This window comes from Pseudomonas sp. UBA1879 (genome assembly GCF_002338065.1).
GTDB lineage: Bacteria > Pseudomonadota > Gammaproteobacteria > Pseudomonadales > Pseudomonadaceae > Aquipseudomonas.
On record NZ_DDHJ01000005.1, the window covers coordinates 1 to 56,752 of the forward strand.

The 56,752-nt window shown below is 61.0% G+C and carries 52 protein-coding genes (1 of these 52 cut by a window edge); 26 read left to right on the top strand and 26 right to left on the bottom strand.

Features of this window, described 5'->3' with window-relative positions; genetic code table 11:
* Together B3N48_RS07700 and B3N48_RS07705 are read left to right on the top strand one after the other, a co-directional pair.
* Positions 1-1,111 (top strand): helicase-related protein (locus B3N48_RS07700; protein WP_296181686.1); only part of this gene is annotated, 1,111 nt, incomplete at its 5' end.
* Between the two features lie 202 nt (positions 1,112-1,313).
* A complete protein-coding gene (locus B3N48_RS07705) occupies positions 1,314-1,841 on the top strand; it encodes a GNAT family N-acetyltransferase (RefSeq protein WP_296181688.1) in 528 nt (175 codons plus the stop codon).
* Positions 1,842-1,844: 3 nt separating this feature from the next.
* Here B3N48_RS07705 and B3N48_RS07710 read toward each other — a convergent pair whose 3' ends face one another.
* The 3 genes from B3N48_RS07710 to mobA all read right to left on the bottom strand — a co-directional run bounded on the left by B3N48_RS07710 (position 1,845) and on the right by mobA (position 3,300).
* Positions 1,845-2,210 (bottom strand): glyoxalase superfamily protein, encoded by a 366-nt coding sequence (locus B3N48_RS07710; RefSeq protein WP_296181691.1) that lies wholly within the window; start codon positions 2,208-2,210, stop codon positions 1,845-1,847.
* A 170-nt stretch (positions 2,211-2,380) separates the two neighbouring features.
* Positions 2,381-2,605: a YgdI/YgdR family lipoprotein gene (locus B3N48_RS07715; protein ID WP_296181693.1), complete on the bottom strand. Its 225-nt coding sequence runs from the start codon at positions 2,603-2,605 to the stop codon at positions 2,381-2,383.
* 101 nt (positions 2,606-2,706) lie between these two features.
* On the bottom strand, positions 2,707-3,300 hold the full coding sequence (gene mobA, locus B3N48_RS07720; RefSeq protein WP_296181695.1) for a molybdenum cofactor guanylyltransferase MobA: 594 nt from the start codon (positions 3,298-3,300) through the stop codon (positions 2,707-2,709).
* Between the two features lie 77 nt (positions 3,301-3,377).
* On the opposite strand from mobA, the gene moaB reads away from it, so the two are divergent.
* The 5 genes from moaB (at position 3,378) to B3N48_RS07745 (ending at position 7,845) form a co-directional block, all read left to right on the top strand.
* Positions 3,378-3,917 (top strand): molybdenum cofactor biosynthesis protein B, encoded by a 540-nt coding sequence (gene moaB, locus B3N48_RS07725; protein ID WP_296181697.1) that lies wholly within the window; start codon positions 3,378-3,380, stop codon positions 3,915-3,917.
* A gap of 6 nt (positions 3,918-3,923) precedes the next feature.
* Positions 3,924-5,138: a gephyrin-like molybdotransferase Glp gene (glp, locus tag B3N48_RS07730; protein ID WP_296181700.1), complete on the top strand. Its 1,215-nt coding sequence runs from the start codon at positions 3,924-3,926 to the stop codon at positions 5,136-5,138.
* A gap of 90 nt (positions 5,139-5,228) precedes the next feature.
* Positions 5,229-6,155: a glycosyltransferase gene (locus B3N48_RS07735; RefSeq protein ID WP_296181702.1), complete on the top strand. Its 927-nt coding sequence runs from the start codon at positions 5,229-5,231 to the stop codon at positions 6,153-6,155.
* A 102-nt stretch (positions 6,156-6,257) separates the two neighbouring features.
* Complete coding sequence (locus B3N48_RS07740; RefSeq protein WP_296181705.1) at positions 6,258-7,448, top strand: CaiB/BaiF CoA transferase family protein; 1,191 nt, start codon at positions 6,258-6,260, stop codon at positions 7,446-7,448.
* A gap of 19 nt (positions 7,449-7,467) precedes the next feature.
* On the top strand, positions 7,468-7,845 hold the full coding sequence (locus B3N48_RS07745) for a VOC family protein (protein WP_296181707.1): 378 nt from the start codon (positions 7,468-7,470) through the stop codon (positions 7,843-7,845).
* A gap of 465 nt (positions 7,846-8,310) precedes the next feature.
* On the opposite strand, the gene B3N48_RS07750 is transcribed toward B3N48_RS07745, so the two are convergent.
* From B3N48_RS07750 to B3N48_RS07800, 11 genes are all read right to left on the bottom strand, one after another.
* Positions 8,311-9,726, bottom strand: a complete 1,416-nt coding sequence (locus B3N48_RS07750; protein ID WP_296181710.1) for a lipid II flippase MurJ — start codon at positions 9,724-9,726, stop codon at positions 8,311-8,313.
* A 9-nt stretch (positions 9,727-9,735) separates the two neighbouring features.
* A complete protein-coding gene (locus B3N48_RS07755) occupies positions 9,736-10,557 on the bottom strand; it encodes an acyltransferase (protein WP_296181713.1) in 822 nt (273 codons plus the stop codon).
* Positions 10,554-11,951 carry an O-antigen ligase family protein gene (locus B3N48_RS07760; RefSeq protein WP_296181714.1) on the bottom strand — a complete coding sequence of 466 codons (1,398 nt, stop codon included), beginning with the start codon at positions 11,949-11,951 and terminating at the stop codon, positions 10,554-10,556. Before B3N48_RS07760 ends, B3N48_RS07755 begins: the two co-directional genes overlap by 4 nt.
* On the bottom strand, positions 11,951-13,048 hold the full coding sequence (locus B3N48_RS07765) for a glycosyltransferase family 4 protein (protein WP_296181716.1): 1,098 nt from the start codon (positions 13,046-13,048) through the stop codon (positions 11,951-11,953). The genes B3N48_RS07760 and B3N48_RS07765 overlap by 1 nt, the downstream gene beginning before the upstream one ends.
* Positions 13,039-14,253: a glycosyltransferase family 4 protein gene (locus B3N48_RS07770; protein WP_296181718.1), complete on the bottom strand. Its 1,215-nt coding sequence runs from the start codon at positions 14,251-14,253 to the stop codon at positions 13,039-13,041. Before B3N48_RS07770 ends, B3N48_RS07765 begins: the two co-directional genes overlap by 10 nt.
* A gap of 2 nt (positions 14,254-14,255) precedes the next feature.
* Positions 14,256-15,569 (bottom strand): cellulase family glycosylhydrolase, encoded by a 1,314-nt coding sequence (locus B3N48_RS07775; RefSeq protein WP_296181720.1) that lies wholly within the window; start codon positions 15,567-15,569, stop codon positions 14,256-14,258.
* A complete protein-coding gene (locus B3N48_RS07780) occupies positions 15,570-16,748 on the bottom strand; it encodes a glycosyltransferase (RefSeq protein WP_296181723.1) in 1,179 nt (392 codons plus the stop codon).
* A 1-nt stretch (position 16,749) separates the two neighbouring features.
* Positions 16,750-18,744 carry an exopolysaccharide transport family protein gene (locus B3N48_RS07785; RefSeq protein ID WP_296181726.1) on the bottom strand — a complete coding sequence of 665 codons (1,995 nt, stop codon included), beginning with the start codon at positions 18,742-18,744 and terminating at the stop codon, positions 16,750-16,752.
* Positions 18,745-18,761: 17 nt separating this feature from the next.
* Positions 18,762-19,535, bottom strand: a complete 774-nt coding sequence (locus B3N48_RS07790; protein ID WP_296181729.1) for a polysaccharide biosynthesis/export family protein — start codon at positions 19,533-19,535, stop codon at positions 18,762-18,764.
* Positions 19,536-19,703: 168 nt separating this feature from the next.
* Positions 19,704-21,158: a mannose-1-phosphate guanylyltransferase/mannose-6-phosphate isomerase gene (locus B3N48_RS07795; protein WP_296181731.1), complete on the bottom strand. Its 1,455-nt coding sequence runs from the start codon at positions 21,156-21,158 to the stop codon at positions 19,704-19,706.
* The gene (locus B3N48_RS07800) at positions 21,158-22,594 is read right to left on the bottom strand and encodes an undecaprenyl-phosphate glucose phosphotransferase (RefSeq protein WP_296181733.1); all 1,437 of its coding nucleotides are present in this window, start codon (positions 22,592-22,594) and stop codon (positions 21,158-21,160) included. The genes B3N48_RS07795 and B3N48_RS07800 overlap by 1 nt, the downstream gene beginning before the upstream one ends.
* A gap of 470 nt (positions 22,595-23,064) precedes the next feature.
* On the opposite strand from B3N48_RS07800, the gene yegS reads away from it, so the two are divergent.
* Positions 23,065-23,973 carry a lipid kinase YegS gene (yegS, locus tag B3N48_RS07805; RefSeq protein ID WP_296181736.1) on the top strand — a complete coding sequence of 303 codons (909 nt, stop codon included), beginning with the start codon at positions 23,065-23,067 and terminating at the stop codon, positions 23,971-23,973.
* Positions 23,974-24,110: 137 nt separating this feature from the next.
* Here yegS and B3N48_RS07810 read toward each other — a convergent pair whose 3' ends face one another.
* From B3N48_RS07810 to B3N48_RS07825, 4 genes are all read right to left on the bottom strand, one after another.
* Positions 24,111-24,770 (bottom strand): response regulator transcription factor, encoded by a 660-nt coding sequence (locus tag B3N48_RS07810; RefSeq protein ID WP_296181737.1) that lies wholly within the window; start codon positions 24,768-24,770, stop codon positions 24,111-24,113.
* Positions 24,767-25,651 (bottom strand): sensor histidine kinase, encoded by an 885-nt coding sequence (locus B3N48_RS07815; RefSeq protein WP_296181977.1) that lies wholly within the window; start codon positions 25,649-25,651, stop codon positions 24,767-24,769. The genes B3N48_RS07810 and B3N48_RS07815 overlap by 4 nt, the downstream gene beginning before the upstream one ends.
* A gap of 455 nt (positions 25,652-26,106) precedes the next feature.
* Positions 26,107-26,616 carry a hypothetical protein gene (locus B3N48_RS07820; protein ID WP_296181739.1) on the bottom strand — a complete coding sequence of 170 codons (510 nt, stop codon included), beginning with the start codon at positions 26,614-26,616 and terminating at the stop codon, positions 26,107-26,109.
* On the bottom strand, positions 26,610-26,843 hold the full coding sequence (locus B3N48_RS07825) for a hypothetical protein (protein WP_296181741.1): 234 nt from the start codon (positions 26,841-26,843) through the stop codon (positions 26,610-26,612). The genes B3N48_RS07820 and B3N48_RS07825 overlap by 7 nt, the downstream gene beginning before the upstream one ends.
* Positions 26,844-27,143: 300 nt before the next feature.
* On the opposite strand from B3N48_RS07825, the gene B3N48_RS07830 reads away from it, so the two are divergent.
* Together B3N48_RS07830 and B3N48_RS07835 are read left to right on the top strand one after the other, a co-directional pair.
* On the top strand, positions 27,144-28,070 hold the full coding sequence (locus B3N48_RS07830) for a chemotaxis protein CheV (protein WP_296181744.1): 927 nt from the start codon (positions 27,144-27,146) through the stop codon (positions 28,068-28,070).
* A 122-nt stretch (positions 28,071-28,192) separates the two neighbouring features.
* Positions 28,193-29,002 (top strand): MOSC domain-containing protein, encoded by an 810-nt coding sequence (locus B3N48_RS07835; RefSeq protein WP_296181746.1) that lies wholly within the window; start codon positions 28,193-28,195, stop codon positions 29,000-29,002.
* Positions 29,003-29,188: 186 nt separating this feature from the next.
* On the opposite strand, the gene B3N48_RS07840 is transcribed toward B3N48_RS07835, so the two are convergent.
* Positions 29,189-31,117: a transglycosylase SLT domain-containing protein gene (locus B3N48_RS07840; RefSeq protein WP_296181748.1), complete on the bottom strand. Its 1,929-nt coding sequence runs from the start codon at positions 31,115-31,117 to the stop codon at positions 29,189-29,191.
* Positions 31,118-31,591: 474 nt separating this feature from the next.
* Between B3N48_RS07840 and B3N48_RS07845 the strand changes: the two genes are divergently transcribed.
* Positions 31,592-33,511: an ATP-binding cassette domain-containing protein gene (locus B3N48_RS07845; protein WP_296181749.1), complete on the top strand. Its 1,920-nt coding sequence runs from the start codon at positions 31,592-31,594 to the stop codon at positions 33,509-33,511.
* Between the two features lie 90 nt (positions 33,512-33,601).
* Here B3N48_RS07845 and B3N48_RS07850 read toward each other — a convergent pair whose 3' ends face one another.
* Positions 33,602-34,048: a universal stress protein gene (locus B3N48_RS07850; protein WP_296181751.1), complete on the bottom strand. Its 447-nt coding sequence runs from the start codon at positions 34,046-34,048 to the stop codon at positions 33,602-33,604.
* Positions 34,049-34,155: 107 nt separating this feature from the next.
* On the opposite strand from B3N48_RS07850, the gene B3N48_RS07855 reads away from it, so the two are divergent.
* The 7 genes from B3N48_RS07855 (at position 34,156) to B3N48_RS07885 (ending at position 42,537) form a co-directional block, all read left to right on the top strand.
* The gene (locus B3N48_RS07855; RefSeq protein WP_296181753.1) at positions 34,156-34,593 is read left to right on the top strand and encodes a hypothetical protein; all 438 of its coding nucleotides are present in this window, start codon (positions 34,156-34,158) and stop codon (positions 34,591-34,593) included.
* 570 nt (positions 34,594-35,163) lie between these two features.
* Entirely contained in the window at positions 35,164-37,311 is a 2,148-nt protein-coding gene (gene fadB / locus B3N48_RS07860; protein ID WP_296181755.1) for a fatty acid oxidation complex subunit alpha FadB, read from the top strand.
* A gap of 23 nt (positions 37,312-37,334) precedes the next feature.
* A complete protein-coding gene (gene fadA, locus B3N48_RS07865; protein ID WP_296181757.1) occupies positions 37,335-38,510 on the top strand; it encodes an acetyl-CoA C-acyltransferase FadA in 1,176 nt (391 codons plus the stop codon).
* A 103-nt stretch (positions 38,511-38,613) separates the two neighbouring features.
* Entirely contained in the window at positions 38,614-38,850 is a 237-nt protein-coding gene (locus B3N48_RS07870; RefSeq protein WP_166597309.1) for a DUF1653 domain-containing protein, read from the top strand.
* A 109-nt stretch (positions 38,851-38,959) separates the two neighbouring features.
* Positions 38,960-41,563 (top strand): type I DNA topoisomerase, encoded by a 2,604-nt coding sequence (gene topA, locus B3N48_RS07875; protein ID WP_296181760.1) that lies wholly within the window; start codon positions 38,960-38,962, stop codon positions 41,561-41,563.
* 140 nt (positions 41,564-41,703) lie between these two features.
* Complete coding sequence (locus B3N48_RS07880; protein ID WP_296181762.1) at positions 41,704-42,225, top strand: DUF6586 family protein; 522 nt, start codon at positions 41,704-41,706, stop codon at positions 42,223-42,225.
* Between the two features lie 75 nt (positions 42,226-42,300).
* Positions 42,301-42,537, top strand: coding sequence for a hypothetical protein (locus B3N48_RS07885; RefSeq protein WP_296181764.1), 237 nt, complete (start codon positions 42,301-42,303; stop codon positions 42,535-42,537).
* A 120-nt stretch (positions 42,538-42,657) separates the two neighbouring features.
* On the opposite strand, the gene sulA is transcribed toward B3N48_RS07885, so the two are convergent.
* On the bottom strand, positions 42,658-43,161 hold the full coding sequence (gene sulA, locus B3N48_RS07890) for an SOS-induced cell division inhibitor SulA (protein WP_296181765.1): 504 nt from the start codon (positions 43,159-43,161) through the stop codon (positions 42,658-42,660).
* An 11-nt stretch (positions 43,162-43,172) separates the two neighbouring features.
* Complete coding sequence (gene lexA / locus B3N48_RS07895) at positions 43,173-43,781, bottom strand: transcriptional repressor LexA (RefSeq protein WP_296181767.1); 609 nt, start codon at positions 43,779-43,781, stop codon at positions 43,173-43,175.
* Positions 43,782-44,030: 249 nt separating this feature from the next.
* On the opposite strand from lexA, the gene psrA reads away from it, so the two are divergent.
* The 3 genes from psrA (at position 44,031) to B3N48_RS07910 (ending at position 46,591) form a co-directional block, all read left to right on the top strand.
* The gene (gene psrA, locus B3N48_RS07900) at positions 44,031-44,741 is read left to right on the top strand and encodes a transcriptional regulator PsrA (RefSeq protein WP_296181768.1); all 711 of its coding nucleotides are present in this window, start codon (positions 44,031-44,033) and stop codon (positions 44,739-44,741) included.
* 101 nt (positions 44,742-44,842) lie between these two features.
* On the top strand, positions 44,843-45,841 hold the full coding sequence (nagZ, locus tag B3N48_RS07905) for a beta-N-acetylhexosaminidase (RefSeq protein WP_296181978.1): 999 nt from the start codon (positions 44,843-44,845) through the stop codon (positions 45,839-45,841).
* Between the two features lie 9 nt (positions 45,842-45,850).
* The gene (locus tag B3N48_RS07910; RefSeq protein WP_296181770.1) at positions 45,851-46,591 is read left to right on the top strand and encodes an S-methyl-5'-thioinosine phosphorylase; all 741 of its coding nucleotides are present in this window, start codon (positions 45,851-45,853) and stop codon (positions 46,589-46,591) included.
* Between the two features lie 36 nt (positions 46,592-46,627).
* Here the strand turns inward: B3N48_RS07910 and B3N48_RS07915 are convergent, their stop codons facing one another.
* From B3N48_RS07915 to B3N48_RS07925, 3 genes are all read right to left on the bottom strand, one after another.
* On the bottom strand, positions 46,628-47,281 hold the full coding sequence (locus B3N48_RS07915; protein WP_296181772.1) for an HAD-IA family hydrolase: 654 nt from the start codon (positions 47,279-47,281) through the stop codon (positions 46,628-46,630).
* Between the two features lie 577 nt (positions 47,282-47,858).
* Positions 47,859-48,083 (bottom strand): DUF6555 family protein, encoded by a 225-nt coding sequence (locus tag B3N48_RS07920; RefSeq protein ID WP_062382299.1) that lies wholly within the window; start codon positions 48,081-48,083, stop codon positions 47,859-47,861.
* Positions 48,084-48,412: 329 nt separating this feature from the next.
* Positions 48,413-49,558 carry an aldose epimerase family protein gene (locus B3N48_RS07925; protein ID WP_296181779.1) on the bottom strand — a complete coding sequence of 382 codons (1,146 nt, stop codon included), beginning with the start codon at positions 49,556-49,558 and terminating at the stop codon, positions 48,413-48,415.
* Between the two features lie 324 nt (positions 49,559-49,882).
* On the opposite strand from B3N48_RS07925, the gene B3N48_RS07930 reads away from it, so the two are divergent.
* The 5 genes from B3N48_RS07930 (at position 49,883) to araH (ending at position 55,329) form a co-directional block, all read left to right on the top strand.
* Complete coding sequence (locus B3N48_RS07930) at positions 49,883-50,575, top strand: FadR/GntR family transcriptional regulator (RefSeq protein WP_296181782.1); 693 nt, start codon at positions 49,883-49,885, stop codon at positions 50,573-50,575.
* Between the two features lie 73 nt (positions 50,576-50,648).
* Positions 50,649-51,527 carry an SMP-30/gluconolactonase/LRE family protein gene (locus B3N48_RS07935; RefSeq protein WP_296181784.1) on the top strand — a complete coding sequence of 293 codons (879 nt, stop codon included), beginning with the start codon at positions 50,649-50,651 and terminating at the stop codon, positions 51,525-51,527.
* Between the two features lie 164 nt (positions 51,528-51,691).
* Positions 51,692-52,696, top strand: a complete 1,005-nt coding sequence (locus tag B3N48_RS07940) for a substrate-binding domain-containing protein (protein WP_296181787.1) — start codon at positions 51,692-51,694, stop codon at positions 52,694-52,696.
* Between the two features lie 98 nt (positions 52,697-52,794).
* Positions 52,795-54,321 carry an L-arabinose ABC transporter ATP-binding protein AraG gene (araG, locus tag B3N48_RS07945; RefSeq protein WP_296181789.1) on the top strand — a complete coding sequence of 509 codons (1,527 nt, stop codon included), beginning with the start codon at positions 52,795-52,797 and terminating at the stop codon, positions 54,319-54,321.
* A gap of 39 nt (positions 54,322-54,360) precedes the next feature.
* Positions 54,361-55,329: an L-arabinose ABC transporter permease AraH gene (gene araH, locus B3N48_RS07950; protein WP_296181791.1), complete on the top strand. Its 969-nt coding sequence runs from the start codon at positions 54,361-54,363 to the stop codon at positions 55,327-55,329.
* A gap of 200 nt (positions 55,330-55,529) precedes the next feature.
* Here the strand turns inward: araH and B3N48_RS07955 are convergent, their stop codons facing one another.
* Positions 55,530-56,752: the 3' portion of an amidase gene (locus tag B3N48_RS07955; RefSeq protein WP_296181794.1), read on the bottom strand. 70 nt of this gene lie beyond the right edge of the window; the window shows 1,223 of its 1,293 coding nt (coding positions 71-1,293); its start codon lies off the right edge, out of view; its stop codon occupies positions 55,530-55,532.

Here is a 56,752-nt window from a genome sequence, read left to right on the forward strand (position 1 = left end):
CAACGGCATCGAGAACTACTCGCGCTACCTGTCCGGCCGTCCTGCCGGGGCGCCACCGCCCACCCTCTACGACTATCTGCCGGCGGACGCGCTGTTGGTGATCGACGAATCCCACGTCAGCGTGCCGCAGGTGGGTGCGATGTACAAAGGCGACCGGTCGCGCAAGGAAACCTTGGTGGAATACGGTTTCCGGCTGCCGTCGGCGCTGGACAACCGGCCCATGCGCTTCGATGAATGGGAAGGCGTCAGTCCGCAGACCATTTTTGTCTCGGCGACCCCCGGCCCGTATGAAGGTGAACACGCCGGTCGTACGGTCGAGCAGGTGGTGCGGCCGACCGGTCTGGTGGACCCGCAGATCGAGATTCGCCCGGCTCTCACGCAAGTGGACGATCTGCTGTCGGAGATCAAAAAACGGGTCGATCTGGAAGAGCGGGTGTTGGTCACCACGTTGACCAAGCGCATGTCCGAAGACCTCACCGATTACCTGGCCGACCACGGCGTGCGGGTGCGCTATCTGCACTCGGACATCGACACGGTGGAGCGGGTGGAGATCATTCGCGACCTGCGTCTGGGCACCTTCGACGTGTTGGTGGGCATTAACCTGTTGCGCGAAGGCCTGGACATGCCGGAGGTGTCGCTGGTGGCGATCCTCGACGCCGACAAGGAAGGCTTCCTGCGTTCCGAACGCTCGCTGATCCAGACCATCGGCCGCGCGGCACGGAACCTCAACGGGCGGGCGATTCTGTACGCCGACAACATCACCGGCTCCATGGAGCGGGCGATTGGCGAGACCGAGCGCCGTCGCGAGAAGCAGATCGCCTTCAACCTGGAAAACGGCATCATTCCAAAAGGCGTGTTCAAGGACGTCGCCGACATCATGGAAGGCGCCACCGTACCGGGATCACGCAGCAAAAAGCGCAAAGGCATGGCCAAGGCCGCCGAAGAGAACGCCAAGTACGAGGCCGAATTGCGCTCGCCGAGCGAGATCAGCAAACGCATCCGTCAGTTGGAAGAGAAGATGTACCAACTGGCCCGCGACCTGGAGTTCGAAGCCGCGGCACAAATGCGCGACGAAATTGGCAAGTTGCGCGAGCGCTTGTTGGCGGTCTAGCTCCATCTTGGCGCGAGGCGTCTCTACCGGGTTGAGCGGGGGCCTCTGAGGGAGTGAGCGTGCGCACCCATGGCGGGTCGTCCTTCACCCAGCTGTGAAGGCGACCGCGTTCGTGAGCAAGCTCTCTCGTGTGTTCGTCTTGCCTTTGGTGTTAACTCCGGTCATCTGGTTTCCACGCCCATTTTAAGAAAGGTCCCTCACGATGCAGCGAACCACTGACCGCCTGATCCTCAGACCGCCCACCCCCGATGATCTCGCCAGTCTGTTCGCCATCTACGGCGACCCGGCGACCCATCAATTCAACCCGTTCGGGCCACTGACCCAGCGTGATCAGGCGCACTCCCTGCTCAACGGCTGGCTGGCGCACTGGCTAGAACAGGGCTATGGGCAATGGGCGATCAGCACCCGCGAAACGCCCGACGAGGTGATCGGTTTCGGTGGTCTCGATGCGCGCCTCTATGGCGACGTATTGCGCCTGAACCTCGGCTATCGCTTCGGGCCGCAGGCATGGGGGCAGGGGTTCGCCACCGAGCTGAGTCAGGCGGCGCTGGACTTCGGATTTGCTGAACTGCGCGTGCCTGAGGTGTACGCCATCGTCAGGCCCCTGCATTACGCCTCGATACGGGTGCTGGAAAAGGTCGGCATGTCGCGCATTGACACCCTCGACGACGTGCCGGGGCAGGCGCCGAGTCTGGTCTATCGGTCAATGCGCCCAAACACTGCCGTTTGAGCTTCAGTCGTCGCTCAATTCACAAAACCGCAGCCGATTGCCAAACGGGTCGACAATTTCCATCACCTTGCCCCACCCCTGTTGCTGGATGCCAGGCCGAGCGTGTGTGTAGCGCTTGGCGTTCAGCTCGGCATGCAGGCTGTCGATGTCGGTGACCGGCACGAAAACCGTCGAGCCCGGTGTGGCGTCGCCGTGATGGCCGGTCAGGTGAATCACCAGATCGCCTCGGCGCGCTTGGGCATACAGCGGCAAGTCCTTTTCGAAGCGATGCTCCCACTCGATGTGAAAGCCCAGAAAGTCCACGTAAAACGCTTTGGCCTGTTCTTCGGAAAAAATCCGCAGCAGCGGGATCGCCCCTGAAATCTGCATACAACCTGCTTCCTTGATGGCGTGGGAGGGCGAGTCTAGCCCACTCAATGTTCTCGCGGCTGACGCACAGCCTCCGAAACTTTCACTGCATCAGCGACCGACTCCGGGACATGAAAAACCCGCCTCGAGAGGCGGGTTCTGGTGTTCGATCAGTTGGCGTCAGTCAGGCTTCACAGCTCTTTGACGGTACGCACCTGATCTTTATTGATGCGGGTTTCTTTGCCGTCCAGCTGCTTGAACTCGTAGAAACCGGACTCTTCGTCGTACTTCGGCGTGTCGGTGGCCTGGATTTCACGGCCATCGTTCAGGGTGATCACCGTCGGCGATGAGCAACCGGCGAGGGTGGCGAGGCCCAGTGCGAGCAGGAAGGCTGCGGGAATAGTCCGTGATTTCATTACTGTGTCTCCGAGGGTGATTCTTTATGTAGTGACGGTTCTGACGCGGAGGTTGTCGGCAAAGTTCCATGAAAGATGCCCATCCTTGGCGTCTGGCCGAATCAGCGTGCGAATGACGCCAAAACGTCCGGTGTATTGAGGTTCGCCAGCCTGGTGTCGCCCTCGTCGCATTGCAAGGCCACGGCACCCAGTTCGGCCAGGGTCCGGCGCGGGCTGCGCTGGCCCTGTTGCCAATGCTGCTCGAAAACCGCCGCGTGAACGGTAGGGATGCAGCACAGCAACGGTTGCCACTGTTCGCCTTCGCGGACCATCACCGGTCGGCCGGGATGCTCGAACGCCTTTTGCCGCAGAGCGGTCAGCAGGGCAAGGTCCAGCAGCGGTTGATCGCAGGGCATGACCAGCAGAACGTCATGGCGCGCCACGGCGATCCCGGCGCGGATACCTGCATAGGGGCCGGGAAAACCGCTTTCGTCGTCTTCAACCAGGCGGTCGGCCAGCGGCGCATAACGCTCCTGGTTGCGATTGCAGGAAATGATCAGGTCGTCGGTCAAGGGGCGGGTCAGACGATGAAGGTGCTGTATCAATGGCTCGCCACGCCAGTCGATCAGGCCCTTGTCACGGCCGCCCATGCGCTGACCCTGACCGCCGGCCAGCAGCAGGATCGAGCAGGGCGGCAGGGTGTCGGAAGCGGTCATGATGCACTCGTCCAGCAGAGAAATGAGAGGTGCTGTGATATAACACCGGACTGTTTTCCCTACAACCGGACCCGCTGATGAAAGCCAAGGCTGAGACCCCGTTCGTGCCGCTGAACATTGCCGTTCTGACCGTGAGCGACACCCGCACCTTCGAAAACGATACCTCGGGGCAGATGTTCGTCGATCGCCTTACCGCCGCCGGTCATGGCCTGATCGACCGAAAGCTGCTCAAGGACGACCTCTACAAAATCCGCGCCCAGGTCGCGACGTGGATTGCCGATGATGACGTGCAAGTGGTGCTGATCACCGGCGGCACGGGCTTCACCGGCCGTGACAGCACCCCCGAAGCCGTGGCGTGCCTGCTGGACAAACAGGTCGATGGCTTCGGTGAGCTGTTCCGGCAGATTTCAGTGCCGGATATCGGCAGCTCGACCATTCAATCCCGCGCGTTGGCGGGGCTGGCCAACGGCACGCTGGTCTGCTGCCTGCCGGGTTCGACCAACGCCGTGCGCACCGGTTGGGACGGGATTCTGGCCGATCAACTGAACAATAGCTTCCGCCCCTGCAATTTCGTGCCGCACCTGAAAAAAGCCGAGCCTTGCGCGCCCCGTGGATGACAATCGATGAGCAAGCCTGAACCGCGTGGCCTGATTCCGGTGGAAGAGGCCATGGAACGCCTGATGGCCCTGGCCGCCGACGCGCCGATCACCGAGTGTGAAACCGTCGCCTTGGCCGACGCCCAAGGGCGCATCCTTGCCGACGATTTGATCTCCACCCTCGATCTGCCGCCGTGGCCGAACAGTGCCATGGACGGTTACGCCCTGCGTGTCGCCGACTGGACGGGCGAGCCATTGCCAGTCAGCCAGCGGATCTTCGCCGGGCACGCGCCGTTGCCGTTGCAGCCCGGCACTTGCGCGCGGATTTTCACCGGTGCCCCGGTCCCGGAAGGCGCGGACTGTGTGGAAATGCAGGAAAACGCCGAGGTCCAGGCTGATGAGCGCGTGCGCTTTCTGGAGCCGTTGCGCGCCGACCTCAACATCCGCCCCAAAGGCCAGGAAACCACGGTCGGCGACAAGGTATTGGACGCTGGCACCGTGATGACTCCCATCGAACTGGGGCTGGCCGCCACGTTGGGGCTGGGTGAGTTGAGCGTCAGGCGCCGGGCGCGGGTGGCGGTGTTGTCCACGGGCGATGAGTTGATCGAGCCGGGTCAGCCACTGGGGCCGGGACAGATCTACAACAGCAACCGCGTGCTGCTGTGCAGCTGGCTTGAGCGACTGGGCTGCGAAGTGGTGGACGCCGGCATTCTGGCCGACGACCTGGAAAAAACCCGTGCAGCGCTCGGGGCCTTGAGCGATGTCGACCTGATCCTGTCCACGGGCGGCGTGTCGGTGGGTGAGGCGGATTTCCTTGGCCATGCGCTGCGGGAAGAGGGCGAAATTTCGCTGTGGAAACTCGCCATCAAACCGGGCAAGCCGTTGACCTTCGGCCATTTTCGAGGCGTTCCGGTCATCGGCTTGCCAGGCAACCCGGCGTCGACGCTGGTGACGTTCGCCTTGCTGGCCCGGCCTTATCTGCTGCGTCGTCTGAGCGTCGCCGAGGTCAAACCGCTGCACTTCAAGGTGCCCGCCGGTTTCGCCTGGCCCAAACCCGGCACCCGTCGCGAGTACCTGCGCGGTCGGCTGAAGCAAGGCCGATTGATCGCCTATCGCAACCAGAGCTCCGGCGTGTTGCGCAGCGCGGCCTGGGCCGACGGGCTGATCGAGATCATGGAAGGCACCACCGTCGTCGAAGGCGATCTGCTGAATTTCATCCCGTTAAGCGAGGTGCTGGGCTGACAGGCGGCTGGATCCAATCGCCAAAACCTGAGCTACGCTCAAAGTGCGTCATGACAAATGGGTATCCTGTATTTGCCCCGGAGTATTGTTATGCAGCCTTTGCGCGTGGCTTGTGTGATTCCGACCTACAACGGGCGCAGGGAGCTTGAGCGTTTGCTCGATTCGCTCGCTGCGCAAACCGCGACCTTCGACACGCTGATTGTCGACTCCAGCTCCACCGATGGCACGTGGGAATTGGCCCGCGCGCGCTGCGCCCACGCCGTGCAGATCGCCAGTAAGGATTTCAACCACGGCGGCACCCGGCAGATGATGGCCGAGACTCATCCCGGCTACGACGTGTTCGTCTACCTGACCCAAGACGCCTACCTCGAAGACCCGCGGGCGGTGGAAAACATCCTCCTGCCGTTCGAAGACCCTCTGGTCGGCGCCGCGTGTGGCCGTCAGTTGCCGCACCTCGATGCCACAGTGCTGGCGCAGCACGCGCGCTGGTTCAACTATCCCCCGGTGTCGCGGATCAAAACCCTCGCCGACATTCCGGAAATGGGCATCAAGGTGCCGTTCATGTCCAACTCGTTCGCCGCTTACCGGCGCGATGCGCTGCGGGCGGTGGGCGGGTTCCCGCGCCACGTCATTCTGTCCGAAGACATGTACGTCGCCGCGCGGATGCTGCTGTCCCATTGGAAAGTCGCTTATCAGGGCTCGGCCGTGTGTCGGCATTCCCACAACTACAGCTTGCGCGAAGAATTTCGCCGGTACTTCGACATCGGCGTCTTCCAGGCCCGGGAATCGTGGATTCACGCGCGCTTCGGTGGCGCCCGAAAAGAAGGGTTTCGCTACGTGAAGTCCGAGCTGGATTTTCTCGGCGCCCGACGCTGGTATCTGTGGCCGTCGTCGTTTCTGCGCAACGGCCTGAAGCTGCTGGCGTTCAAACTGGGCAAGGAAGAGGCGCGCCTGTCGCGGCCCCTGAAGCGGCGGTTGGGGATGTACAAGCGCTTTTGGGACAGCGAACACGCCTGAGCGATTGCGGTTCGTCGTGAAGGGAGGCATGAATCGGCGCTGGATTTCCGCTCGGGATAGCCGACAATGACGCGACTTTTTTCAGACCAGAAAGGGCACGTCATGCAAAAGCCACTGCAAGGGATTCGGGTCATCGAACTCGGGCAGCTGATCGCCGGGCCGTTCGCGGCGAAGATGCTGGGTGAGTTCGGCGCCGATGTGATCAAAATCGAACCGCCGGGCACCGGCGACCCCCTGCGCAAATGGCGCCTGTTGCACGAAGGCACATCGGTGTGGTGGGCGGTGTCCTCTCGCAACAAGCGCTCGGTGACCCTCGACCTGCGCGAACCTGAAGGTCAGGACGTAGTGCGCACATTGCTCGCCGAAGCCGATGTGCTGGTGGAGAACTTTCGCCCCGGCACGCTGGAAGGTTGGGGGCTGGGCTGGAAAGAACTGCACGCACTGAACCCCAAGCTGGTGATGCTGCGCGTCTCCGGCTATGGCCAGACCGGGCCGTATCGCGATCGTCCCGGCTTCGGCGTGGTGGGCGAGGCCATGGGCGGCTTGCGGCACCTGTCGGGTGAGACAGGCCGCACGCCGGTTCGAGTGGGCGTTTCGATCGGCGATTCGCTGTCGGCGCTGCATGGCGTCATTGGTGTGTTGCTGGCCTTGCGGCATCGCGATCAGAACGGCGGCGAGGGTCAGGAAATCGACGTCGCGCTGTACGAGTCGGTGTTCAACATGATGGAAAGCCTGATTCCCGAATACTCGGTGTTCGGCGCCGTGCGGCAACCGGCGGGGAGCAGCCTGCCAGGGATCGCGCCGTCCAACGCGTACCGCTGCCGCGATGGCCGATACGCGCTGATCGCCGGCAATGGCGACAGCATCTATCAGCGGCTAATGGCCTTGATCGAGCGCCCCGATCTGGCGTCCGACCCGGCGCTGGCGCACAACGATGGCCGGGTGAAGCAGGTGGAGCTGATCGACGCGGCGATCTCTGCCTGGGCGGCGAGCCTCGACCTCGACGACGTGCTGGCCAGACTCACGGCGGCGCGAATTCCCGCCGGGAAAATCTACGACGCGGCAGACATCGCCAGCGATCCGCATTACCAGGCGCGGGACATGCTGCTGGACGGTCAGCTGGACGACGGCACGCCGGTCACGTTGCCGGGTATCGTGCCGAAACTGGGCACCACGCCGGGCGGTGTGAGTCGTCCGGCCCCGACCCTCGGGCAACACACCGATGAGGTCCTGGCAGAATTGGGCATCAATGCCGAACAGCGCGCGGCATGGCGGGCACGGGGCCTCATTTGAACCACACACGGAGCGCGACATGATCGATCACCTTGACCATCTGGTCCTCACCGCAGTGGATGCTGACGCCACCGTGGATTTCTACACCCGCGTGCTTGGCATGCACTTGGAAACCTTCGGCGCGGGGCGCATGGCATTCACTTTCGGCCAGCAGAAAATCAACCTGCACCTGCGCGGCAAAGAGTTCGAACCCAAAGCCCACGTCCCCGTCCCTGGCGCCCTGGACCTGTGCTTCATCGCCTCGATCCCGCTGGACGAGGTCATCGCCCGCCTCAACGCCGCGCCCTGGCCCATCATCGAAGGCCCGGTGATGCGCACCGGCGCGACCGGCCCGATTCGTTCGGTGTACGTGCGCGATCCGGATTTGAACCTGATCGAGATATCGGAAAGGGCGTGAAGCAAGCCGATTGACGGGCGGCAACCATGGCAGGCCAGCAAAAATGGGGTGTCTGTCACGCCGCTTTCGCTGCCGTCGTACCTCCGGCGGCTCCTACAAGGCGTGGAGTGGTGTCCAACTTCTTGGGACCAATTCAGTTCTGTAGGAGACGCCGGAGGCACGACGGCAGCGATCGGCGCGCAGCGGCAGCAAAATTGATCGGATATTGGAGAGGGCGTGAAGCAAGCCAATTGACCGGCGGCAACCGTGGCAGGCCAGCAGAAATGCGGTGTCTGTCACGCCGCTTTCGCTGCCGTCGTACCTCCGGCGGCTCCTACAAGGCGTGGAGTGGCCTCCAACTTCATGGGGCCAATTCAGTTCTGTAGGAGACGCCGGAGGCACGACGGCAGCGATCTGGCGCGCAGCGGCAGCAAGCTCTGCGCCCGGTTTTGTCTGACACTGCGCAAGTGAACCGCCCTCCGCCGATCAACGCTGCGTCTCCCGCCACGGCCTCAACCACAGCGCCAACCCCGCCAGCAACGCCGCGCCGTATGCGCAACTCAACCCCAATTGCAGCCAGACATTGCCCAGGGGGTGCAGCAGCGTCGCGGCCAGCAGCATCACGCCGGCACCGAGCAGCCACTGCTGACGCCAGGGCAGGACATCGAGCAGTCCCTGGCGGCGCATCAGCAGGACACCGGTGAGCATGGCTCCGGCGAGTGCCGCCATAGCGATGCCGATCAGCCCGAAGAAAAATGGCAACAGAGCAAGCGACACGGCGTTGAGCAGACTGCCCGTGAGCTCGCAAGCCAGCGGCAGGCGGGTGTCCCCGGCGGCATAGGCATAACGGGCGAGCAGGGCGTTCCAGGCGCCGAACATCAGCGGCACGGCGAACCACGCCAGCAGCCCCGGCAGCGGACCATCGACCGCCTGATTCGGCAGCAGCAGCGCCACCAATGCCCCTGCTGCGCCGATCAATCCGGCCACGGCGGGAACGGTCAACAGCGTGGCGCTGCTCAACCCGCTGCGCAGCAAGGCCATGCGCTGTTTACCTTCGGCACCGCTCATCAGCCCCAACAGCACCTGATTCAGGCTCATCAGCGCTATCAGCGGCAGGTTGATCAGCTTGCGGGCCAGGTTGACCCAGGTCACCGCGCCTTCCCCCAGCAATGACGCCACCATCCGCTCCAGCAGCGCCAGGCCCTGACTCGCCAGGTTGCTGCTGAGCAGCGGTCCGATGCGCTGCAACAGCTCACGTCCGGCGCCGGGCGCGCGGTTGACATGCCAGGGGCGCCAGCCTTCGCCGCATAACGAAGGCAGCAGTAGACCGGGCATCAGCAGGCTGCCCAGCAGGCAGGCACAGGCCAGACCCGTCGGCGTTGCGGCGTGGCGCATCACGGCGAGATAAAGGACGGGCGGCAGGTTGAACAGCAGCGAACCCAGCCCCGCCAGGACAAACCGCGAACGCGCCTGCAACGGCACGCAGAGCAGGGCGTGCAGCAGAAAGCCCGGTGCCGACCAGGCCAGCCATTGCAGCGATCCGGCCGCCAGCCCGTAGCCCTCGGTGACCAGTCCAGGGCCGATCAGCCTTACCCAAAACGGCGCGCCCACACTCAACAGCCCACTGATGCCCAACCCGCACAGCAGCACGCGGGGCACCATTGCACTCAGCCAGTCGCGCTGCGCCTGCGCGTCGCGTTGCTGATACAGGGGCAACGCGGCGGCGCTCAGCAACCCTGCCGCCAGGGCCATGCGCAACGCCTCGGGCAGAAACAGCGACACCAAAAACGCATCGCTGCGCTCACCCGCGCCCCAGGCCGCCACCAACAGCCACTCGCGAGCGAATCCGGCCGCCAGCCCGGTCAGGGTGGCGAGGGTCAGCCACAACGTCGAGCCCAACATCGACGCGGCTCAGTGAAACAAAGTGAACAGGCCTTTGCCGCCCACTTTGTAGTTGAGGCCACGGGCGCGTTCCCCTTTGATCTCGGCATTCGGGCCGCTGACGATGGCGTAGGGCGGGATTGGTTTTGACACCACCGAACCGCCGCCCACCACGGCGCCTTCGCCCACGTCCGCGCCGAACGACAACAGCGCCCGGCTGGCGATCCACGCGTAGTCGCGCACATACACCGGCCCGCCCACGGCCCAGAATTCCGGGGCCTTGAGGTCGTGCCCGCCCGCGATGATCAGCACGTGAGAGGCGATGGTGACGTGGTTGCCGATGAACAGCCCGCCCCGGGCGTCCAGTTGGCAATGCCAGCCCACCGTGCTGTCGTCGCCGATTCGCAAGCCATCGACGCCGAGGATTTCCGTGTTGCGCCACACCGTCGAGCCCTTGCCAATCTTGGCCCCGCCCACGCGCAGCCAGAACAGGCGCAGGGTGTGGCTGGGGATCTTGCAGATCAGAATGTTGTACGCCTGCTCCCAGGTGCGCAGCAGGCGGTCGCGCAAGGTGGGCCAGTTGATGCCGTACAACGGAATCAACGCGCCGGGGGTCTCGCGGGTCAGCAGCCGATAGAAGCGCCGCGCCAGCGGATTCTCGATGCGCGACTGAATGTCGAGGTAGCTGATGAAACACAGGGTCTTGTCTTTCATCGGCGTCTCGAAACACACCTCGTTGGCCAGCATCCAGTCATAGGTGCTTTCCAGTTCTCCGACGCTGACCCCCATCTTGCGCGCGTAGTCCGGCAAGGCCTCACGCAGGTTGTGTGAATGCATCATGCGGTGCTTCATGGTCGTTCCCCCGGATCGGATTCGGTGTCGCGCGCGCTTCGTTGCAGGCGCCGAGCTTCATGCAGATTGAGCCCGAGCAGCAGCCAGAACAGCGCGATCAGCACCGTGGTAAAGCTGAAATAGTGGTCGAACACGCCGCTGAACAACGCTGCCATCACCCCCACACGCGTGCCCAGCCACAGCGCGGTGTCGCGATTCAGTGTGACGAGATTGCGCGGCAGTTTCGCCTCGCGCCACCAACTGACCGTGACGCCGACGAACAGCAGCATGCCCGGCAGGCCCAGCTTGTAGATGTAGTTCAACCAAAGGTTGGAAATGCCCCATAGCCGCGTGCCCGGAACGGGCGGGTCGACCTTGAAGCCGATGCCCAGCGGGAAGGCACGTACCGCGTCGGGAAAGTGCGAATACTCCTCAAAACGCACCGCGGTGCTGGCGTCGTCGCTGGTGAACAGCCCGGCGATCCGCTCCTGCAGAGGCGGGTAGAACATGAGCAGCAAGCAGCCGAGAAAAATGCCGGCCATCAACATGCGCCCCACGTACGGCACGCGCCTGCGCGCCATCCAGCACATGACCACCACCAGACTCACCAGTGCCCCTCGCGAGCCCGTGAACAACAAGCCGGCCAAGGCCAGCACCCCTACGGCCAGACCCAGCACACGCATCGCGCCGTCCCGGGTGACGCCGATGCAGAACGCCAGCGGCAGCAGCATGGCCATTGCGCCGCCAGCGATGTTGGGGTGGGTCCATGGTGTGCCCATGCGCGTGGAGAATCCGCTGAGGCCTTCGTTGAGGGTGTCCAGATTGCTGTAGCCCAGGCCGCCGATGATGGCAATGATCGCCGTCGAGTTGCCGTTTTTCAGGTACACCGGGATCGACAGCAGCAACAGCAACAGCGTGCCGAGCAGCAGGGCGAGAGTCATCCGTTCCCGGGATTGCGCGTCATTGAGCAGGCGCGGCACTAGAAACAACGGCGACAGGTTGAACAGCCAGCGCACCCAGTTGATCGGGCCATTGCCCTCGGCATGAACCATCAGTTGCCCGACCACGAAGGGCAATGCGCTGAACAGCATCAGCGCGATCAGCCAGCGCTCGGTGCGCATCAGGCGCAGCGGCGGGCTGTATGGCGCGAACAGGCGATGGGCCACGAGACTCACCCAGATCAGCATCAACAGCGCTTCCGATACCGTGGTGCGAATGCCGATCTGCACGGTGGCATAGGGCAGAAAGGTCGCCAGTACCCCGAACAGCAACAGACCGCGCAGCGGGCGCCGCACGATGGCCAGGACCGCAGCCACACCCACCAGCGCCAGCATGACTTTGAGCGGCGGCAACAGCAGGATCAGCACCCCGAACAGCAGCGCGACGAAGGCGCCAATGGGCAATGCCAGCGGCATCAGCGCAGCTCCTCAAGCCTGTCATTGAAGCGCTGGCGGAAGGCGTCGACCCCGTATTGCTCGGCCCAGCCGCGCAAGGGCGCCGGGTCTTGGCTCTCGGCGGTGGACAGCACGCCCATCAGCCGCACCAGGCCCGCGAGATCAGTAGGGGAAAAGCGCGGGCTGTCGTCGGGCGTCACCTCGTCCAGCGACGAGCCCGTCGCCACCGCGACCGGCGTGCCGACGCGCAAGGCTTCGACCACCGGCAGGCCGAAGCCTTCGCCATACGAGGGCTGCCACAGCCGCTCGGCGCGTTGGTAGACATGATGCAGCTGACCATCGCTGAGGCCGCTGAGGGCGTGCAGTCCGGGCGCCTCGCGTTGGGCGGCGTTGAGGCAGTCGGCACCCCCGACCAGCACCAGGTCCGGCGTTCTCGGGAACTGACGGCGGGCGATCTGCCAGGCCTCGAAGAAAAACGGAATGTTCTTGCGCGGCTCCCGGGTGCCGACACACAGCCAATAACGTTCGGGCAGCGGCGTGTCCGGCGCGACGGGTTCGACCGCAAAGCCTTCGACCACATGGGGCATGACCCGGATTTTGTCGCGAGCGCCGGGGAACAGCCGCACGGTTTCGTCGGCGGTGAACTGCGACGGCACCCAGACCCGGTCGGCGACCTTGACCGAATGGCCGATCGACAGTTGATCGGTCAGGCGATAAACCCTGGCCTTGAGCCTTGAACCGTGATTGTTCTGCATCGTCAGCTGAAACAGGTCGTGCAGTTGCAACACGTAGCGCATACCGGCCGGCTTGGGGCCGATGGGCAAACCCATGTTCAGGTTGGCGACATAGATTTCAATCTCGGCTTCCTTCAGCGCACGCGGCAGAAACTGCGCCTCGAAGCGCAGACGTTCGGGCAGACGATGAATGCCGTTGAGCGGCGTCTCCCACGCGGGGCAGTGGGCGATGCGGCGGATCGGGTGGTCATAAGGGCCAACGCTGAACAACTGCAACTTCACGTCGGGATGAGCGCGAAAGGCGTCTTCCAGCGCAATGTTCTGCCGACCGATGCCGCTGTTGGGAAAGCCCGTTGCAGGGCGGTAATCCAGTCCTACGCGCATGCCTGGGCGTCCTCCTGTTGATGAACCCGCGAATAGATGCCTTCCAGCTGGGCGGCCGACACCGACCAATCGTGGTACTGACGCACATAGGTACGGCCCGCTTCGCCGATGTCCGCCAGCCGGTTGGGCTGTTCGATGGCTTCGGCCAGTGACAGAGCGAGGGCATTGGCGTCGTCGCCGCGCAGGTAATGCGTGCCTTCGATTGCAGTCAGGCCTGAACAGCCTTGCGCCGTAGTGACCACGGTAAGGCCTGCGGCCATGGCCTCCAGCACCTTGAGCTTCGAGCCTCCGCCTTCGCGCAAAGGCGCGAAGAAAATCGCTGCCTCCCGCTGCACCGTGCGCAGATCAGGCACGTAACCCAGCCAGTCGATGCGCGGGTCGGCCCAGCGTTGCGGCCAGTCCGGGGGCAGGGCATAGCCGCCGATCGTCAGGCGCACCAGTGGATCGATGTTCCACACCTTGGGCATGATGTGGTCGAGCGCCCATTGCACGGCATCGACATTGGGGCCGTATTCGTAATTGCCGATGAACAGCAGACGCCGGCTGTAACGGTCCGGGCAGACCTTGGCGTAGTAATCGCAATCCACCCCGTTGACCACCAGATGGGTCGCCCGCGAGGTCATGCGCGACAGGCCTTTGGCATCGGCCTCGGTGACCGCGATCAGCTCGCGGGTCAGGGGGAATACCCGTTTTTCCCACTGCCGATAGCGCCACTGATCAAAGCGCACGAAGGGTTTGGCCCAGGCCGGGAAGTCCAGGTAACTCGCGGCCCCCAGCCCTGATTCAATGTTGTGCTCCACCAGAATGAACGGCTTGCCGGACTGTTTGAGCGGCGCCTCGAACGGCTGGAACGCGTAGCTGTGCTGGATCTGGATCACGTCCCATGGCTCTTGCAGCAGCGTTTCGAATGCCTGTTGCAGTTGCGGCGAAAAGCCGTTGGCACTGGCCAGCATCGGCGGGCGGGCGAAGGCCACGGCGAGCAAGGTACGGACGCTGCGCAATGGCCGCCGTGGCACCACGATCAAACGCTCCAGCCAGGGTTCGAGGGCGGCACGGGTGGCGTCGTCCAGTTCGGTTTTCGATTGCACCAGCAGGGTGATGCGATGCCCACGCGCCGCCAGGTTGCGCAGCAGGTGATATTCCCGTGTCTTGCCGCCGCTGGTGGTGGGCCAGGGCAGATAGGGCAGCGTCCAGAGAATGCGCATGACTAGGGTTTCCAGGACAGGATTTGCAGGGTCGGAGTCAAGGCCATGTCCACGCCTTTGGCGCTGGCCAGCGTGGTCTGGCTGCCGCTGAGCGGGTCGTGCAGCGTCGCGCTTTTGATGCCGGGGAACGTCAGGTGCGCGCTGCTGGCGCTCCAGGCCATGAGCAGGTGGGTGCCGTCCGGCTTGTTCCAGGCAATGGCGTAAAGGTCTTCAGGCACTGAGGTCGCCGGGGGCGGGTCGGCCGGTTGCAGGGTCGGGCCGGTGACATCGAAGAAGTGCTTCATCGCCGTGTAGACGGGTTTGGGCTCGCCGTTCAGGTCGAGCAGGCCATAACCTCTGTCGCGGGGCGTGGCGCGTTCGTCCAGGTCGCTGAGGTTGAACAGGAAGATGCGCTGATAATCGAGGGTGCTCATCAACGCCAGACGACGGAGCGTGTAATCGGCCTGACCCTCCAGGCCGATGATGCGTTGCATCTCCACCGGGCCTTTGTAGCTGGACCAGCCCCACTCGGTGGCCCAGACCTGTTTGACGCCGGCGTCGTGCAGGCTGGCGTTGAGGCGGGTGGCGCGGACCAGAAAATCGCGGTCCGCCACGGAGTCGCCTTCGGGGTATTCGGAGTAGGGGTGGTATGCCGCGACGATGTTTTGCCCTGCCAGGCCCTGATCCACCATTGATTGCAGCATGTAGGCGGTCGAGCCACGCATCTGCCCGTAATAGGCGACACCGGCGGTGACGATGGGGGTGTTCGGCAGTGCGCTGCGAATGGCCGTGGCGGTAGTGGTCAGCAGGTGGTAATACGCCACCGGGTCGGGCTGGGGCAGCCAGACGATGTTCGGCTCGTTCCACACCTGCCAGTGGCTGACCTGCGGGTAGCGTTGGGCCAGGGCGGTCATGCGCTCGGCGAAGATCGTGTCGTCCCGGGGCGGGTATTGATCGGTGTTGCTGGCGCCCTGTGGCGCGCTGCTGTCGAACGCCGCGGACCCCACCAGATAAGCGACGGTGTTGTAGTGATGGGGCTCGGCGGTTCGCATGGCGGCGTCCAGCGCATCGAGATTGTATTGCCCCTGTGCCGGCTCGAGCACCGGCCAGTGTAGCGTCCAGCGAATCCAGCCCAGGCCCAGTTGGTCGAGGCGGCTCATCTGTTTCTGGTAGATGTCCGGGGTGAAGTAGTGAAACTGCACGTTGACCCCCAGAAAATCTTTCCAGACCACCGGGCGTTGCGCTCGCAGGATCGTCTCGGCCTCGGCGGCCGGGCTGATCGCGGTCAGTGCACAGACGCTCACCAGCGTCATCGTCAGTAACGCGTTGCCCTTCATTCAGTGCACCTCGCATGCCGTTTGGAAGACGTGCCGGAACCGCTCGGCGGTCAGGCTCCAGACTCGTTCCCGGCCCAGGGCTTCTGCCCGGTCGGCCCACGCCTGTGCCTGATAGGGATGCTCGCACAGCCTAGACAGCGCCTCGGTCAGTGCCTCAACGTTGCCTTGCGGATAGATTTCGCCATTGCCGTGGGACACCTCTTCGGCGAACGAGCGCGCGTCCGAGGTGATCACGCCGCGCCCACAGGCCGTGGCCCAGGACAACGCGCCGCTGGTGCCGCGCAGCTTGCCCAGCAGCTTCAATTTGCTCGACTCGCGGTACGGCAAGACCATCACGTGATGGGCCTGAATCACGAGGGGAATGTCTTCGGCAGGCAGGTCGAGGTGCCAGCTGATCAAGTCCGTCAGGCCCAGTTCGCGAATGCGCTGGCGCAGTTGCTCCAGATAGCTGCCCGAGGCGCCGAACGCCATTTCCGGCTCGCTGCCCCCGGCCAGCGTCAGCCGCACCCGCGCTCGCAGGGCGGGCTTTTCGACCACCAGCCGGGCCAGGGCCTCCAGCAGATCTTCGATGCCCTTGCCGCGATAGATGAACCCGAAGTAAAGCAGCTTGAGCGGTTGCAGCGGCGGCAGGGGCGTCGGCGCGATGGGCATATTGCCGTGGGGGATGACGGCCATCTGCGCCTGTTGCAACTTCATGCGCGCCATGAGGCTGCGATTGCCGGCGTGGGTCAGGGTGATCAGACGGGTCAGGTGCTGCGCCAGTTGCCGTTCTTCGTGCAGGCACAGCGGGTCCGCCAGCACCGTAGCGACTTCAGGCAGTGGCGAGCGCAGCGACGTCAGCGTCGACAATGGCCACGGTAACCGTTGCCGGCGCCACACCAGACGCTCCGGGTCATGCACGGTGGCGGTCAGCGGCAGCTGCGCGAAGCGCTGGCGCAAGGCGCGCAGGGCGTGAAACTCGGCGAGGCGGCCGCCGCCAATCTCGGCATGCACCAGATCGATGCCGTGCCAGTCGGCTTCGGCCACTCGTTGTCGGGCGGCGTCGGGGTCGTTGCCGACACCGTGCAGCGGCGTTCTGACGCGCACGCCCAGGTCCTCCAGCGCTTGCTTGAGGTGGCCGGCGTAATCGGCGATGCCGTTCTGCTCAGGGGGCAATGGGGCGAGGAGGGCTATCTGCATCTTAGTGGTGGCTCCGATAGCGGCCGATCCAGGTCAGCACTTTTTCCGGGATCTCGAAGCGACGGCGATTGAGGATCACGCCATCGACGTGCTTGAAGGCGGTGGACAAGGTCGCCAGCGCGTTCTGCAATTTCGGCACGGTGGATTTTTCGGCTTCGATCACCAGCACGATCAGGTCGGCGTTGCGCAGGTGCACGAACGCCTCCTGCCGACTGTAGAACGCCGAAGCATCGATCAGCTGGATTTCTCCGGCGGCAGCGGTGCGCCCGTCGCCCACCCGCACGGTATAACCCAGCTCCACCAGCAGGTCGCGCAAATGATCGATGACGAACGTCACCCCTTCGCCCGCATTGGCCGAGGTGATGCCGATGCTCAGGCCCCGCTCGGGCACCTGCTCCAGCGGCAGCACGCTGTACAGGCGGTAAAGGCTGGCGCTAAACGCGCTGCGGGGCGGGCCTTTGGCGGCGCTCAGGTCCTGGAGCGTGGTCCAGACCGGCACGCCGAACTGCGCCTCGATCCCGTCGGCGTCGTGGATGCGTTGGTCCAGCAGGTAGAACAGGTACATCGCCAACAGACCGACGCCGAGGCTGAGCGGAATGGCCACCAGCAACAGCAACAGGCTTTTCGGGAACACCTTGCTCGGGTTGAACGTGGCGTGCTCGATGATCGCGATGTTGCTGATGCGTTTGTTGTCGAGCTCGCGGTCGATGCGGGCTTTTTCCAGGCTGACGGTGTAGAGCGCATAGTTCTTGTCTTCTGCTTCCAGCTCGCTTTGCAGGCGGGCGAACTGCGGTTCGAGGTCCAGCGCCTGTTGCCGGTCCTTTTCCAGTTGTTCGAGTTGCGCGTCCAGCTGTTTGAGCTGGACCAACAGCCGGGTATAGCTGGCTTGCTGATCATTCAGGATGTTCTGCAAGCGCGTGAACAGCGGGTTCGGCGCGATGTTTTCGGTGCGCTGGACCGTGGTGCTGTGGCTCTTCCACAGGGCCTTGAGGTTATTGATTTCGTTGTCCAGCGCGACCACCGGCGGCGCACTTTCCTTGTAGGAACGCAGCAGTTCTTGCCGCTCCACTTCCTTGCCGTTGATGCGGCTCTCCAGGTCCTGGCGGGTCGGGTTCAGCGCCAGCTCCTTGCCGGAACTGATGAGCCGGGTCTGCTTGTTGATCTGCTCTTGAATCTTGTCGATCCCGGCCTTGGTCGCGGCGATGGACCGCAGCGTGTTGTTGCGCTCGGTGCGCAGGTCGTTCAGCCCTTGAGCGACATCGGCCAGGCGCTGGGCAATGCTGACGGCGCCCAGTTGGTTGAGCAACGTTTGGATCTGATGCTTGTGGTTGAGGATATTGGCCTGCGTGTCTTTCACTTCCTGCTCATAAAACGCATACAAACTCACGCGGCCCAGGGTGCGGGTGCGTTCTTCCTCAAAACGCTCCACCCAACTCTTGAGAATCGCCTGGGCGACTTCGGGGTCGTTCCAGGTCAGTGTCAGCTCCATGACCGAGGACCCCGGGTCGTGGCTGGCCTTGAAGCTTTTCTCCAGCTCCTCGGTGAGGCGATCTTCAGGCGAGCGCTCCGCCACCAGGCCGATGAATTCCAATGTCTGTCGGGCGGCATTGACCAGCCAGGCAAAGGCGATGTTGGGCGCGTTCTTCAGCGTGGCCCATACCCCGGTTTCTCGCGGGACGCTGGCCATTTTTTCCATGTACTCCCGCGCCACCTGACGGATGATCGGCCGTCCGCTGAGCATGCGTTCTTCATCCAGCAACGGGTCGCGCAGGCCGCTGGGCGCAGCGATGGATTGGCGGTCGGCGAGCTCGATCGGAACGGTGCTGGTGTCGCGTCCGGGCTTGACCAGCAGCAGCGACGTCGACTCGTAGCGGCTCGGCAGCAGAAATGCCCCCAGCACGATAATGGCGAGCGTTACGATGACAGTGATCTGGACTTCACGGCGAAAAATGAAAAACAGGCGAAGCAAATCGCGGAATGAGCGGATCGTGATCATGTCGGGGTCCCTTCCGGTTAATTGCTGTCGCGCAAGTTGTAATTCACGCCGAAGCCCAACGATTTCGAGAAGGGGATCAACTGGTTGAAGTACATGTTCACGCCATCGATCCTGTTGCCGACCGCGGATTTGGGAACGAACACGACATCGCCGCGCTGCAACAGCACCGGCGCGCTCGGGCCTCCTCCGCCCGCGTAGAGCAACTTGCTGTAATCGAAAAAGTAGGTCTTGTAGAGGCCGTCGTCGCCCTGACGCAGCAGCGCCACTTTGGTCGCGTCGGCATCGGGATTGATCCCGCCAGCCCCCACCAGCGCCTGCTCCAGGTTGGTCACCACGGGCACCGGCAGGTTGGACGGATTGCGCACCGCGCCGCCGACGAACACGACGTTGCTGGGCGCCTGACTGATGTTGATGGTCAATGCCGTTTCCCGATAGATCGGCGCCAGCTTGGCCTCCAGCACCGCGATCAGTTGCGGCACGGTGAGGCCCGCCGCTTTGACCGAACCGATGTAAGGGTAAGAAAAGGTGCCGTCGTTGAGTACCGGGAACAGGGTCAGTTCGTAGATCGAGTTGGCGGTGAACGCCGAAATCGAAGGCGCTTCCCCTGTATTGCGCACGATGCGCAGGGTGTCGCCCGCGTGAATGCGCTCCGGAGGCAACGGCTTGCCTGCGAGGGCTCGACCAGCGTCTTCGGCCGCCTTTATCTCAGGGGATTCAGGCAAGCCGACCCGTGCCGGCGTGTTGCACGCGCACAGCAGCAGAACGCTGGCGAGCAACAGCGTGTTTTTCATTGGTCCAAAACTCCTGTCATACATGAATACGGCTCCCTTGCGGGTAAAACAATCATGTCGGCGATACTGCCAAGTCCAATGTCATGGGGTGCTGCGGTGTCGTGTCGGGTTTAGCCTCGCGGGGTAATGGCCGCGACAGGCGCGGCCAGGATCGGGTGTCCTGTCAGGTCAGACTTTCGGCGCGTCCGGCACGCGGCCATAGATGTCAGTGAAGCGCACGATGTCGTCTTCGCCGAGGTATTCGCCGCTCTGCACCTCGATCATCACCAGGTCAATGACCCCCGGATTGACCAGGCGATGGGTGTGACCCGGTTGGATGAACGTCGATTCGTTGGTGTCGAGCATGAATTCGCGGTCGTTGTTGGTGACCCGCGCCATGCCGCTGACCACGATCCAGTGCTCGCTGCGGTGGTGGTGCATCTGCAGCGACAGCGAACCCTGCGGCTTGACCACAATGCGTTTGATCTTGAAGCGCTTGCCTTCCTCCAGCACCGTGTACGTGCCCCAGGGGCGGGTCACGGTGTTGTGCAGCAGGTACGCCGGATGGCCCTGACGCTTGAGTTCCTGAGCAATCAGCTTGACTTCCTGGGTACGCTCGGCGTCGGCGATCAGCAGCGCATCCGGGGTGTCGATGATGATCAGGTTGTCCAGGCCCACGGCGCCGACCAGGCGCTTCTTCGAGTCGATGTAACAATTGGTCACGTCGTGCAGCACCACCTGCCCGTTGTACTGGTTGCCGTTGACGTCAGCGGGCACCAGTTCACGAATCGCCTGCCAGGAGCCGATGTCGCTCCAGCCCAGTTCACAGGGGACCACCGCGACTTTCTGCGAGCGCTCCATCAAGGCGTAGTCGATGGAAATGTCCGGCACCTGGGCGAAGGTGGCGGCGTCCAGTTCCATTTGCAGCTCGTTGCTGCCTTCCTTGCTTTTGCACTGCGTCAGGCAATGTCGCACCGCTGCCAGCACATCCGGGGCATGGGTTTCCAGTTCCCGCAGCAGCACATCGACGCGCAGGCAGAACATCCCGGCGTTCCACAAATGCAGGCCGCCCGTGAGGTATTCCTGAGCGGTCCCGGCGTCTGGTTTCTCGACGAAGCGGGCAACCTGGTAGCCCCTGTCGCTCAAGGCCTGGCCTTTTTCGATGTAGCCAAAGCCGGTCTCCGCACGGGTCGGGATCAGGCCAAAGGTCACTAGCCAGCCTTCGTCTGCCAGCCTTTGCGCGTCGTTGACCGCCGTGGTGAACGCGTTGATGTCGGTGATCAGTTGGTCCGCGGGCAGAATCAGCAACTGGGCGTCATCGCCGTGCAATTCCTGTACATGCAGCGCCGCCGCAGCGATGGCAGGGGCGGTATTGCGACCGAAGGGTTCCAACAGAAAATCCAGGTGCAGCTTGTGGTCGTTCAGCAGGCGGTAATCATCGACGGTGCGGAAGTAGACTTCGCGGTTGGTCACCGTCAGCACGCTTTGCACACCCGGCAGGTTGCTGGCGCGGTTGAAGGTTTTTTGCAGCAGGCTTTCGCCATCGGGTAACCGCATGAACGGTTTGGGCATCGCCTCACGGGAGACTGGCCACAAACGGGTGCCGGCACCGCCGGCGATAATGCAAGGAATCAGGGTGCCCATCAGTAAGCCTCACGAGAGAAAAGCACTGCCGGAACAGTGCGCAGAAGGATGTATAAATCGAACCAGACGGACCAGTTTTCGATGTATTCGAGATCGAATTCGACGCGCTTTTCGATCTTCTCAACAGTGTCTGTCTCACCACGAAAACCGTTGATCTGCGCCAGTCCGGTAATGCCCGGCTTGACTCGATGACGCGAGGTGTACTCCTTGACAGCTTGCTCGAACAAAATGCCCGCGGCCTTGGTGGCCGTGGCATGTGGGCGCGGCCCCACCATTGACATACTGCCCGCGAACACGTTGAACAGTTGCGGCAACTCATCCAGGCTGGTCTTGCGGATGAAACGTCCGACCCGGGTCACCCTGGCGTCGCCCTTGACGGTCTGTTGCTCGGCGGTCGCGTCGGCCTGATGGGTGTACATCGAGCGGAACTTGCACACGGTGATCAGCCGATTGTTGTAGCCATAGCGCTTTTGCCAGAACAGCACCGGTCCCCGGGAATCCAGCTTGATCGCGAGGGCGATGGCGGCCATGACCGGCGACAGCAGCAGAATCGCCACACTCGACAGCACCATGTCTTCGATGCGCTTGAACAGCGGCGACCAGCCCCGCAGCGGCACGTCGGAGGCGTTGAACATCGGCAGGCTGGCGACTTCGGTGATGCGGTTGTGGGCGTGGCGGAAGGCAACCATGTCAGGCACCAGCAACACGTTCACCGGCAGCCGGCGCAGTTCGCGAATGATGTAGTCCATGCGATTTTCGGCGGACCAGGGCAGGGCGACCAACACCTGGGTGACCTTCTCCTCACGGATCAGGGTCTCCAGATCGCGGGTGTTGCCCAGCAGCGGCAGGTTGGCCATGGTTTTGGGAAGGCGACCGATGCGGTCATCGATGAACCCCAATACACCCGAACGGATGTCCTGGTTCTGCAGCATATACTCGGCCAGACGTTGACCGTTCTCGGTGGCGCCGAGAATCACCGCGCTTTGCAAGAAGAACCCCCGGGCCATCAAACGCTTGTAGATGACCAACAGCAGCAGACGCTCGGCGCAGAACATCGCCAGGCTGGCGATGAACCAGACCATCAGCTGCTCTTGTGTGATGTAGACGAACAGGTCCAGCGCCTTGTGCATGAACAACAGCACGCAGAACGCCGAGGACCAGACGAAAAAGATCATCTTGAAGCGTGAACGATTGCTGAAGATCACCTCGGAATACACCCCGAGGGCCTGGAACATCAGCACACAGACGACCCCGAAAAACACCTGCACCATCAGGTAGCTTTCCGGTGGGGTGGGGGTGTCGGCCTTCCAGAGGGCAAATATCAGGATGCCGGGTAGAACCGATGTGACCCCGTGTACCAACCTGACGGCGAACAGGAAATACTCGATCAGGCTCGTGCGTGTTAGCAGAAGGCTGTCGACCGGTTGCAGTCGCATATGACGTCCTCACATCTTCGATCCGTGAATCCATGACTGGCTTACCTGCCCGGCGTCACTCCGAAAGTCAAGATAATGACTTTTTTACCGAGTATTTCAAAATAAGCCAATATTTTGTCGATTAAGCGCTCTCTTGACCCGTATTTCAATCCCGCCGCTGAGAAAAAATCCCATTGATTCCCAAAATGGCGTAGGACTACTCCCAAATACAGATCGGCAAATCCCTCAAACGAGTGCCTGAGCAGAGTAAAGCCTATGAAACATGCTGTGTCATGGCGGAACTCCTTGCAGATCTCTCAAAATCCTGCGTTTTGCGCACATCGTTGAAGATGCAGTTGGCCATCGGATCCAAGAATCGCGGGGCTTTGGCGCGTTTTCAGGTGAAGCAAAATTTTTTTTTCCGGAGGGCTTTTTCCGAGGGGGCTGAGGTCAACATCTCACGCAATGAATGCACGCACAGAGGGAAGGTTATGACCGAGCGCAGGGCAGTATTGATTCTTCATGGCAAACAAGCGCTCAACGACGATGTTCGCCAGGCGGTGCAGCGCAAGCGCCAGCATGGCTGGGAACTGGACGTGCGCCTGACCTGGGAGGGCGGCGATGCCCAGCGTCTGGTGACGGAAGCACTGGACGCCGGGCACCGGGAAATCATCGCGGGCGGCGGGGACGGCACGCTGCGAGACGTTGCCGAGGCGTTGGCGCTGGCCCACAGCGACGCCCGCCTGACCATTCTGCCGCTGGGCACCGCCAACGATTTCGCCCGCTCGGCAGGTGTGCCGTTGGAAATCGAACGGGCGCTCGACCTCCTGGACGTACCCGCCCGTCTGGTGGACATGGGATCGGTGGATGGCCAACTGTTCCTCAACATGGCCACCGGCGGCTTCGGCAGTCAGGTGACGGCCAATACCTCGGAAGACCTGAAGAAAGTGCTGGGCGGCGCGGCGTACCTGTTTACCGGGTTATCGCGCTTCAGCGAGTTGAAGGCTGCTCATGGTGAGCTGATCGGACCGGATTTCCACTGGCGTGGCGATTTGCTCGCGCTCGGCATCGGCAACGGTCGCCAGGCCGGTGGCGGTCATCCGCTGTGCCCCAACGCCCTGGCCGACGATGGGCTGCTGGATGTCAGCATCCTCCCGGCGCCCCAGGAAGTGGTCGGCACTCTCAAGAGCTTGCTGGAAGGCGGACTTGGCATCGACAACCTGTTCGTCCGCGCGCGGCTGCCGTGGGTTGAGTTGAAATCGGCCGAAGGCCTGGACATTAACCTTGATGGCGAACCGTTACGCGGCGAAAACCTGCGATTCGAGGCCCGGCCTAGCGCGCTGCACATTCACCTGCCCGCGCATTCACCATTGCTGAGCGGGGCAAAACGAATCGAGTAAGGCCCCCCAGCGACTGAGAACCCAGTGGGCGTGGTGTGCTTTGCCAATGCGGCAGATCAGCTACCCAGAATGTGGCTGAAACCCCATCATCGGTAAGGACGCTCACTGCCCCACATGATAGGCGCCGCCGGGGGCGCCTAATCGTCCAGGCTGATGATCCGCTCCCTCACACAGAACAGCACCAGGCCTGCCACGTCGTAGATTTGCAGCCGCTTCATGATCTGCGCGCGGTGGGTTTCGACGGTTTTCACGCTGAGGTTCAAGCCGTTGGCGATTTCCCGGGTCGACTTCCCGCGCACGATGAGGCGCAGGATTTCCAGCTGCCGGGCGGTGAGGTTGTGATTTTCCACCGGCTCTACCTTGCTCGAATGCGCGCTGTTCAAGGCTCGGTTGATGACGGTATGGGCAATCGCCGGGCTCAAGTAACGCTCGTCATTGCGCAGCGCGTGCAGTGCCTGCTCGATTTCTGTCGCCGTGGCGTCCTTGAGCAGGTAGCCATGTGCCCCGCCTTCGAGGGCACGCATGATCATCTGTGGATCGGTATGCATCGACAGAATCAGCACTTTGCTCTGAGGCCGGGCGCGGTGCAGCCGTTCGAGGGCATCCAGGCCGTTGCTGTCTTTCATGGAAATATCCAGCAGGATGATGTCGGGCATGAGCTCAAGGGTCATTTCCAGCAGTTGCTCGCCACTGGCGGCTTCGCCCACGACCTGATAACCGGGAATGTCGGACACCAGCGCGCGGACCCCGGCGCGGATCAGAGCATGGTCATCGACCAGAAGAAGAGTGCAGATCATGAATGCTTACTTATCTCAGCGCGTTCACGGGCCCGGGGTGCCCAGGGAAACAGGGCTTGAATGTCGGTGCCTTGGCCGGGCTCGCTTTTCACGTTAAGGTGACCGCCGAGCAAGGTCGCTCGCTCGACCATGCCGGCCATACCTCGTTGACCCTCTTCACCCGGGTTGGGTGAGGGCGAAAATCCTTGGCCGTCGTCGGAAATGGTCAGACAGAGGCCCTCAGGATTGCGTTTGATCCTGACCAGCAGGTTTCGGGCCTGGGCGTGACGCAGCATATTGGTGACCGCTTCCTGGGTGATGCGAAACGCCGCCACCGCCATTTCTTCGGGAATACCCGCCAGACGTTGATGGCATTCGAGGCTCCAGAGAATTGGCGTGTCGGCCAGTGTGCGCAGCAAATGCGCGCGCAAGCTGGCCTCCAGGCCCAGACTCGCCAGCTGCCGGGGATTGAGGATCGCCGACACGTCACGCACTTTCGCCAGGGTCTCATCCAGGGTGTTGTTGAGCATCGCGCAGTGTGGGTGCAGTGCTTCAGGTGCCCGACGTTGCAACCAGTCGCTCTGCAACTTCGCGGCCGTCAACATCTGACCGATATCGTCATGCAGTTCGCGACTCAAGCGATGACGTTCGGTTTCCTGGACCTGCAGCATATGGTCGGCTAATTCCTGGGGCTGGAATTGAATCGTCTCGTTCGGGCGGCTGATCGCATACCCAAAACTCAGACAAGCCACGACGTTGAGCAACGCCCACGGCAGTTGGCCGTCGATCAGCCATATAAGGGTATTCAAGGCGGTCGTCACCAGACCGACCATGGCCACCCATCCATATACCTTGTTCGGGCCCATCGGCCATAACTTGAAAGTCTTGTCGCTGCCATGCATAGCGGGTGAAGCCATCAGGTAATGAGTGCGGACACCTGATCAAACATTATCAGGTCACGTGTAAGAGGGCCGGGGCGAGGACGCGCCAGTCCACTTTCTATGTGCATACGGAAACCAGTGTTCGACTTTCAATCTGAATAATGCGACTGAAGCGTTCATTCGCGGGCGCCGATCTTACATTAATTGCCAGCTTTATTAAGCATATACTCCAAATAAGACGACGCCGGTAATTGTCTGATTAGTCAGGATTTATTACTGGGGCAACAGTGCTGAATAACCCGGTCGAATCGATAGGCTGACGGTGTGTGCCTGGCGGTGACTTCATATCCGCCTATCACCCAGTGCTGATGCAACGGCTTGCTCGCGGCGGGCTTTTCACCATGGGGGCACATTCGTCGCGGGCAAGCGTCTCGCCTCGCGCAGAGATGAGGCTACCTGCGCCAGGGGCAGTCGGATTACAGCGCGTTGGAATGATCGACCCGATCCACGCTGCCGGCCTCTGCGGAACCGACCGTCAGCGGCGCGGGCCATTCCATCGGCGCTGAGGGGCCGCGTTCGAATTGGCCAATGCCGCAGCAGCAGCCGAATTGCTCCAGCAACTCCTGTTGTTCAGCTTCATCCAGCAACAGCAGGCCGGTGAGCGGGTCGACCAGCTCAACCTGCCAGGACAACAAGGCCAGGCATTGGCGCAAGGACAGCAATGATTTGGGCGGCAAGCGTCCGGCAGCCCCGGCGAAATACAACAGATAGCGTAACCGGCGGGCGAAGCCGGCGACGCCTGAAACCCCCGCCGCGTCAGCTTTGCCTGCGATCTGTTGCAGAGTGACGAGCAGGCATTCGACGGCATCCTTATCGTCGCTGATCAGTTCCAGATGACTGAGGCATTCGTCTGCGCGGTTCAGAAGGACTGGGGTGTCGCAGAGGAAATCGCCGTGCAGGTGCTGCCATTCATTGCCGTTCAGCATGTGAAATCTCCACTCTTCATGGATAGCGATCCAGATTCGCGCGAAGCGAGTGGCGCAAAGTTAATGTTGAAGGCAATGAGAAGTCTGTAGGGCGTTTCTGAATGTTTTGATTTATGTGCAGCCGATGAGACGTGATCGTGCGCCAGCATCCCGGCAGCGCTCAGAACAGAGACGTCCATGAGCGCCGAATTGACGAAGGGATTTAACAACGCTTCGAGCGCAACCACCTGACCGACTCCATTCAATGAGAATGGCGTCACAATAATGGCAATTAGATACCGCGAACATCAGGTTTGCCCTGATAGCGGATAAGGAATACCCCTAGGGGGTGGGATGCGGTTGCACTTACTTTTGGCATAACGCCATTATCGACAGGCAGTCGAACGCGGAGAATACCCAAGAGTAAAGCATGATGTTAATGTGATATCAATTAACTCGGCAGCCGTTTTCATGAAGATTAAGGTCTGGCCTGATACTGCCGATAAAAGGTAGGCGGACTTATTTGAACCCTGCTCCAGGAGCAACTGATGGCTGGCATTCTCGACACGGTAGACCAACGTACACAGCTGGTGGGTGAGAACCGCCTGGAAATTCTCATGTTCCGCCTGGCCGGCCGACAATTGTTCGCGATTAACGTGTTCAAGGTGCAGGAAGTGCTGCAGCTGCCCAAGCTGACCCTGATGCCTCAGCGTCACCCCTTCGTTTGCGGCGTGGTCAACCTTCGCGGGCAGACGCTGCCGGTGATTGATCTGTCTCAAGCGATCGGCATGCGTCCGCTGGTGCCGGGGCCTTCGAGCACCATTATCGTCACGGAATACAACCGCTCCGTTCAGGCGTTCCTGGTCGGCGGCGTGGACCGCATCGTCAACATGAATTGGGAAGCGATCTTGCCGCCGCCAGGCAGCGCGGGGCGTCAGCATTACCTGACCGCGATCAGTAAGGTCGACGACCAATTGGTTGAAATCATCGATGTCGAGAAGGTCCTCGCGGAAATCGTGCCTTACAACGCCAAGGTCTCCCGCGACAAGCTCGAAGACCCGGTGCTTGCCCGGGCGCGCGGCCGGGAAGTCTTGCTGGTGGACGACTCCAACGTTGCGCTGTCGCAACTGCGCGACACCCTTGGCCAACTTGGCGTGAAAATGCATGTCGCCAGTGACGGGCTCAAGGCCCTGAACCTGCTGAAAAGCTGGGCGGACAGCGGTGAGGTCATGACCGACAAGCTGCTGATGGTGTTCACCGACGCAGAAATGCCGGAAATGGACGGCTATCGGCTGACCACTGAAATCCGCAACGACCCGCGCCTGCGCGGTTTGTACGTGGTGCTGCACACGTCGCTATCGGGCAGTTTCAATGAATCGATGGTGAAGAAGGTCGGCTGTGACAACTTCCTGTCCAAATTCCAGCCGGACAAACTGGTGGACGTCGTGCGCGAGCGCCTGATGCTCGACAACTGACAGCCCGCAGCCGTTTCTTCAGCCCCTCGCTGTATGGAGGGGCTTTTTTGTATCTGTAGGGTTCGCGCGGGCGATGGCTCGTATACAGTGAGGCCTTTCCGCCCAGTCATAAGGACGCGTCCATGCTGCACCTCAGCGCGCTGTATCGGTATCCCCTCAAATCCTGCCAGGCCGAGCCGCTGCAACAGGCCGGTTTCGATGAATTGGGGTTGATCGGCGACCGACGCTGGATGCTCGTGGACGAGGCCAATGGCCGTTTCTTCACGCAGCGCGCGTTGCCTCATATGTCGCAGCTTTCAGTGCTGTGGAACGCCGAGGGCGGTGTGACCCTTTCGGCCCCTGGCGTTGCGCCGCTGAAGGTGCCATTGCCCGAAAACGTCGAAGCCAACCTGCGCGGGGTGACGGTCTGGCGCGACACCTTGCGAGTGCCTGACGCCGGTGATGAAGCGGCACGCTGGGTGAGTGATTTCATCGGCAAGCCGACGCGCATGGTCCACGTTCCCAAAGAGCGCGCCCGCTGGCTGCCCTCGGGTTACGGCACCGTCAACGACCGGGTCGCTTTCGCCGACGGTTTCCCGCTGTTGCTGATCGGCCAAGGGTCACTGGACGATCTCTCGAATCGAATCGGCCGTGAGCAAGAGATGCTCCGGTTTCGCCCCAATCTGGTGGTGGAGGGCGCCGAGGCCTTCGCCGAAGACGGCTGGAAGCGCATCCGCATCGGCGACATGACGTTCCAACTGCTCACCGCCTGTTCCCGTTGCATCCTCACTACCATTGACCCGGCTACCGGCGAACGCAACGAAGACCGCGAACCTTTGAGCACGCTCAAAACCTATCGGGAGAAGGAAGGGCTGGTGTTGTTCGGGCAGAACATGGTCAGCGAAGGGCCGGGTGTCGTTGAGGTGGGGATGGAGGTTGAAATTCTCGAGTGAAGGGGACGCGGTCCCAGGGTCTGGGCCTACGCCGTAGTGAACTGCTCCAGGGGTTGGATGGAGGTCCAACTTCCTGGGGCAGTTGATTAAGGTGGAAGCCGGCTTACTGGCGAAAGCGCGGCTTACACCGTTTTTCGCAGCGGATCATTGACCCTTGTTTTCTGATCCGCGGCGCCTGCCCGCAACTTACAAATCATCGAAAAACCGCTCATGCCAGTCCACCAATGGCTGGGGTGCATTGAGTTTCTGGCCGTAGATCACCGCGTACGACAGCACGTTCTGCACGTATTGACGGGTTTCGTCGAAGGGAATGCTCTCGACCCATACGTCGAATGCCAGGTGGTTCGCGCCTCTGAGCCACTGCCGCACTCGCCCCGGGCCTGCGTTGTACGCCGCCGACGCCAGCACCCGGTTGCCATTGAACTGGCCATGGATCTGACTGAGATAGGCTGCACCCAGCTGAATGTTGGTGTCAGGGTCCAGCACCTGGGCGGGAGATGCCAGCGGTATGCTGAACTTGCGCGCCGTCTCTTTCGCAGTGGCCGGCATAAGCTGCATCAGGCCGCTGGCGCCCACGCCTGATCGGGCGTCGTCCATGAACGCGCTTTCCTGACGGGTGATGGCGAACACCCAACTGGCGTGCAGGCCACGCACTTGCGCCTCACGCACCAGCGTGTCGCGGTGCGCCATGGGAAAACGAATGTCCAGGTCGTCCCAGTATTGCGCCTGGCTGATGGTGCGAATTGCCGGGAAATACCAGCCCATGTCATAAGCCAGCTTCGCCTGAGCGACCATTTCGTCACGGCTGAAATGACGAGTGACGTGGTACCACTCGCGACGCCCGTTGACGACTTCACCCCGGCCATAGAACTCCATCGCACGACGCACGCCCGGCGTGTTGCGCACTTTATTGAGCGTCGCCTGAGTCAGCGGCAGCGGTCTGTTGTTGAGCATGTACGGCGTCTGCGTGCGGTCCGCAGCAAGGAAACCGTAGAAATCCCGCTCCTTCGACACAACCTTGTACAGCGCCGGCAACATCGGGCTGTTGGGCTGCGACAGCTCCAGCGAGCGGGCCTGCCAGTAACGCCAGCGATTGGTGCTCGCCAAATCCTGAGGCAGGCGGCGGGTCAGTTCATAGGCGTCGTTCCAGCGACCGAGACGCAGCAGCAGGCGCAGGCGCCATTCGGTGACGGTGTCGTCGCGCAGGTCCGGGTCGTACTTGGTCATCAGCGGAAGGGCGCGATCGTCGTAACTGCGTGCGAGGGTCAGGCCGATTTCCTTGGCGATCTGCACCTGTTCTTCGTGGGAGAAATGCAACACGGGCGCGTAACTGTCCAGCAGTTCCATCGCCCGCTGCGGATCCTGCTTGGCCAGGCGACGCAAGCCAAGGCCAACCACATCGGACATGGCTTCATCGGCCGGCATGAACTGGCTCTGGTTGTTGACCATTTCGGGCTTCTGCGCCACGGCGATCAGCAACCGGCCCTGGGGGGCGAGGGTGGTCATGCTGTTGACCAACTGATTCGCCAGCGCGTAGTTGCGCACCTGGGCCGCCAGTTTGGCCCGTTGCCAACGCTTCTGTTCGGTCAACTGACCTTCAACGGCCCATTGCGTGAAGAAAGCGTCGCAGGCGGTGGGCAGGGTCTTGCCGGTCATCCACAGCTTTTCGGCGTTGGCGTAGCCTTCGGAGCGCAGGTTGTGGCTGAGCTGGTAGGAGCCGTAAAGGCAATCCAGTTCGGTGAAATTGAGTTTCGGGTCGTAATACTTGACGAACGGTTGCCAGTCGCCCCTCGAAGCGAGCAGGCGCAGCCAGCGCAGTTTCATGAAGTTGGCTTGGGGCAGGTCGCCATGCTCGGCCAGAAACCGCTCGACCTCGTCGTTGCTCGCGCTGTTCAGGCGGGCGGTGAGTTCGTCGTAGGCAAGGTAGGGCTCGAGCGGGTAATCTGCGAGCGCCGAACCATACATCCGGTACGGCGCGGCGTCGCCTTTGGCCAGCGCGCGTTTGGCTTGATCGTAGTATTGGCGTTGAGTGGTGATATCGACCGCTTGGACGGACTGGGCGGCGGTGGCCGACAGAAGCAGGCAGGACAAAAGGCTGAACAAACGACTGCGCATGAGACTTCCGTGCAGATGAACCGTGAAAAGTGCCGCTAGCTTAGCCTGTTGCCCGCGTCGGTTGAAGCACGAAGGTGATGGGGGTGGGGGATGGAAACAAATGGTTGCAGTTAAGGTCGGGATTCGGTGATGTTGAAGTGAGATCGGATGAGGTTGGCTTGGGATTCTCACCCTGTTGCCCTGCCGGGCGCTATTCGCCAGCAAGCCCGCTCCCACCTTTCTTGCAACGTGCCACGGTCTGCAAGACCGCGTTGGTAGCCTTGGTGCCCGGCAAGACTTTTGCGCTGCTTTTGAAAGGGCTGACATCTCGGTCCATCAGAATGCGGCACGTTGCAGCAGAGGTGGGAGCCGGCGTGCTGGCGAATAGGCCCGGCAGGGCAACAGGGTGAGAATCCAAAGCCAACATCCAAACGATTTACAGCCAACCCACCGGCTATCTCAGGTAGAATGCGCCCCCGGTTTTTGGAGAAGCTCATGACCCTGCTCAAATTCAGCGATGTGTCCCTTGCGTTCGGCGCCATGCCGTTGTTGGACAAGGTGTCCTGGCAGATCGCCCGTGGAGAGCGGGTCTGCATCATCGGTCGCAACGGCACTGGCAAATCCAGCATGCTCAAGCTGGTCAAAGGCGCGCAGCTGCCCGACGACGGCAGCGTCTGGCGGGCCCCGGGCCTGAAGATCGGCGAACTCCCTCAGGAACTCCCCGTGGCCGATGGCCGCACCGTATTCGACGTCGTGGCAGAAGGCCTCGACGGCGTGGGCGCCTTGCTCGCCGAATACCATCACCTCAGCCAGAACATCGTCACCGCTGAAGACCTCGACAAACTGATGCACGTGCAGTCGGACCTTGAAGCTCGAGATGGCTGGCGCCTGCAACAACTGGTCGACAGCACCCTCAGCCGCTTGCAACTGCCCGCTGACAAGACCCTCGCCGAGCTGTCCGGCGGCTGGCGTCGTCGCGTGCTGCTGGCGCAGGCACTGGTGTCCGAGCCCGATCTGCTGCTGCTCGATGAACCGACCAACCATCTGGACATCGGTGCGATTGCCTGGCTCGAAGAAGCGCTGAAGGAATTCCAGGGCGCTGTGCTGTTCATCACGCACGACCGTTCTTTCTTGCAGAACCTCGCCACCCGCATCCTCGAGCTGGACCGCGGCGGCTTGATCGACTGGAACGGCGACTACGCCAGTTTCCTCGTGCACAAGGAGGCCGTGCTGGCTGCCGAAGAGACCGCCAACGCGCTCTTCGACAAACGCCTGGCTCAGGAAGAAGTGTGGATTCGTCAAGGCATCAAGGCCCGTCGTACCCGTAATGAAGGCCGTGTGCGTGCGCTGAAAGCCTTGCGCGTCGAACGCAGCGAGCGTCGTGAGCGCACCGGCAAGGCCAACATTCAGCTGGACACCGCCGAAAAATCCGGCAAACAGGTCATGGTGCTGGACAACGTCAGCTTCGCTCACCCGGGCGGCCCGATGCTGATCAAGGATTTCTCCATGGTTCTGCAGCGCGAAGACCGCATTGGCCTGCTGGGCGCCAACGGTACCGGCAAAACCACGCTGCTCAAGCTGATGCTCGACAATCTCCAGCCCACCAGTGGTTCGGTGGACGTGGGGACGAACCTGGAAGTCGCCTACTTCGACCAGCTGCGTCACCAGCTCGACCTGGAGAAGACCGTGGTCGACAACGTCGCCGAAGGTCGTGACTTCATCGACATCGACGGGCAGAGCCGTCACGTCCTCAGCTACCTGGGCGATTTCCTGTTCAGCCCGCAGCGTGCGCGCACGCCGGTCAAGGCCTTGTCCGGTGGCGAGCGCGCGCGTTTGCTGTTGGCCAAGCTGTTCAGCAAGCCCGCCAACCTGCTGGTGCTCGACGAACCGACCAACGACCTGGACGTCGAGACCCTGGAATTGCTGGAAGAGGTGCTGCTGACCTTCAAGGGCACGGTACTGATGGTCAGCCACGACCGGGCATTCCTCGACAACGTGGTCACCAGCACGCTGGTCTTCGAAGGCGAGGGCAAAGTGCGCGAGTTCGTCGGCGGCTATCAAGACTGGCTGCGTCAGGGCGGTTCGCCGCGTCTGTTGGGCGTGACCGAAAGCAAATCCGGCAAGGCCGATCTGAATTCCGCCATCGTCGAGCCGGTTGCCGTCCCGGCCCCTGTGCAAGAAGCAGCGCCACCGGTAAAGAAAAAGCTCAGCTACAAACTGCAACGCGAGCTCGAAGCGTTGCCGGGCGAGATCGACGCCAAAGAGCAGCAGATCGCTGCCGTCGAAGCCGAGATTGCCGATTCGGGCTTCTACCAGCGTCCTGCCGCCGAAACGACCAAAGTGCTGGCGTCCCTTGAGCAACTGAACAAGGAGCTGGATGGGTTGGTCGAGCGCTGGGCAGAGCTGGACGAGTAAGCGCCGAGCTGGAGGAGTGATCCTTTGGCCATCGGCAGCCACAAAAAAGCCCGACCCCTCGAGGGCCGGGCTTTTGTTTGCGTCGCCGGATTATTCGGCGCGTTTGGCCAGGCGGACTGCCAGCACGTCGCACGGCGCACCGTGTAGCACGTCATTGGCGGTGGACCCCAGCAACAGCGACAGACCGTGACGGCCATGGCTGCCGACCACGATCAGGTCTACGTGATGTTCCTTGGCCAACTGGTGAATTTCCTGGCGCGGCTGGCCATAGGTCAAATGGGCATCGCCCGTCTTCACATCCGGGTATTTCAGTTTCAGTGCCTCGAGTTTTTCCTTGGCCTGATCGAATTGTTGTTGTTGAAGTTGAGACAGGTCCATCGGCACGTCGCCACCGAAGGCCATGGCCATGGGCTCGACGATGTGCACCAGAGAAAGCTTGGCGCCTTGATTGGCAAGCGTCAGTCCAATGGCTTTCTTGATAACGGGGTCGCACTCTTCAGTGAGGTCCACGGCTACCAGAATATGTAAATAGGACATGGGATGTTCCTTCTGAGGTCTGCGATGGTGTTGATTATGGTTCTTTTCACGCGCCTCAAGGCACGCCTGTTTTTTTATTCGCCGCTACCGACGACGGGGGCATAGATATGACGGTGTGGATAGTGCTGTCAATCATTGCTGTCGTTTTGAGCCCGCTGGTATGGCTTCGACCGTCCCGTTCCCAGAGCGGCCGCATGGCGATGCGCATGGAAGCGCGGCGCATGGGGATGGCGATGCAATTGATTCCCCAGGAATGGCCCCATTGGCTCCTGGTGGAACCTCCAAGTCCCTGCGCGCAATACCACCGTCCCCGCGTGTCGCGTCAGCCGGACACCTGGACCTATTGGCAGACGGCGCCCGGCGAATGGGTCAATCAATGGCGAGAGCCTTGCGAAGACCCGCGTTTGCTGCCGCACTTTCGGACGCTGCCGGCTGACGTCTACAAAGTCGAGGCGGGCACGCAACTGATTGCACTGTACTGGGGGGAGCGGGGAGAGGCCGAAGTGTTGCAGCGTATTGCGGCCGTACTCAAAGCCTTGGCGTAAGAGCGCAGAGGCCGAATCGCAGGCATTAAAAAGCCCGATAACAACATCGGGCTGGGGGTTGGCCAGGCAGGCCGTAATTCGTGATGCGTTGCGGTGCAATACCGCAAGAGACGGTCAAACTCGTTTCACTCAAAATCCGAAAATGACCCGTCTTGATGCGCAGTGCGGTGAATGTAGACTTTCTTGGTGCATTTGTCTGCCATGGATCCCATTATTTTTCGGATTCACACGACCGATCGTCGTTTCCTGCGCCGTATGGCATGCCCGCGCCCAAGCCAATCATTGGAATGAATACGCCTTTATCAGGTGTTTCTTTTACCTGCGTTTTGCCCGATTTGTCCGCTGCCTGCTGAATTGACAATTGATGGAATATGGCAGAAGGTAGGCGCACCCAAATCAAACGGGCGTATGAATTGAGCGTTTGCCGCAAGAACGCTTTGACAGACGCCCGAATCGCGTCGACGGGGTGCCTGGCGTTTGGTGTATGCATCGACGGAAACGTCTATGCCTGCCGCTGGATTTCAGCGTCTGACGCGCATTGTTCAGCTTCCATATCGTGGAGATCAGTTGATGATTTACGAAGGTAAAGCCATCACGGTTAAGGCTCTTGAGAGTGGTATCGTCGAATTGAAATTCGACCTCAAGGGTGAGTCCGTCAACAAGTTCAACCGCCTCACCCTCAACGATCTGCGCCAGGCCGTGGACGCCATCAAGGCTGACGGGTCGGTCAAGGGTGTTATCGTCACCAGCGGCAAGGACGTGTTCATCGTCGGCGCCGACATCACCGAATTCGTCGATAACTTCAAGCTGCCGGACGCCGAACTGGTCGCCGGTAACCTTGAAGCGAACAAAATCTTCAGTGACTTCGAAGACCTCAACGTGCCGACCCTGGCTGCCATCAACGGTATCGCGCTGGGTGGCGGTCTGGAAATGTGCCTGGCGGCGGATTTCCGCGTCATGTCCACCACCGCCAAGATCGGCTTGCCGGAAGTCAAACTCGGCATCTACCCGGGCTTCGGTGGCACCGTTCGTCTGCCGCGTTTGATTGGCGTCGACAACGCGGTCGAGTGGATCGCGTCGGGCAAGGACAATCGTGCCGAAGACGCGCTGAAAGTGGGCGCTGTGGACGCCGTTGTAGAGCCTGGCAAACTGCAGGAAGCCGCGCTGGACCTGATCAAGCGCGCCATTTCCGGCGAGTTTGACTTCAAGGCCAAACGTCAGCCGAAGCTGGACAAGCTCAAGCTCAATGCCATCGAGCAAATGATGGCCTTCGAAACCGCCAAGGGTTTCGTCGCCGGTCAGGCCGGCCCGAACTACCCGGCCCCGGTCGAGGCGATCAAGACCATCCAGAAAGCCGCTAACTTTGGTCGCGACAAAGCGCTGGAAGTTGAAGCCGCCGGTTTCGTGAAAATGGCCAAGACCTCGGCTGCCGAGAGTCTGATCGGCCTGTTCCTGAACGATCAGGAATTGAAAAAGAAAGCCAAGATCTACGACGAAGTCGCCAAGGACGTGAAGCAGGCTGCCGTGCTCGGCGCCGGCATCATGGGCGGCGGCATCGCTTATCAATCGGCGCTCAAAGGCACGCCGATCCTGATGAAAGACATTCGTGAAGAGGCCATCCAACTGGGCCTGAACGAAGCGTCGAAGCTGCTGGGCAAGCGTGTCGAGAAAAACCGTTTGACCCCGGCGAAGATGGCCGAGGCGCTGAATGCGATTCGTCCGACACTGTCCTATGGCGATTTCGGTCACGTCGATCTGGTGGTCGAAGCCGTGGTCGAGAACCCGAAAGTCAAACAGGCCGTACTGTCGGAAGTCGAAGGCCAGGTGGGTGAAAACACCATTCTGGCGTCCAATACCTCGACCATTTCCATCAGCCTGTTGGCCAAAGCGCTCAAGCGTCCCGAGAATTTCGTCGGCATGCACTTCTTCAACCCGGTGCACATGATGCCGCTGGTTGAGGTCATCCGCGGCGAGAAATCCAGTGAGGTCGCAGTCGCCACCACCGTGGCCTACGCCAAGAAAATGGGCAAGAACCCGATCGTGGTCAACGACTGCCCGGGCTTCCTGGTCAACCGCATTCTGTTCCCGTATTTCGGCGGCTTCGCCAAGCTGGTCAGTGCCGGTGTGGATTTCGTGCGCATCGACAAGGTCATGGAAAAGTTCGGCTGGCCGATGGGCCCGGCGTACCTGATGGACGTGGTCGGCATCGACACCGGCCACCACGGCCGCGATGTCATGGCCGAGGGCTTCCCCGACCGCATGAAGGACGATCGCCGCTCGGCGGTGGATGCGCTGTACGACGCCAACCGACTGGGCCAGAAGAACGGCAAGGGCTTCTACGTCTACGAGACCGACAAGAAGGGCAAACCGAAAAAAGTCGTCGACGCTTCCGTGCTGGAAGTGCTCAAGCCAGTGATCTACGAGCAGCGTGAAGTCAGCGACGAGGACATCATCAACTGGATGATGATCCCGCTGTGCCTCGAAACTGTGCGTTGCCTGGAAGATGGCATCGTTGACACCGCCGCCGAAGCCGACATGGGCTTGATCTACGGCATCGGTTTCCCTCCGTTCCGCGGCGGCGCGCTGCGTTACATCGACTCGATCGGTGTCGCTGAATTCGTTGCCCTGGCTGACCGATATGCTGATCTGGGCGCTTTGTACCACCCCACTGCGAAGCTGCGTGAAATGGCCAAGAACGGCCAGCGCTTCTTCGGCTAAGTGCCCAACGAACAGGTGAGAATATGAGCTTGAATCCGAGAGACGTCGTGATTGTCGACTTCGGTCGCACACCGATGGGCCGCTCCAAGGGTGGCATGCACCGCAATACCCGCGCCGAGGATATGTCGGCGCACCTGATCACCAAACTGCTGGAACGCAACAGCAAGGTCGACCCGGCGGAAGTCGAGGACGTGATCTGGGGCTGCGTCAACCAGACCCTGGAGCAGGGCTGGAACATTGCGCGCATGGCGTCGCTGATGACGCCGATCCCGCACACCTCGGCGGCGCAGACCGTCAGCCGCCTGTGCGGTTCGTCCATGAGCGCGCTGCACACCGCCGCTCAGGCGATCATGAGCAACAACGGTGATGTGTTTGTCATCGGCGGTGTCGAACACATGGGCCACGTCGGCATGATGCACGGCGTCGACCCGAACCCACATCTGTCGCTGTACGCCGCCAAAGCGTCGGGCATGATGGGCCTGACCGCTGAAATGCTCGGCAAGATGCACGGCATCACCCGTGAGGCACAGGACGCGTTTGGCGTGCGCTCGCACCGTCTGGCGCATCAGGCCACTGTGGACGGCGCCTTCAAGGACGAGATCATCCCGATGCAAGGGTATGACGAGAACGGCTTCCTGAAGATGTACGACTTTGACGAAACCATTCGTCCCGAGACATCCCTGGAAAGCCTTGCCGCGCTCAAGCCTGCGTTCAACCCGAAAGGCGGTACGGTCACGGCGGGTACGTCGTCGCAAATTACCGACGGCGCCTCCTGCATGATCGTGATGTCGGGCCAGCGTGCGATGGACCTCGGCATTCAGCCGATGGCGGTTATCCGTTCGATGGCTGTCGCGGGCGTGGACCCGGCAATCATGGGCTACGGTCCGGTCCCGGCCACTCAGAAAGCGCTCAAGCGCGCCGGTCTGAGCATTGCTGACATTGACTACTTCGAACTCAACGAAGCCTTTGCAGCGCAAGCCTTGCCAGTCCTGAAAGACCTGAAAGTACTCGACAAGATGGACGAGAAGGTTAACCTGCACGGCGGCGCCATCGCCTTGGGTCACCCGTTTGGTTGCTCAGGGGCGCGTATTTCCGGCACCTTGCTCAATGTGATGAAGCAGAAGGGCGGCACTTTGGGTGTGGCCACGATGTGTATTGGCCTCGGTCAAGGCATCACGACGGTGTTCGAACGCGTTTAATCGGCATGAGTGTTCAAGCCGGGGCCACGTGCCCCGGCTTTTGTGTTTTTCAGGAAATGTTTTTTTTGACGTTTTTTTCGCGTCCGTTCGAGAGGTCCACAGCATGCCGTTGAAGCCAGGTCTCTACCGTCACTACAAGGGTCCCGAGTACCGTGTATTCGGCGTCGCGAAGCATTCTGAGACTGAAGAGGAAGTCGTGTTCTATCAAGCGCTGTATGGTGAATACGGCCTCTGGGTCCGTCCTTTGACGATGTTTCTTGAGTCAGTCGAGGTTGACGGCGAGCACGTGCCACGCTTTGCTTTGGTCACGGCCGAACCCGACCTTTTTTCGAGGTCGTGAGGCGAGACCTTGCAGTAGCCTCTGCTTGACCTCATCTTGTAGCCACTATATATAGCGGGGCCTCGACGGCTCCGACGTCTTTTTTCTCGCATTAGGAATTTTCCGATCCATGGGCAAATCGCTGGTCATTGTGGAATCCCCGGCTAAGGCCAAGACCATCAACAAGTACCTGGGCAGCCAGTACGTGGTGAAGTCGAGTATCGGCCATATCCGAGACCTGCCCACCAGCGGTTCGGCTAGCGCTGCGAAAGAACCTGCCGCCAAAAAGGGCAAGACAGCTTCCGAAGCCCCTGCACTGACGCCCAAGGAAAAAGCCAAGCGCCAGCTCGTGGCCCGCATGGGCGTTGATCCGGAGCATGGCTGGAAGGCCAAGTATGAAATCCTTCCCGGCAAGGAAAAGGTGATCGACGAGCTGCGCCGTCTTGCCAAGGATGCCGACACCATCTACCTCGCGACGGACTTGGACCGCGAAGGGGAAGCCATTGCCTGGCACCTGCGCGAAGCCATCGGTGGTGACGATGAGCGCTACAAGCGCGTGGTGTTCAACGAGATCACCAAGAAAGCCATTCAGGAAGCGTTCTCCAGGCCGGGCGAGCTGGACATCGACCGCGTCAATGCGCAACAGGCTCGCCGCTTTCTAGACCGTGTCGTGGGTTACATGGTCTCGCCGCTGCTATGGCAGAAGATTGCTCGTGGCCTGTCGGCGGGGCGTGTGCAATCGGTGGCCGTGAAGCTGGTGGTGGAGCGCGAGCGCGAAATCCGTGCGTTCATTCCGGAAGAGTATTGGGAAGTCCACGCCGACCTCGGCACCGCAAAAGGCGCCAACGTGCGTTTTGAAGTGGCCCGCGAAAACGGTGAGGCATTCAAGCCGCTGAACGAAGCCCAAGCCATGGCCGCGCTGGAGAAGCTCAAGGCCTCTTCCTACAAGATTGCCAAGCGCGAGGACAAACCGACCAGCAGCAAGCCGTCGGCACCGTTCATCACGTCCACGTTGCAGCAGGCCGCAAGTAACCGCTTGGGCTTCGGCGTGAAGAAAACCATGATGATGGCCCAGCGTCTGTACGAAGCGGGTTACATCACCTACATGCGTACCGACTCGACCAACCTGTCGGCCGACGCCGTGGCCATGGCCCGCACCTACATCGAAACCGAGTTCGGTAATAAGTACCTGCCCGATTCGCCGAACGTTTACAGCAGCAAGGAAGGTGCACAAGAGGCTCACGAAGCGATTCGCCCCTCCGACGTCAACACCCACCCCAGCAAGCTGTCGGGCATGGAGCGGGATGCCGAGCGTCTGTACGAGCTCATCTGGCGTCAGTTCGTGGCCTGCCAGATGCCGCCCGCGCAATACCTGTCCACCACCGTCAGTGTGGCCGCAGGTGACTTCGAGCTGCGTGCCAAAGGTCGTATCCTCAAGTTCGACGGTTACACCCGTGTTCTGCCGCAGATGAGCAAACCGGGCGACGACGACGTACTGCCCGACATGGCTCAGGGCGACGTGATGAAGCTGATCAAGCTCGACCCGAGCCAGCACTTCACCAAGCCGCCTGCGCGCTACTCGGAAGCGAGCCTGGTCAAGGAAATGGAAAAACGCGGTATCGGTCGCCCTTCGACCTATGCGGCGATCATCTCGACGATTCAGGACCGGGGCTACGTGGCACTGCACAACCGCCGCTTCTACTCTGAAAAGATGGGCGACATCGTCACCGAACGGCTGTCCGAGAGCTTTTCCAACCTGATGGACTACGGCTTCACCGCCGGCATGGAAGAGAACCTCGATGATGTGGCCCAGGGTGAGCGCGACTGGAAAAACGTGCTTGACGAGTTCTACGGCGACTTCAAGAAAAAGCTCGAAGTGGCCGAGGCCACCGGTAGCGGGATGCGGGCCAACGAACCGGTGATGACCGACATCCCGTGCAAGGTCTGCGGGCGCCCGATGCAGATCCGCACCGCATCCACCGGTGTGTTTCTCGGTTGCTCGGGCTACAGCCTGCCACCGAAAGAGCGCTGCAAGGCCACCGTCAACCTGACGCCAGGCGACGAAATCGCCGAGGACGATGAAGGTGAGTCGGAATCCCGCGTCCTGCGCGGCAAACACCGGTGCCCGATCTGCAGCACGGCGATGGACGCCTATCTGCTCGACGAGAAGCACAAGCTTCACATCTGCGGCAACAACCCGGATTGCGCGGGCTACGAGATCGAAGAGGGCAGCTATCGCATCAAGGGCTATGAAGGCCCTAGCGTTGAGTGCGACAAGTGTGGCGGCGAAATGCAGCTCAAGACCGGCCGGTTCGGCAAATTCTTCGGCTGCACCAACTGCAAGAACACTCGCAAGCTGTTGAAAAACGGCGAAGCGGCACCTCCGAAGATGGACCCGGTGAAGATGCCAGAACTCAAGTGCGAGAAGGTAGACGACACCTACATCCTGCGTGACGGTGCTTCTGGCCTGTTCCTGGCCGCCAGCCAGTTCCCGAAAAACCGCGAGACCCGTGCGCCGCTGGTGCTTGAAATCGTGCCGCACAAGTCGGAGATCGATCCGAAGTATCACTTTCTGTGCGAAGCCCCACAGAAAGATCCCGATGGTCGTCCGGCGGTGATTCGTTACAGCCGCAAATCGAAGGAACAATATGTACAGACTGAAGTGGACGGCAAGCCGACCGGCTGGCGCGCCTTCTTCGACGGTGGCGCTTGGAAGGTCGAAGACAAGCGTTGATCACTCGGCGATGAGTCACTGACGGCTGGCAAGCGCTGCTGCTTTACGTTAAAAGAATCCCTCGATGGCCTGCCTGCGCATCGAGGGATTTTCTGCCTTGTGGGATTCGTTCAACTTTCATCGATGTGGAGGCCGCTGCCATGGCTCACGAACTCTATACCCGCACCAATCAGAAGCTGTTCTTTGCAGGCCTGGCGCTGGAAGCCATGGCCAAGGCCAAAGAAAGCCACGCCATGAATGCTCAAGGGCTCGAGCAGGCGGAGCGCGAATCGGCGATTTTTCATCTGTACGGTGCGCTACTGGGTCTGTGCCATGAAATCGCGGGTTTCTATCGCCTGCCTAACGCCGGTACCCCGCGCGCCGAGGAGTTGCTGACGCCTAAGGTGCTGGAAGCCATCGCGATTCCCGAAATGGGCGAGCTGGTCGAGTTGGCTCAACAGCGAGAGACGTGGCTGGCACAACTGCTGGCGTCCTATGGCGCACTGTTTCAACCACCCCGCCCGCCGAAGAAGCCCAAGGGGGATGTCACCCAGCCGCTGATCATTTCAGTGGGGGTGGAGGAAGTGGTAGAGCCGGAGTTGACCCGCGAGGAGATGGAAAGCTGGCGGCAGCAGCTGAAAAGTCTGGCCATTCGTTTTCGCGAAGGGCTCAGCGAGTGCTGAAGCATTGTGATCGGTGGGCTAGGGCCTGAGTGATCAGGCTGCTACAATGCCCGCCTTTCGTGGAGAACTGTCCTGATGCCAACCTCTTTTCTGGAAATTGTAGAACTGCCTGATGGCCGTATCGAGCTGCGCCGCGCTGAAGATGAAGGGTCGCTGGTGACCTTGAATTTCTCCGACGATGCCAAGGCATTTCTGCATGGCCAACACGTTGAAGTCGCCAAAGCGATGCTTAGCGTGGGCGTGCAAATGGCCGGTCGCCTGGCTGAAGGCGAGTTGACCAAGGAAGAAGAAGGGCCTCGCGTCTTGCACTGATCCCGTTCTGGATCAGCTCCGCATCACCTGTCTGCTGGCTTCCCCCTTTATCAGGGGCAGTACCTGCCTGTCCGCACGGGATTGCGCCGTTCGACTTGACCTGGCCAGACATTGCCAACATTAGCCCAAGCGGATATTCAGACTTTGCGCATTCCCGACACGCGCTGCGCTGATGAGCTGCTGGCGCGCGGTACCGGGCATCGGGTTGATCCAGCTGACAACTGTATGGCTACGTCCCAGGCGCAAGGCTTCGCGCGTGAGTTCCAGCGCACTTTGCGTGCCTCTGGGGTGCATCAGGATAATGCGTTCCCGGTTCAGGCCCGCGTCCCGTAGCCAGGCTTGGGTCACGCTGGATGGCGGTGCGATCAGGGTCAGCCAGCGATCGTTTCTATCCTGGCTGAGATCACGCAGAATCGGAGCGAGCAGGTTCAGGCAGTTTCCGGCAGCGCCGCGCAATGACAATTCACTGAAGACTTCGGGTTCGCTGCTCCACGGGGCGTCGACGACATCGTCGAGCACCGGTATCTGAAGCAACGGAGCATCGAGGCTCGGCATGGCAGGGGCCATGAAGACTTCGAACAGCGGCAGTTGTGCATGTTGTTGCGGTGTCTGTGGAAACTGCATAAACGTGCTCCTTAGCGGCGAATCACGCCGACGCTCAGCCCTTCAATGACCAGGTCCTGATCTTTCAGGTTGACTTCGATGGGGGCGAATTCAGGGTTCTCGGCGATCAGCCAGACTTTGCTCCCTTCACGCTTGAAACGCTTGACCGTGACTTCGTCGCCGATCCGCGCCACGACGATCTGGCCGTTGCGGGCTTCGCGGGTGGTGTGAACGGCCAGCAGGTCGCCGTCGAGAATGCCGACGTCCTTCATGCTCATGCCGTGGACGCGAAGAAGATAGTCAGCACTGGGGTGAAAGAACGCGGGGTTGATGGCCAGGGATTCTTCGATGTGCTGTTGGGCGAGAATGGGCGCACCAGCCGCGACACGACCGATGATTGGCAAGCCGCTTTCGTCGGCCTTGGCCTCGAAGCCCGGAATGCGAATGCCGCGGGAGGCGCCCGGGGTCATTTCAATTGCGCCCTTGCGGGCCAGTGCCTTGAGGTGTTCTTCAGCGGCGTTGGGGGATTTGAACCCCAGCTCCTGAGCGATTTCCGCACGGGTGGGCGGGTAGCCATTGTCTTCCAGACAGCGTTTGATGAAGTCCAGAATTTCGGCTTGGCGTGACGTCAGTTTGATCATGTGCATCGCTCTGTCTTTTTATACAGTGACTGGGATTATATACAGTGATCGCGTCTTGGCAATCATCCTTTTCAAGCGCGCCTACCGGCCGTCGCCACAAGGCTCGGTCCAGAGAGGATCAACGATGGCTTCAGGCCGCTATTTGTATGGTTAAATGCCGTGACTGATCAGACGCAAAACGAACCGCAGGGTTGACAGTGGGTTGGCTGAAACGTATGTTTCAAACAAGTGTTTGTCAGGCGAAGAACCATGGCTCAGTCGGAAACAGTTGAACGAATTCTGGACGCTGCGGAGCAGCTGTTTGCGGAGAAGGGGTTTGCCGAAACGTCGTTGCGGCTGATTACCAGCAAGGCATCGGTCAATCTGGCGGCGGTGAATTACCATTTTGGCTCGAAGAAGGCCCTGATTCAGGCCGTGTTTTCGCGCTTTCTCGGGCCATTCTGCGCCAGTCTCGACAAGGAGCTCGAGCGTCGACAAGCCAAGCCCGAACACAAACCGACCCTCGAAGAGCTGCTGGAGATTCTCGTCGAGCAGGCGTTGGTCGTGCAACCTCGAAGCGGCAATGATTTGTCGATTTTCATGCGCTTGCTTGGTCTGGCATTCAGTCAAAGTCAGGGTCACTTGCGTCGTTACCTCGAAGACATGTACGGCAAGGTATTCCGCCGCTACATGACGTTGGTTAACGAGGCCGCCCCGCGTATTCCCCCGATCGAACTGTTCTGGCGCGTGCACTTCATGCTCGGCGCCGCTGCGTTCAGCATGTCGGGCATCAAGGCATTACGGGCGATCGCCGAGACCGACTTCGGCGTCAACACGTCTATCGAACAGGTCATGCGCCTCATGGTGCCGTTTCTTGCGGCGGGCATGCGTGCCGAAACGGGCGTTACAGATACGGCCATGATCAGCGCGCAACTGAAGCCTCGCATCAAAAGCTCGACCCCGGCGCCTGCCAAGGCCTGATTCTTTCTCAGTGGGTGCCGTGCATTTGCATCGCACCGGACGATCCCGCACCATGCCGCATTGGGCAATGGTTGTTGAAGGATCTTTCTATGCATTCTGGCCTGCATGGCTCCCTGATGGTGGATATCGCCGGTACTTGGCTGACTTCCGAAGACCGTCAGTTATTGCGTCATCCCGAAGTGGGCGGTCTGATCATTTTTGCGCGCAACATCGAGAGTCCACGGCAGGTCCGTGAGCTGTGCGCGTCCATTCGGGCATTGCGACCTGACCTGCTGTTGGCAGTTGATCAGGAGGGCGGACGAGTTCAACGCTTGCGGCAGGGCTTCGTGCGATTGCCTGCAATGCGAGCGATTGCCGATAACCCGAATGCCGAATTTCTCGCCGAGCAGTGTGGCTGGTTGATGGCAACCGAAGTATTGGCGGTGGGCCTGGACCTGAGTTTTGCCCCGGTGCTGGACCTTGATTATCAGCGCAGTGCAGTGGTTGGCAGTCGTGCATTCGAAGGTGATCCGGAGCGGGCCGCCTTGCTGGCAGGAGCGTTCATCACAGGCATGAACGACGCCGGTATGTCCGCCACCGGTAAACATTTCCCTGGCCATGGTTGGGCCGAAGCGGACTCCCACGTCGCCATCCCCACCGACGAGCGCAGTCTGGAAACCCTCCGCGCCAACGACTTGGTGCCCTTCGCTCGCTTGAGCAAGCAGTTGGCGGCAGTGATGCCCGCCCACGTCATCTATCCGCACATCGACAACCAGCCCGCAGGCTTTTCACGCCGTTGGTTGCAGGACATCTTGCGCGGCGAGTTGGGCTTCGATGGGGTGATTTTCAGCGATGACCTGTCGATGGCCGGCGCACACGTGGTGGGTGACGCCGCCAGCCGGATCGAAGCGGCACTTACCGCCGGGTGCGACATGGGGCTGGTGTGCAACGACCGGGCGGCCGCTGAGTTGGCGCTGAGTGCTGCCCAGCGAATGAAAGTCACGCCACACGCACGCATCGCCCGCATGCGTGGCCGGGGTCTGGCAACCCTGGAATATCGCCAACACCCACGCTGGCTTGCGGCGCTGACAGCGTTGCGCGCGGCCCAACTGATCGACTGAGGAGTGGCCATGACGGTTTACGCGATTATCGGTGGGACGGGTCTCACGCAACTGGAAGGCCTGACGATTCGTCAGTCGCTGCCGATGAGCACGCCGTATGGTGAACCGTCGGGTGAGGTCCAGTTGGGTGAATTCGCCGGCCGGGAGGTGATGTTCCTTGCGCGTCACGGCCACCCTCATCGCTTGCCGCCGCACAAGATCAACTATCGGGCTAATCTGTGGGCGCTGAAACAGGCCGGGGCGCAGGCCATTCTTGCGGTGAATGCAGTGGGCGGTATTCATCCTGACATGGGCACCGGACACTTCTGCGTGCCCCATGATCTGGTGGACTACACCAGCGGTCGGGAGCACACGTTCTTCGCCGAGGATCTGGAGCAAGTCATCCACATCGATTTCAGTCGTCCATACAGTCAGGTGCTGCGTCAGCGGCTGATCGACGCGTTGCACGCGGAGGGCAGCACGTTCAGCGATTTCGGTGTGTATGGCTGCACGCAGGGGCCGCGCCTTGAAACCGCAGCTGAAATCGTTCGGCTGGAGCGGGACGGTTGTGACGTCGTCGGGATGACCGGTATGCCAGAGGCCGCGTTGGCCCGCGAGCTCGGGCTGAATTACGCCTGTCTGGCGCTGGTCGTGAATCCGGCAGCAGGCAAATCGCCGTCAGTGATTACCATGCCTGAAATCGACCAGGCGCTGCAAAACGGCATGGGCACCGTCAAATCCGTGCTGGCGCGTGTGCTGAGCGCGGCCTGATGCTCGATGAAGGCGGGCGCCCATGGTGGGCGCCTGTCAGCGTGGTTGCAGGGACAGCCAACCCTGATCCGTGAGCGAAACAGTGTAGGTGTCGTAGCTGCTCAGGCCCGGATGGAGCGTCTCGACAGGATGCCTGTGGGTTGCAGTGATCACCATGACCTTAGCCCCGGCAGCTTCCGCAGCGGCAATCCCCGCTGGTGCATCTTCGAACACCAGGCAGTCTTCCGGCTTCACGCCCAGCTTTTTCGCGGCCAGCTGAAAACAGTCCGGCGCCGGTTTACCGCGTTCGACGTCTTCAGCAGCAACCATGACGTTGGGCAGCGGCAAGCCTGCCGCCAGAATCCTGCGTTCGGCCAGCCGCTTGGGCGCAGAGGTCACCACGGCCCAACGTTCGGGTGGGAGCGCCGCCAGGAAACGCGCGGCCCCATCGATGGATATAACGCCTTCGATGTCATCGGTCTCCATCTGCGCCAGCCGTTCGGCTTCGCGTTCAGGGTCCACGCCGGGCAGGTTCAGCCGACGCATCGTGTCGACGCAACGCACGCCGTGGATGGTGGACAGCAAAGCCTGCACATCCAGCCCCTTGCTCACGGCCCATCGGGTCCAGACCCGTTCCGCTGCAGCAATGGAGTTGGTCAGCGTGCCGTCCATGTCGAACAGAAAGGCGGCGAATGTGTGCGTGTCCTGCATGCTGGGATCCTTCAAGCCTCGATGAGTGAAGGATGCTAGCACGCGCCTTTCCGCGTCGTGGCGGTACATAAATGTCATCTGCATGACGTGTCGGCCAGACGGCGATCCAGGGTCGTTGCAAGTCAATCTGGAACAGCTTTAAGGCCTATTGGCCGAACACGCCGACGGGCAAGACTAAGCGCCCTGAAGAACCGGTGTTAACGCGGTTTCGATGCTGGTACTACGCTCGGAAGCCTCTGAAAGTCAACGCCATTTCGTTGAAAAAGTTGTCCACGAAAAACGTGAATATCTCTGTGGATAACTGGCTGTAAGCCCTTCGAGGCAAGGCCTTACTCGCAATGATCGTTTAATGATCAGTTCTTTCAATGACGTCAATGCAGTGCGCCAATTGTCAGATATCTGTTCAGCGACAGCCGTGTCGAGCGGGAATATGATCACGTGTCGACTGCGCTGGTTGAATGACCTTGTCCGGAGATGCCTGCACTGGGAAAAGGCGATAGCCATGGCACAAAAAAACCCGCCGAAAAGGGTTCGGCGGGGTTTCGTCAGGCGACGTGAGAGTTCATGAGGAGGGGGGTCAGGATTCCGCCCACTCCACATCAGTCAGTCCGAGTTGTTCGGCTTTCGGCTTGCTGACCTTTGGGACTTTGTCCGAGCGGTATTTGGGTATCTGTCCAAATCCCGCATCCACGGACGCCCAATGCCAGGCGGAAGCGTTGTCCATGGCTTCAGCGCTGATGTAGAAGCTTTTATATTTGCCATGCAGCAGGTAATCGATTCTGAAATGCTTGTACTGTGCCACGCTTGCAAACCTCCCTATCAGTCGCTCACTTCTCCTTGAGTCGGATCCTCTGGGAAAATTCAGTCGGATTATTCCTTTCGTTGCCAAACGGTTACGTGTGGTACAGAAGGATGATTAGGAGCTTGCAGATGTGAACGAATGAGTGGGTTCGGCGCGAATTCGACATCGTTTCTTTAAACGATCCAAACGCCAGGGCAGAAGAGGACGCTGTTAACAGACAGATGCAGACCCTCTGGCAAAGGCAGCGTGTCAGCAACACCTGAGGTCACTGACAGCTGCTTTGTCAGCCATATGGCGGCTTGGGTATGTCTTCGTGCAGCGCCTGAGGGTTATTGACTCGAAAACTTGAACACCGTCGTCTGGTGATACGCCTTGCCAGGGTCCAGGCGGGTCGACGGGAAGTTGTGCTGATTCGGGGAATCCGGGAAGTGTTGGGTCTCGAGGGTGAAGGCGCCCCAATGCGGGTAGATCTTGCCGCCTTTACCCTTGACCGTACCGTCCAGGAAATTGCCTGTGTAAAGCTGCACACCGGGTTCGGTGGTGAACAGCTGCAGGCGTCGGCCAGATTTTGGATCGACCACATCCGCCGCCAGATTCGACACCTTGCCTTTGTTGTCCAGCACCCAGTTGTGGTCGTAACCGCCTTGGGTCGGTTCGGCATATTTCAGCTGCTGATTGTCCTCACGGATACGCTTGCCGAAGGCGACAGGCTTGAGGAAGTCAAAGGGCGTGCCGCTGACAGAGGGCAGCTCACCGCTGGGGATCAACTTCTCGTTGATCGGGGTGTAATGACTGGCATGAACGATGGCCACCTGATCGAGGATGTCGCCATTGCCCGCACCTGCGAGGTTGAAATAACTGTGGTTGGTGAGGTTCAGCACCGTCGGCTTGTCAGTCGTGGCGTGGTACTGGATGCGCAGTTCATTCTTGTCGTTGAGGCTGTAGGTCACTTCAGTTTTCAGTGTCCCCGGAAAGCCCATCTCGCCGTCAGCCGACACGTAGGTGAGCTTGACCCCGACCCATCCCTTGTCCTTGATTTGCTCGGCTTTCCAAATCTGCTTGTCGAAGCCTTTCGTGCCGCCGTGCAGCGCGTTGGTCTTGTCGTTCTGCGGGACTTGATAGGTCTTGCCATCAAGGCTGAACTTGCCGTCCGCCAGCCGATTGCCGAAGCGCCCGATGGTGGCGCCAAAGTACGCGGTGCCGTTGAGGTAGCCGTCAATGTCGTCGAAGCCGAGTACGACGTCTTCGGTTTTGCCGTGTTTGTCCGGAATCAGCAGCGATTGCAGCGTACCGCCGTAGGTCAGCACCGTGGCTTGCATGCCGAGACTGTTGCGCAGGATGTATTTCTCGACCGTGGTGCCGTCCGGCAATTTGCCGAAAGTGGCGTGTTCGGTCGAAAGCCCGGTGGCGGCGTGGGCCTGGAGCGCCGAGGCCAGCAGGGTCAGTCCGATAGCAGGGATAAGCGTCTTCCTCATTGCGTCGTTCCTTTTTTGTTTTAGAAACAGGGGAGTGGCGAGCTTCGAGCGGCACGCGCGGCAAGCGAATTGACACGCCATCCGACAGAAGTCTCTGCTGATCATTGGTATGACTAATTTGTCGTTTTTGCCCTTTAGTTAAGTTTTAATGGATTGAAACGCTCGATTTTAAAATTAATTGTAATACTATTAAGCGAAAGGCAGGCTGAGGTCTGATGTTGAACAGGTTTAGTCCAGCTTTTTGCCCTTGTACAGCCGTTTGACAGCTATTCATATGATGATTAGCCTCGATTTGCGGAACGCACCGCAGGAAGGGGCGGATGGATGAGCAACAGTTTTCACGCGTCAACAGTGGACCGCCTGGGCGCCTGGATTGCTCAAGGCAGTGTGGCGCCGGGGCAATCGCTGAAGGTCGAAGCGGCGTTGGGCGAGGAGTTTGGTGTCAGTCGAACGGTCATTCGCGAGGCCATCAAAACGCTGGTGGCCAAGGGCATGCTGGAAGTGGGACCCAAGGTGGGCACGCGGGTGCTGCCCGTGCGCAGCTGGAACCTGTTCGATCCCCAAGTGGTCGGCTGGTTGGCAGCCAAGGGGTTGCCGGAAAGCTTCGTGCTGGACCTGCTGGATTTGCGTCGCGCCATTGAGCCGATGGCCGTGCGCTGGGCCTGTGAGCGGGCCAGTCCGGCGCAGATTATCGAGATTCAGGCGGCGTATCAGCAGCTGGCGGCCAGTGTGGCGGACATGGGTGATTACAATCACGCCGATCAGCGTTTTCACGAGGCAGTGCTGGCGGCCAGTCACAACCAGTTCATCGAACAGATGCTGCCGGCGCTGGGCGCGTTGCTGGCCATTTCGTTCGAAGTGTCGTCAGCCGTGCCGGGAGAGTTGGGTCGGACGCTGCCGTTGCACAAGGAATTGGCCGATGCCATTGCCACCCGTGATGCGGCTCGCGGGGTATGGGCCTGCATGAGCCTGATCGAAAACGCCAATGAGGTGATCTCCCGTTCGCGGGCGACGTAGAACGTGAAACGTAATAGCGCCGTACGAACGACACACCGGCGGTTTCTCAACACAACAAGAACAGGACACTTTCATGAAATGGCAGCCGGTCGCTGACCTGCAATTCAAACTGGCCGAAGGGCCGTTCTGGGATGACGTTCAGCAGAGCCTTTATTGGGTCGACATCGCCGGGTTCCGTGCTTTGCGATTGCATCAGGGCCGGGTGCAGCATTGGCAATTTCGCGAGCCGGTTTCCGCGTTCATTCCCACCGTGAAAGGCGATGCACTGGTCACCCTGGCCAGCGGGGTCTACCGTTTGGATGTGGATTCCCCCGCTGAACATCCTGCTCTGTCATTGCTGTGCGTGGCCGATCCCGTCGACGGCAATCGGGCCAACGAAGCGCGCTGTGACAGCCAGGGTCGTCTATGGCTCGGCAGCATGCAGAATAATCTCGACGCCGAGGGCGGCGACCTGCCGTTGCTGCGGCGCTCCGGCGGGATTTTCCGCGTTGATGCCAACGCTCGGGTCTCGCCGCTGCTGGAAGGACAGGGGATCGTGAATACGATGCTCTGGACCGATCACGGTGGCGCTTTGCTGTCGGCGGACAGCCTCGATGGGGTGATCTACCGCTACCCGATACTGGCAGACGGCACCCTTGGCGAGCGTCGGGTCTGGGCCGCGCAACAGGCGCGCGGCGTACCGGACGGTTCAGCCATGGACACTGAAGGCTACGTGTGGAATGCCCGTTGGGGCGGCCATTGCCTTATTCGGTTTGCGCCCGATGGCAGCGTCGACCGAATCATCGAACTGCCGGTCAGTCATCCCACCAGTTGCGTGTTTGGTGGCCCGGACATGACCACGCTGTTCGTCACCAGCGCACGACCTGCCACCGATGCACTGGCGCTCGACGGCAGCATTTTGCAAATGGAAACCGGCATCCAGGGGCTGCCATCGAACCGGTTTGCAGGTTGATCCAAAGTGCCGTGGAAGGGGTGTGACACTCGGTTACATAGACGTCATTGATAATATGATAAGACTGTAAACAGTCGATCGGCCTGTTGCGGATGACTCCCCCAGGCCGTCACGACACTCACTGCTGGACGCTGTAGCTAGTCAATAAAAATAAGGAGTTAGCTATGTTGAGTCGCCACGGGATTCGTTCCCTGTGCTGTGCCGCTGTTGCCACCGCCATCGTTGGAATGAGCGGCGGTGCGATCGCTGCTGATAAGGTCAAGATCGGTTTTCTCGTCAAGCAAGCCGAAGAGCCTTGGTTCCAGACGGAATGGCAGTTCGCTGAGAAAGCGGGCAAGGACCACGGTTTTGAAGTGATCAAGATCGCCGTGCCGGACGGCGAGAAAACCCTTTCTGCCATCGACAACCTGGCCGCCAACGGCGCCAAGGGCTTTGTCATCTGCCCGCCTGACGTGTCCCTCGGCCCGGCCATCGTCGCCAAGGCCAAGGCCAACGACCTGAAAGTCATGGCCGTGGACGATCGCTTCGTCGACGCCAAGGGCAAGTTCATGGAAGACGTGCCGTATCTGGGCATGGCGGCGTTCGAGGTCGGCCAGAAACAGGGCGCGGCCATGGCCACCGAGGCGCAGAATCGCAAGTGGGACTGGAAAGACACCTACGCCATCATCAACACCTATAACGAACTGGATACTGGCAAGAAGCGCACTGACGGTTCGGTCGATGCTCTGAAGAAAGCTGGCCTGCCGGAAGACCATATCCTCTTCACCCCGCAGAAAACCCTCGACGTGCCAGGCAGCATGGACGCCACCAACGCGGCCCTGCCCAAACTGCCAAGCGGCGCGAAAAACCTCATCGTCGGTGGCATGAACGACAACACTGTGCTGGGCGGCGTGCGCGCCACCGCGGGCGCCGGTTTCGCGCCGGCCAACGTGATTGGCATCGGTATCAACGGCACTGACGCCATCGACGAACTGAAGAAAAAGGAAAGCGGTTTCTTCGGCTCGATGCTGCCAAGCCCGGACAAAGAGGGCTACAACACCGCGCTGCAGATGTATGAGTGGGTATCTACCGGCAAGGAACCGGCGAAATACACCGCCATGGACGACGTGACCCTGATCACCCGCGAGAACTTCAAGGAAGTGCTGACCAAAATCGGCCTCTATAAGTAACGCGCGGCACACATCAGCAGGCCTGACGCCGCGCGTCAGGCCGACATCTGCAAGGCCTCGCTTCAGCCTGTCCGGGCGGGAGCGAGGGGGAGGGGTTCATGCAACAGGCATCGGTTCAGCTACAGCCATCTGGCGGCAGTTTGCGCTTCAACGGGATCGGCAAGACCTTTCCCGGCGTCAAGGCCCTGTCGGACATCAATTTCGAGGCACGTCCTGGCAGCGTCCATGCGCTGATGGGCGAGAACGGCGCGGGTAAGTCGACGCTGTTGAAAATTCTCGGCGGTTCGTATCAGCCCAACAGCGGCGACCTGCAAATCGGTGATCAGCACCTGGCGTTCAAATCCACGGCCGACAGCATTGCCGCCGGCGTTGCGGTGATTCACCAGGAATTGCACCTGGTGCCGGAAATGTCCGTGGCGGAAAACCTGCTATTGGGCCACATGCCCAACCGCTGGGGCATGGTCAACCGGCGCGCGATGGTTCGCCGTGCGCGTGAATTGCTCAAGGGCCTGGCGGACGAAATCGACCCTGACACTCGCCTCGGTGACCTGTCGCTGGGGCAGCGGCAGCTGGTGGAAATCGCCAAGGCCATGTCACGCAACGCCCACGTCATTGCCTTTGACGAACCCACCAGCAGCCTGTCGGCGCGAGAGATCGACCGTTTGATGGCGATCATCATCAAGCTGCGCGACGAAGGCCGAGTCATTCTGTATGTCTCGCACCGCATGGAAGAAATCTTCCGCGTGTGCGACGCCGTGACAGTGTTCAAGGACGGCCGCTTTGTGCGCACGTTCGATGACATGGCTGATCTGGACCACGATCGGCTGGTGACCTGCATGGTCGGGCGCGATATTCAGGATATTTACAACTATCGTCCGCGTCAGCATCAGGGCTCGAGCCTGCGGGTGACCGGGCTGCAAGGCCCAGGCCTCCAGGAGCCGGTGAGCTTCGCAGTGGCGAAAGGCGAAGTGCTGGGCTTTTTCGGTCTGGTGGGCGCCGGTCGTACCGAGTTGTTTCGCCTGCTTTCGGGCCTGACGCGGTCGCAAGCGGGAACGCTGCAACTCGATGGCGCGCCGCTGAGCCTGAAGTCCCCCCGCGACGCGATTGCCGCCGGTATTTTGCTGTGCCCCGAGGACCGCAAGAAAGAAGGCATCGTGCCGCTTTCCAGCGTGGCCGAGAACATCAACATCGGGGCCCGACCGCGTCATGTGCACCTGGGTTGCCTGATCCAGGGCCGCTGGGAGCGCGACAACGCCAAACAGCAGATTCGCGCGATGAATGTCAAAACGCCTTCGCCGGAACAGCAAATGCTGTTTCTGTCGGGCGGGAATCAGCAGAAGGCTATTCTCGGCCGCTGGTTGTCGATGCCAATGAAGGTGTTGCTGCTCGATGAACCTACTCGCGGCATCGACATCGGCGCCAAATCCGAGATCTACGACATCATTCACAACCTCGCGGCCGACGGTATCGCAGTGATCGTAGTGTCCAGTGATCTGATGGAAGTCATGGGGATTTCCGACCGCATTCTGGTCATGAGCGAAGGCGCCATCACCGGCGAGCTTTCGCGGGACGAGGCCAATGAACAACGGTTGTTGCAACTGGCACTGCCGCGTACGCGCGGCTGAAACCGGGTCACCCAAGTGAAAAATAAAAACGAGGTGCGTATGTCTACCGAAACCAGCAGCCTGACGGCTCCCCGCCAGGGCATGAACCTGCGTCGCTTCTTCGACGACTGGGCGATGCTCCTTGCCGCATTGGGCATCTTCGTGCTCTGTGCCCTGCTCATCGACAACTTCATGTCGCCCCTGAACATGCGCGGTCTGGGGCTGGCGATTTCCACCGTCGGCATCGCCGCGTGCACCATGCTGTTCTGCCTGGCGTCGGGGCATTTCGACCTGTCTGTCGGTTCGGTGCTGGCCTGTTCCGGGGTCATCGCCGGGATCGTGATTCGTGACACCGACAGCGTGTTTCTCGGCGTATCGGCGGCGCTGGCGATGGGCTTGCTGGTGGGGCTGATCAACGGCATCGTCATCGCCAAGCTGCGCATCAACGCGCTGATCACCACGCTGGCAACCATGCAGATCGTGCGCGGCCTGGCCTACATCTTTTCCAACGGCAAGGCCGTGGGTGTGGGAGAGGAAGGGTTCTTCGTGTTTGGTAACGGTCAGTTGTTCGGTGTACCGGTGCCGATCCTGATCACCGTCGTGTGTTTCGTGTTCTTCGGCTGGTTACTCAACTACACCACTTACGGCCGCAATTCACTGGCCATCGGCGGCAACCAGGAAGCGGCGTTGCTGGCGGGGGTACACGTCGATCGCACCAAGATCATCATCTTCGCCGTGCACGGCTTGATCGGCGCCCTGGCGGGTGTGGTCCTGGCGTCGCGGATGACCTCCGGACAGCCGATGATCGGGCAAGGTTTCGAGCTGACCGTTATTTCGGCCTGCGTCTTGGGCGGCGTGTCGCTCAGTGGCGGCATTGGCATGATTCGCCATGTGATCGCCGGGGTACTGATTCTGGCGATCATTGAAAACGCCATGAACCTGAAAAACATCGACACCTTCTACCAATACGTAATTCGCGGCACGATTCTGTTGCTGGCAGTGATCATCGACCGGTTGAAGCGGCGGTGACTGACGTGCCGCTTGGCTACAGTTGAATGAATGTGGGAGCGGACTTCCCCGTTCGCTTCCAGCCGAGTCTTCGGCACCTTTCATGTCATGGGCTCAGACACCTTTGTGGGCGCGAATGTCTTCGCGAAATAGGTGTCAGCGGTGAGCTCATTGCCTCTGATCCTGGAGCCCTGGGCTAGGGCCCGTCCAAGGTGTGCCACTCAATCCTTCAGGTGTAGCTCAATCCAGTTGGCAAACCCCAGCGTTGCCGTATCGCTCATCACCGGCCCGACCACTTGAACGCCTAACGGCAAGCCCTGTGGACCGAAGCCTACCGGCAGGCTCAGGCTTGGAAACCCCAACAGACTCCAGATTCGCGAGAACAATGGGTCGCCTGTCTTCTCCAGTCCCGACTCCGCTTCGCCGCAGGCGCTGGGAGTCAACAACACATCGTATTCGGCGAAACCTCGGCCCATTTGATGCCGGGCTGACGCCACTTGCGCCCGGTGTCGAAGGCTTTGCTCAAAACTGATTTGCCCCCCACGTTCCAGCATGGCCTGTAATCGTTCGCTGAGCTGAGCCCGATGATTCAGTCGCTCATCGGCCAGTGCCTTGAAGGCTTCGGCGCACATCACCGCGTCGTGCACCTCGACCAACGCGTTGACCGCATCACTCAACGTCACGTCCACGATGTGAACACCTTGGGTGTTCAAACGCTGGACCGTGGCTTCGAATGCGGCCTGCGCGGCGGGGCTGCTGTTGTCCCAGAACGCCGTGCGGCAGACCCCGACGCGCGGCTTGCGATCGATGGGCAACTGTCGCCATTGTGGCGCGTTGGCCATGACCGAAGTGAGCAGGGCGACGTCTTCGACGCAACGGCCAAAGCCACCGACGGTGTCCAGCGACTCACTGAGGCTTTTGATGCCTGCTCGGGGGATCAGGCCAAAGCTGGGTTTGAACCCGACGATCCCGCAGTAGGCGGCAGGGCGGATCACCGAGGCGGCTGTCTGGGTGCCCAGCGCGAGGGGCACCATGTTAGCGCCGACGGCGGCGGCCGACCCACTGGACGATCCGCCCGGGGTGTGTGCCGGGTTATGCGGGTTCGCTGTGGGGCCGGGGGTGAACGTTGCGAACTCGGTCGTCACGGTTTTGCCCAGGACGATCGCGCCGGCTTCACGGCACAGCGCCACCGCCGCGGCGTCATTGACCGGCTGATGCGTACGGTAGATGGGCGAGCCATAGCCGGACGGGAAGTCGCGCGTGTCGAACAGGTCCTTCACACCCAATGGCAATCCGTGCAGAGGTCCGCGCAGGGGACCTTGGTCCAGTTGCTGCGCTTGCGCCAGCGCGCCGGCGGCATCGAAGTGCCGCCATGCTTGAAGCTCGGGTTCACGCGCCTGGATGACCTCAAGGCAGGCTTCCAACAGCGCGACGGCTGTCAGTT

Bases quoted from the DNA above. Each gene is read 5' to 3' on its own strand.
- B3N48_RS07915 (WP_296181772.1), bottom strand. From the start codon at position 47,281: ATGCAGGACACGCACACATTCGCCGCCTTTCTGTTCGACATGGACGGC.
- B3N48_RS07775 (WP_296181720.1), bottom strand. From the start codon at position 15,569: ATGAAGGGCAACGCGTTACTGACGATGACGCTGGTGAGCGTCTGTGCA.
- B3N48_RS07710 (WP_296181691.1), bottom strand. From the start codon at position 2,210: ATGCAGATTTCAGGGGCGATCCCGCTGCTGCGGATTTTTTCCGAAGAA.
- B3N48_RS07845 (WP_296181749.1), top strand. From the start codon at position 31,592: ATGACCCTGCTCAAATTCAGCGATGTGTCCCTTGCGTTCGGCGCCATG.
- B3N48_RS07810 (WP_296181737.1), bottom strand. From the start codon at position 24,770: ATGATCTGCACTCTTCTTCTGGTCGATGACCATGCTCTGATCCGCGCC.
- B3N48_RS07880 (WP_296181762.1), top strand. From the start codon at position 41,704: ATGGCTCACGAACTCTATACCCGCACCAATCAGAAGCTGTTCTTTGCA.
- fadB (WP_296181755.1), top strand. From the start codon at position 35,164: ATGATTTACGAAGGTAAAGCCATCACGGTTAAGGCTCTTGAGAGTGGT.
- psrA (WP_296181768.1), top strand. From the start codon at position 44,031: ATGGCTCAGTCGGAAACAGTTGAACGAATTCTGGACGCTGCGGAGCAG.
- araH (WP_296181791.1), top strand. From the start codon at position 54,361: ATGTCTACCGAAACCAGCAGCCTGACGGCTCCCCGCCAGGGCATGAAC.
- B3N48_RS07740 (WP_296181705.1), top strand. From the start codon at position 6,258: ATGCAAAAGCCACTGCAAGGGATTCGGGTCATCGAACTCGGGCAGCTG.
- B3N48_RS07930 (WP_296181782.1), top strand. From the start codon at position 49,883: ATGAGCAACAGTTTTCACGCGTCAACAGTGGACCGCCTGGGCGCCTGG.
- B3N48_RS07855 (WP_296181753.1), top strand. From the start codon at position 34,156: ATGACGGTGTGGATAGTGCTGTCAATCATTGCTGTCGTTTTGAGCCCG.
- B3N48_RS07940 (WP_296181787.1), top strand. From the start codon at position 51,692: ATGTTGAGTCGCCACGGGATTCGTTCCCTGTGCTGTGCCGCTGTTGCC.
- B3N48_RS07910 (WP_296181770.1), top strand. From the start codon at position 45,851: ATGACGGTTTACGCGATTATCGGTGGGACGGGTCTCACGCAACTGGAA.
- B3N48_RS07925 (WP_296181779.1), bottom strand. From the start codon at position 49,558: ATGAGGAAGACGCTTATCCCTGCTATCGGACTGACCCTGCTGGCCTCG.
- B3N48_RS07745 (WP_296181707.1), top strand. From the start codon at position 7,468: ATGATCGATCACCTTGACCATCTGGTCCTCACCGCAGTGGATGCTGAC.
- fadA (WP_296181757.1), top strand. From the start codon at position 37,335: ATGAGCTTGAATCCGAGAGACGTCGTGATTGTCGACTTCGGTCGCACA.
- B3N48_RS07885 (WP_296181764.1), top strand. From the start codon at position 42,301: ATGCCAACCTCTTTTCTGGAAATTGTAGAACTGCCTGATGGCCGTATC.
- lexA (WP_296181767.1), bottom strand. From the start codon at position 43,781: ATGATCAAACTGACGTCACGCCAAGCCGAAATTCTGGACTTCATCAAA.
- B3N48_RS07705 (WP_296181688.1), top strand. From the start codon at position 1,314: ATGCAGCGAACCACTGACCGCCTGATCCTCAGACCGCCCACCCCCGAT.
- B3N48_RS07770 (WP_296181718.1), bottom strand. From the start codon at position 14,253: ATGCGCATTCTCTGGACGCTGCCCTATCTGCCCTGGCCCACCACCAGC.
- B3N48_RS07870 (WP_166597309.1), top strand. From the start codon at position 38,614: ATGCCGTTGAAGCCAGGTCTCTACCGTCACTACAAGGGTCCCGAGTAC.
- araG (WP_296181789.1), top strand. From the start codon at position 52,795: ATGCAACAGGCATCGGTTCAGCTACAGCCATCTGGCGGCAGTTTGCGC.
- B3N48_RS07840 (WP_296181748.1), bottom strand. From the start codon at position 31,117: ATGCGCAGTCGTTTGTTCAGCCTTTTGTCCTGCCTGCTTCTGTCGGCC.
- B3N48_RS07785 (WP_296181726.1), bottom strand. From the start codon at position 18,744: ATGATCACGATCCGCTCATTCCGCGATTTGCTTCGCCTGTTTTTCATT.
- B3N48_RS07780 (WP_296181723.1), bottom strand. From the start codon at position 16,748: ATGCAGATAGCCCTCCTCGCCCCATTGCCCCCTGAGCAGAACGGCATC.
- sulA (WP_296181765.1), bottom strand. From the start codon at position 43,161: ATGCAGTTTCCACAGACACCGCAACAACATGCACAACTGCCGCTGTTC.
- B3N48_RS07760 (WP_296181714.1), bottom strand. From the start codon at position 11,951: ATGCCGCTGGCATTGCCCATTGGCGCCTTCGTCGCGCTGCTGTTCGGG.
- B3N48_RS07715 (WP_296181693.1), bottom strand. From the start codon at position 2,605: ATGAAATCACGGACTATTCCCGCAGCCTTCCTGCTCGCACTGGGCCTC.
- moaB (WP_296181697.1), top strand. From the start codon at position 3,378: ATGAAAGCCAAGGCTGAGACCCCGTTCGTGCCGCTGAACATTGCCGTT.
- B3N48_RS07830 (WP_296181744.1), top strand. From the start codon at position 27,144: ATGGCTGGCATTCTCGACACGGTAGACCAACGTACACAGCTGGTGGGT.
- B3N48_RS07765 (WP_296181716.1), bottom strand. From the start codon at position 13,048: ATGCGCGTAGGACTGGATTACCGCCCTGCAACGGGCTTTCCCAACAGC.
- B3N48_RS07820 (WP_296181739.1), bottom strand. From the start codon at position 26,616: ATGCTGAACGGCAATGAATGGCAGCACCTGCACGGCGATTTCCTCTGC.
- B3N48_RS07935 (WP_296181784.1), top strand. From the start codon at position 50,649: ATGAAATGGCAGCCGGTCGCTGACCTGCAATTCAAACTGGCCGAAGGG.
- B3N48_RS07750 (WP_296181710.1), bottom strand. From the start codon at position 9,726: ATGTTGGGCTCGACGTTGTGGCTGACCCTCGCCACCCTGACCGGGCTG.
- B3N48_RS07815 (WP_296181977.1), bottom strand. From the start codon at position 25,651: ATGCATGGCAGCGACAAGACTTTCAAGTTATGGCCGATGGGCCCGAAC.
- B3N48_RS07850 (WP_296181751.1), bottom strand. From the start codon at position 34,048: ATGTCCTATTTACATATTCTGGTAGCCGTGGACCTCACTGAAGAGTGC.
- yegS (WP_296181736.1), top strand. From the start codon at position 23,065: ATGACCGAGCGCAGGGCAGTATTGATTCTTCATGGCAAACAAGCGCTC.
- glp (WP_296181700.1), top strand. From the start codon at position 3,924: ATGAGCAAGCCTGAACCGCGTGGCCTGATTCCGGTGGAAGAGGCCATG.
- mobA (WP_296181695.1), bottom strand. From the start codon at position 3,300: ATGACCGCTTCCGACACCCTGCCGCCCTGCTCGATCCTGCTGCTGGCC.
- topA (WP_296181760.1), top strand. From the start codon at position 38,960: ATGGGCAAATCGCTGGTCATTGTGGAATCCCCGGCTAAGGCCAAGACC.
- B3N48_RS07735 (WP_296181702.1), top strand. From the start codon at position 5,229: ATGCAGCCTTTGCGCGTGGCTTGTGTGATTCCGACCTACAACGGGCGC.
- B3N48_RS07800 (WP_296181733.1), bottom strand. From the start codon at position 22,594: ATGCGACTGCAACCGGTCGACAGCCTTCTGCTAACACGCACGAGCCTG.
- B3N48_RS07835 (WP_296181746.1), top strand. From the start codon at position 28,193: ATGCTGCACCTCAGCGCGCTGTATCGGTATCCCCTCAAATCCTGCCAG.
- B3N48_RS07790 (WP_296181729.1), bottom strand. From the start codon at position 19,535: ATGAAAAACACGCTGTTGCTCGCCAGCGTTCTGCTGCTGTGCGCGTGC.
- B3N48_RS07795 (WP_296181731.1), bottom strand. From the start codon at position 21,158: ATGGGCACCCTGATTCCTTGCATTATCGCCGGCGGTGCCGGCACCCGT.
- B3N48_RS07755 (WP_296181713.1), bottom strand. From the start codon at position 10,557: ATGAAGCACCGCATGATGCATTCACACAACCTGCGTGAGGCCTTGCCG.